A 57671-nucleotide genomic window follows, 5' to 3' on the forward strand; every position below is an offset into this window, starting at 1 on the left:
CGCTTGGAGCCTTTCGCAGGGCGGACCGACCTGGTCCACGCCGTGTATGACGAGATCGAGGAGGTCCTGGCAGACCTCGGGATCGACGAGGTACATGGCATCCTGATGGACCTGGGTGTGTCCTCACTGCAGCTCGATGAGCGCGAACGTGGCTTCGCGTACTCCTACGATGCCCCGCTGGACATGCGGATGGACACGAGCCGCGGACAGACGGCTGCCGACGTGGTCAATGAGTACAGCGAAGAAGAGTTGGTGCGGATCATCCGCAAGTGGGGTGAAGAGAAGTTCGCCGGCCGTATCGCCAACAGGATTGTCAACGCCCGTGCGCAGAAGCCGTTCGCTACCACGGGGGAACTCGTGGAGCAGATCCGGGCCGTGGTTCCCGCCGCCGCCGCAAAGAGCGGTGGGCATCCTGCCAAGCGCACGTTCCAGGCCCTGCGGATCGAAGTCAATGAGGAATTGGACGTCCTTGAACGCGCGGTCCCTGCCGCCGTGGCTTCCACGGCCCTGGGTGGCCGGGTGGTGGTCATGTCCTACCACTCCCTGGAAGACAAGATCGTCAAGTCGGTCTTCCAGGCAGGATCCAAGTCTTCGGCACCCTTGGGCTTCCCCGTTGAGCTGGAAGAACACAAGCCCGAGTTGAAGACACTGACCAAAGGCACCGAGGTGCCAACCGCAGAAGAAATTGCCGAGAACCCACGCGCGGCGTCAGCCCGGTTGCGGGCCGTGGAGCGCATCAAGCCAAGGAGAGCCGTATGAGCAACGCCGCAGCGAAGTCATTGCCCTCCACGGTGGGCAACACGGCCCGGGCACTTCCGTTTCCGGCCGGAAAGCCTGGGGAGGAGCGCAAGCAGCGGACGCCGCTTTCGGTGGTACGCGACGCGCCCCGGAAACGTCGGACACCCGTTGTTGTGCTTTGCCTGGTTGCCTTGGCGGCTGCCCTTTTGACCGTGCTTGTACTGAACATTTCCGTGTCCACCGCCCAGTACCGCTTGGTGCAGTTGAAGGCTGAGGCCGCAACGCTCACCAAGGAAAACCAGGATCTGACACAGAAGAAGCAGAACTACGAGGCTCCCCAGAATCTGGCAGCGAAAGCGGCAGAATTGGGGATGGTACAATCCACCGTCAAGGGCCAGATTGATGTCAACACCATGACGGTCACCGGAAAGGCAACGCCGGCCGTAAAGGGAGACAATCCCTCGGCCCTCATTGCCCCTCCGGCGATTGCCGGACAGCTCGACGTGGTTCCGTCGGTGACAACCAAGGATCCGCTGGAGAACCTCAAGCCGGCAACTCCCGCAGCCGCGGAAAATCCGGCGCAGTCAACAACACCGGCCGCACCGGCAACCGCAACGGCTCCGCCGGCTGAACTGCACGGAGGGTCCGTCCCGGCTCCCCAACAGAAGACACCAGGGCAGTAAGCAAACCGACCACTGAGCCAAGGCCAGCAGCAAGGAATCAACGTGGCGCAAAACCCCGGCAAATCGAAAAAGAGGAAAGTGCCGGCGGCGAGGAAACGCCTGCGGGTAGGTTTGGGCATCATGCTCACCTTGCTGCTGGTGGTGGGCGGAAAGCTGTTCATGGTCCAGGGCCTGGACGTGGGCGGTATGGCCGAGGCTGCCCTCGCCAACCGGCTGACGCCCCAGGTGCTGCCTGCAGAGCGCGGGAAGATCGTCGATGCCAACGGGACTGTACTGGCCAGCAGTGTCATACGGTACAACATCGTGGTGGACCAGGTCCTGAACACGGCAACCACTGAGTTCAAGAGGTACAACCAGCAGACCGAGGCCGTAGAGACGATCTCCCGGGACCAGGGAATCACGGAATTGGCCACCTTGCTTGGCACCGATGCCGCCAAGGTCCGTGAATCGGTGACGGGCGACAAAAAATATTTCGTTGTTGCCAAGGACGTCAAGCCCGAACTCGAGGACAGGATCTCCAAGCTTCACATTCCGGGTGTTGCCGCGGAAGGCGTCAGCAAACGCGTGTACCCCAACGGAAGCGTCGCCGGTGGGGTGGTGGGCTTCCTCCAGGACGGGACCACGGGCCAGGCCGGCATCGAGCAGACCCAGGACGAGGTGCTGCGGGGCACGGAAGGCAAGCGGGTCTTTGAGATCGGCGCTGACGGCCTGCGCATCCCGGTTGCCACGGACGAATTGACACCCGCGGTGGATGGCAGCGACGTCAAGCTGACCATCAACACGGACATCCAGTACTTCGCCCAGCAGGCCATCCAGGGCCAGGTCAACAAGCTCAATGCCGAGTGGGGCGTGATTGTGGTGATGGACACCAAGACCGGCAACCTGATCGCCCTGGCGGACACGAATGCGCCGGATCCCAACGACCCCGGCAAGGTGGATGCCAAGGACCGCGGCGTGCGCGCCGTGACGGCGGCCTACGAGCCGGGCTCGGTGGAGAAGATGATTACGGCGGCGGCCGTGATCGAGGAAGGCAAATCCAGTCCGTTGGACCACTTCACCATCCCGCCTTCCTACACGATTGATGGACAACAGTTCACGGACGCTTTCGAACACGGCACCGAGGAACGGACGCTGGCCGGCATCCTCGGCTGGTCCATGAATACCGGCACCGTGATGGCCGGCAGCAGGCTAAGCAAGGAACAGAGGTACGACTGGCTGAAGAAGTTCGGCATCGGTGAACAAACGGATATCGGCCTGCCTGCCGAGGCCACGGGCATCCTTGCCAAACCGGAGCAGTGGGACGATCGCCAGCAGTACACCGTGCTCTTCGGCCAGGGCGTCTCGCAATCGACGCTCCAAACGGTTCGCGCATACCAAAGCATCGCCAACAACGGCGTCATGCTGCAGCCACGGCTCATTGACAGCTACATCAGCCCGGACGGAGTGGAACAGAAGGTTCCCGCCAAGGACACACGGCAAGTCGTGAGCAAGGAAACGGCGCAACAGGTCCGGGACATCCTCGAGAGCGCAGTCACAGAGGGCCAGATCAAGGACGCAGCGATCGATGGCTACCGCGTGGGAGCCAAAACAGGTACGTCGCAGGCGCCGCGCGAGGACGGATTGCCGGGCTTCGATGGCTACACGGCCTCGATGGTGGGCATGGCTCCCATGGATGACCCGCGGTTCATCGTGGAGGTTGTCCTCCAGCGCCCCAAGGGAAGCATCTACGGCATCACCAACGGGCCGGTCTTCCGCTCGGTCATGTCGCAGGTGCTGAGGACCTACAACGTGGCTCCGTCCACGGGAACACCCGCGCACTTGCCGCAGTTCGTCAAGTAAGCTTCTTGGGCGCCTGTTTCGGCCCTAAGTTTCGATCCAGCACGACCGGTCCGGTGCCCTTGGCAGCCCGCCGGTCGTTCCACTGAGCACCAATGGAGAACCACGTGTCAGAGCAAAATGAGGCAGCTTCCACCGCCACGCCGCAGGCCGGGTCCGCGTTCCGCCCCGCATCCGTTGCTTCCGTTCCCCTCGAGGTCATTGCCGAAGCTCTTGGGATCACGGCACCCGAGGCCACCGAGGGTGGGGGAGTGACGGGCATTTCCCTGAACTCCCGTACGATCGAAGCGGGAGACCTGTACATGGCCCTCCCGGGGGCCAGCCGCCACGGTGCCGACTTCGTGGACCAGGCGGTTCAAGCCGGGGCGGTCGCGGTGGTGACGGACGACGCCGGTGCGCGCCAACTCGCGCTGGCGGGCGAGCTGCCCGTTCCCGTCCTGGTGGTCCACCAGCCGAGGGCCGTCGTCGGACGCCTGGCCGCCCTGATTTACCGCAGCCAGCCGGACGAGGGCGGGCACCCCACCCTGTTCGGCGTCACGGGCACCAACGGCAAGACCACCACGACGTATTTCATCAACTCGTTGCTGCGGGCTTTGGGCAAGGTCCCGGGCCTCATTGGAACCATCGAGATCCTGGCGGGCGGGGAACCCATCCCCAGCCTCCTGACCACGCCGGAGTCCACGGACGTGCACGGGCTGCTTTCCCTCATGCGTGAAAAAGGCCTCGACGCCGCTTCCATGGAGGTCTCGTCGCATGCCATCTCCTACCAGCGGGTGGATGGCGTGATGTTTGACGTGGCGGGCTTCACCAACCTCACCCAGGACCACCTGGACCTCCACGGCAGCATGGAGGAATATTTCCGGACCAAAGCCGAGTTGTTTACCGCGGCACGCGCGCGCCAAGCCGTGGTGACGGTGGACGACGCGTGGGGCCGCAGGCTCGCGGAGTTGGCGGACATACCGGTCACCACCCTCGCGGCGGCTTCGGACGACTTCGACGCCGATTGGCGCGTCGCGTCCGTGACTGCCCGTGGGTTGGGGAGCGACTTCGAGCTTCGCCACCGCGACGGCCGTGCCCTGCGGGTCCACACCGGGCTCCCTGGCGATTTCAACGTGGCCAACGCGGCCCTTGCCACGGCCATGGTGGCCGCTTCCGGAGTGGACACGGAAACCCTCCAAAAGGCCCTGGACCAGCATGATCCGCTGACAGTCGCGGTACCGGGCCGTATGCAGTTGGTGGCAACGGAGCCCGCTTCCGTCGTCGATTTTGCCCACAACCCCGATGCTTTGGCACGTGCCCTGAAGGCAGTACGGTCAGCGGAAGAAGGGTCACGGGTGATCGTGGTGTTTGGAGCCACAGGACAACGAGACCAGGGCAAGCGCCCCACCATGGGTGCCATTGCGGCACAACTCGCTGACATCGTGATCATCAGCGACGACGATCCCCACGACGAAGACCCCGCCGCCATCCGCGCCGAGGTCCTTGCCGGCGCCAAGGCAGCACGGGACAAAGAGGGCCTGAGCTGCGAAATCGTCGAATCCTACCCCCGCGACACCGCCATCCGGCTGGCAGTGGACCTGGCCACGGCCCGGGACACCATCCTCGTCGCAGGCCGGGGACACGAGGTCTGGCAAGAGGTCAAGGGGGTCAACCTGGCGCTCGACGACAGGGTGGAACTGCGGAACGCCTTGACATCCAAGGGATTCAGCGTTTCATCGGACCAGCGGATAGAGTCCTAAACCGAGATGATTGCATTTACTGCGGCGGAGATCGCCGACATCACCCATGGCCGCTTGACCGGAAGCGGGGACATTGTGCCCTCTTCCGTGGTCACCGATTCGAGGGAAGCAACCCAGGGTTCGCTCTATGTTGCCAAGCCCGGAGAGTACGCAGACGGCCATGACTTCGTCAACGCGGCGTTTGAGCGCGGCGCCGTCCTGGTCCTGGGCGAACGCGAAGTCACCGGACCCGACGGCAAGCCGCATCCCGCCGTCGTGGTTGACGATGCCGTGCTCGCCATGGGCGCGTTGGCTGCCGAAGCTGTCCGCCGCATCCGGGCCGAACGCGCCGGGCGCGGTGAGGACTTCACGGTCATCGGAATCACCGGATCAGCTGGAAAAACCACCACCAAGGACCTCCTGGCCGGCATCCTGTCCCAGGCCGGGCCCACGGTAGCTCCGCAAGGTTCCTACAACGGAGAGGTGGGCGTTCCGCTCACTGTCTTCACCGCAACGGCGGACACCCGGTTCCTGGTTATCGAGATGGGGGCCACGGGCCTGGGCCACATCAAGTACCTCGCTGACATGGTCAAGCCGGACATCGGGGTGGTGCTCGTAGTCGGCACCGCCCACGCCGGCGAGTTCGGCGGCGTCGAAAACATCGCCAAGACCAAGGGGGAACTTGTCGAGGCGCTTGGCGAGAACGGCACTGCCGTCATCAACCTCGACGACGGCCGCGTGGCCGCCATGCGTTCACGGACCAAAGCCCACGTCCTCGGATTCACCTCCTCGCCGGCCACCACTGAAGAAGTGGAAGCCCGCAACGTGGTGGTGAATTCCGGGGGCCACCCGGACTTCCAGCTGGTACTGCCCGACGGCGGTCCGGCCGTCGAGGTGCGGAGCAAGCTCATCGGTGGCCACCACATCACCAACCTCCTCGCCGCTGCGTCCGCGGCATTCGCGGCGGGCATTCCGGCCGCCGACATTGCGGCGTCACTCAGCACCCAGTCGGCTGCCAGCCGGTGGCGGATGGAGCGGACGGAACGTCCCGATGGTGTCACCATCATCAACGACGCCTACAACGCCAACCCGGAGTCCATGCGTGCCGCCCTGCGGACGCTCGCTGACTTGGGCCAAGGACGCCGTACCTGGGCGGTCCTGGGTGCCATGCTCGAGCTGGGGGAGGACTCCATCCGCGAGCACACAGCGGTGGGCACGCAGGTAGTCCGGCTGAACATCTCGCGTCTGGTGGTGGTAGGCCGCGAAGCCCGCGCCCTGTACGTCTCCGCCATCCAGGAAGGCTCCTGGGGAGACGAATGCTCGTTCACGGAAACCGCGGATGAAGCCTACGAGCTGCTGCAACGGGAACTCCAACCCGGCGACCTCGTCCTGTTCAAGTCCTCCAACGGCGTTGGGCTGCGGCACTTGGGCGATCGGATAGCATTACCCCCACGGGCCGAGCCCACCGGGGAAGACGCGGCAAGCAAGGCCGCAAGCGAAGGGAACGAGCTGCTGTGATTGCACTTTTGATCGGCGCCGGCGTCGCCCTTTTGGTGGCCCTCATAGGCACGCCCCTGTTCATCCGCTTCCTCGTGGCCAAGAGCTATGGCCAGTTCATCCGCGACGACGGACCCACCTCGCACCATACGAAGCGGGGTACGCCCACCATGGGTGGGACCGTGGTGGTGGCGGCCGTCCTGGTGAGCTACTTCGTCACGCACCTGATCATGTGGTTGATGAACCCCCGGTCACCGGGACCGTCCGCTTCGGGATTGCTTCTGTTGTTCCTCATGGTGGGCATGGGTTTCGTGGGATTCCTGGACGACTTCATCAAGATCTCCAATAAACGCAGCCTCGGACTGAACGCCCGTGCCAAGCTGATCCTGCAGGCCGCCGTCGGCATCATCTTCGCGATCCTGGTGCTTCAGTTCCCGAACGAAGACGGGCTCCGGCCGGCCTCCACCCAGATTTCCCTGGTGCGTGACATCCCCTGGCTGGACCTTGCCTTCGCGGGCTCGGTGGTGGGCGCAATCCTCTTCATCATCTGGTCCAACCTGATCATCACTGCCGCTACCAACGGCGTGAACCTCACCGACGGGCTGGATGGACTCGCTGCGGGCGCGTCCATCATGGTCTTTGGTGCCTACACCATCATGGGTATCTGGCAGAACAACCAGGCCTGCGGGTCCCCCCGGGAAGCCGGCAGCGGGTGCTACCAGGTGCGCGACCCCATGGACCTCGCCCTCCTTGCCGCGATCCTCAGTGCGGCACTGGTGGGTTTCCTCTGGTGGAACACCTCGCCCGCCAAGATCTTCATGGGGGACACCGGCTCGCTTGCGATCGGTGGTGCCGTAGCCGGCTTCGCCATCCTCTCCCGCACGGAATTGCTCCTGGCTTTCATTGGCGGCCTCTTCGTGCTGATCACGCTGTCCGTGATCATCCAGGTGGGTTTCTTCAGGTTGTCCGGCGGCAAGCGCGTCTTCAAGATGGCACCGCTGCAACATCACTTTGAACTCAAGGGCTGGGCGGAAGTGACGGTGGTGGTCAGGTTCTGGATCCTGGCCGGCCTGTTCGTCGCTGCTGGCCTGGGTATTTTCTACGCTGAATGGGTGGTGCTGCTGTGAACCACAGCCCCGAAACAACGCAATCGGTCAACGAGAGGCTCAAGGACCTCACCACCTGGGATTCGGCCTGGAGCGGGCTTCGCGTCGTGGTTACCGGCATCGGCGTTTCAGGATTCGCCGCTGCGGATACGCTGATTGAACTCGGTGCCCGGGTGGTTGTGGTGGATGCCGCCACTTCGGCGAAAGCCAAGGCACAGGCCGACACCCTGAAGATCGTGGGGGCTGTGGACGTGCTCCTCGGCGAAGACGCAGTCAGCGTCCTGCCGTTGATCGACGGTGAAAAACCAGAGCTCGTCGTTACCTCCCCGGGATGGCGCCCGGACCAAGCATTGTTGGCTGCAGCCAAACGCAAACACATCGCAGTCTGGGGCGATGTGGAACTGGCGTGGCGCCTCCGGGTGCGCGAGGGCCGGAAAACGGCGGACTGGCTGGCGATCACGGGAACCAACGGCAAAACCACCACGGTGGGAATGACCGAGTCCATGCTGCAGGCCGCTGGGCTCAAGGCCATTGCAGTGGGGAACGTAGGCACGCCAATCCTGGACGCCCTGCGCGATCCCGTGGAGTACGACGCCTTTGCCGTGGAACTCTCCAGTTTCCAGCTGCACTGGAGCCACTCCCTCTCACCTGTGGCCAGTGTCTGCCTCAACGTCGCCGAGGACCATGTGGATTGGCATGGTTCATACGAGTCCTACCTTGCGGACAAGGCCAAGGTGTATGAGAACACCCGGATAGCCGCCATCTACAACGCCGAGCAAATCGAAACCGAGCGCATGGTGGAGAACGCCGACGTCGTGGAGGGGTGCCGGGCGGTTGCCTTCACCACCAACACGCCGTCCATCAGCATGGTGGGCGTAGTGGAGGGCCTTCTCGTGGACCGGGCCTTCATCCCGGAACGGAAGGACTCGGCCGCGGAACTCGCTGCCATGTCCGACCTAGGGCCTGTGGCTCCGCGCCACATGGTGGCCAATGCGTTGGCAGCTGCCGCGCTGGTCCGTGCTTACGGTGTTGAGCCGTCCGCGGTCAAGCAAGGCTTGATGAACTTCCTGCCTGGCGCGCACCGGATCCAGGCCGTTGCCAAACACAACGATGTCCTGTGGATCAACGACTCCAAAGCCACCAACCCCCATGCCGCTGCCGCGGCCCTCTCCGCTTTCAACAACGTGGTCTGGATTGCCGGAGGCCTGTCCAAGGGGGTCAACTACGACGACCTCGTGAAGGAACAGGCGTCCCGCCTTAAGGCCGTCGTTCTGATTGGCACGGACACAGAGGCATTGGAAGGCTCCCTCCGGCGACACGCACCCGATGTCCCCGTAATAGCGCAACCGAAGAGCGAAACTGAAAAGGTGGAGACCGCAGCCGCCTCACCGATTTTTGGTGAGACCATCATGGCCCAAGCCGTGGCGTCGGCAGCGGTTGTGGCACAGCCGGGGGACACCGTCCTCATGGCACCCGCCGCAGCCTCCATGGATCAGTTCTCTTCCTACGCTCACCGTGGCGATGCTTTCATCCAGGCAGTCCGCGAGCTCGTGGAAGGGCAGGCACAGACCACCGAGGAGTAACAATGGTCAGCACGCCCACCCGTAGCCGCGGCGACGCCGGCGGTACCGGGAAAGCCAAGACCCCAAGGGCTCCCGGCCAACAGCCCACGGGACTCCGCGGACACCTCCGGAAATTCTGGGAGGGCCTGGAAGGCAAGAGCAAGGCCCCCAACAGCTCCACCTACTACCTCATCCTTGGCTGCGCCATGGCGTTGACGGCAATCGGAGTGATGATGGTGTTGTCGGCCTCCAGTGTCGAAGCCATCTCGGAAGGCAAGTCGCCGTACGCCGACGCCCTGAAGCAGGCGATGTTCGGCGTCGTCGGGCTGGTGGCCATGTACGTCATTTCCCGGACCAACGTGAGCTGGATGAAGAAGCTGTCGTGGTGGGGACTCGGCGCTGTCGTGGTCCTGCTGATCGCTGTCCAGGTCTTCGGGCGCAACACCCTGGGTAACCAAAACTGGCTGGACGTCGGTGGGATCAGCATCCAGCCCTCGGAAATTTCCAAACTCGTGCTGTGCGTGTGGATCGCAGCGGTTCTGGCCCGCAAGGAAAACTACCTGGACCGCTGGCTGCACGTCATCATCCCGGTTGTTCCTGGGGCGGGCCTTGTTCTTGGCTTGATCCTCATCGGCAACGACCTCGGCACGGCGATAGTGGTCATGGCCATCATCGCGGCTGGACTCTACTTCGGCGGCGTTCCCGGCAGGATGCTGGCGATCGCGGGCGCCGTCGGTGCCATCGGCGCCACCGCGATGACCGTGATCAGCCCCAACCGCATGTGCCGCGTGACAGCCTGGCTGGGAGTCGCGGGTGACTCCTGTACGGCGGACTCGGACTTCAGCTACCAATCCACCAACGGCATGTACGGACTGGCACAAGGCAGTTGGACCGGGTTGGGCCTGGGCCAGAGCCGGCAGAAGTACAACTGGCTCCCCGAAGCCCACAACGACTTTATTTTCGCCATCATCGGCGAAGAACTGGGGCTGGTGGGGACCATTGTGGTGCTGGTGCTTTTCGCCATCCTGGGCATCGCGATTTTCCGCGTGGTGGTCCGCCAGACCGACCCGTTCCAGCGCACGCTCGCAGGCGGCATCATGGTGTGGCTGCTCGGCCAGGCCAGCATGAACATGGCGGTGGTCACGCAGCTGCTTCCGGTGATCGGTGTCCCTCTGCCGTTCATCTCTGCCGGCGGCTCGGCGCTGGTCATGTCCCTGTGCGGCGTCGGCGTAGTGTTGTCCTTGGCCCGCGGCCAGTTGCCCCCGCAGCAGAGGCCGCGCCTCCTGCCACGACGAACACCCAAACCCGCACGAAAGCGTACCCGCACTTCATGACTCCTGACTCGCCCCGGTCCAGCAGGCCGCTGTCCGTCGTTCTCGCCGGTGGCGGTACCGCCGGACACATCAGTCCGCTCCTTGCCATTGCGGACGCAATCAAGGCCAAACGCCAGGACGCGGAGATCCTGGCGGTAGGTACGCCGTCGGGCATGGAAACCAGGCTGATCCCGGCCGCGGGTTACGAGCTCGCCACCATTGACCGGGTGCCGTTTCCCCGCCGCCCGTCCCTGGACTTGCTGAAGCTGCCCGGGCGGTTGTCCGGTGCCGTCAAACAGGCCGGCAAAATCCTCGACGACGCGAAGGCGGACGTGCTTGTGGGCGTCGGTGGCTACGTGTGCACACCCATGTACCTGGCCGCCCGCAAACGCCGCATCCCGATCGTGATCCACGAGGCCAACATGAAAGCCGGGCTGGCCAACCGGGTCGGTGCCCGTTTCAGCGACCATGTGGCCGTGGCGTTCGCCGGAACCAAGCTGCGCGGCGCCCGCCACGTGGGCATGCCCATGCGCCGGGCCATTTCAGACTTGGACCGCGCCTCGGCAGCCCCTGCCGCCAAGGCATTGCTCGGCCTGGATGCCGACCGGCCGGCACTCATCGTTACTGGTGGATCGTCGGGCGCGGCCAGTATCAACCGTTCCGTCGCGGCCGCCCTCCCCGCATTTGCCGCTGCAGGAATCCAGACGCTGCACATCACCGGAACAGGGAAGGCCATCCACAACGCCGACGGCGGCCTGCTCACCGCCGAGGGGTACCGGCAAGTCGAGTACGTGGATGGGATGGAGAAAGTCTACGCCGCCGCCGACGTGCTCCTGGCGCGGGCCGGGGCCGCGACCGTCAGCGAAGTGGCTGCGGTGGGAGTACCCGCTGTCTTTGTTCCCTTGCCGATCGGCAACGGGGAGCAGGCGTTGAACGCCGCGGCTTTGGTGGAGGCAGGCGGTGCGCTCCTCGTCGAGGACAAAGCACTGACTCCCCACTGGTTGGAGACGCGGCTGGTGCCTCTGCTGTCTGACCGGCAGCGCTTGGAAACCATGGCCCGGACCTCTGAGCACCTTGGTATTAGAAACGCCGATCAGCGCATGGCTGATCTTGTCCTGGAAGCGGTAGCCGCATGACCCACTCTGTCCACGCACTCGAGTCCCTTGGCCGTGTCCATTTCATCGGGATAGGCGGGGTGGGCATGTCTGCCGTGGCCCGGATCATGGTGGCCAGCGGCGTGCCCGTGAGTGGCAGCGATGCCAAGGACCTCCCGGTCATGCATGACCTTGCGGCAGCGGGCGTACGCATCAACGTCGGCTACGAGGCCGTTCACCTGGGTGATGCCCAAACAGTCGTAGCCGGCTCCGCAATCCGCGACGACAACCCGGAGCTCGCCGCTGCCCGGCAGGCAGGCCTTCCCGTCCTCCACCGTTCGGAAGCGCTGGCTGCCGCCATGGCAGGCCACAAGGTAGTGACCGTCGCCGGCACGCATGGTAAGTCGACAACCACATCCATGGTGGCCGTGCTGCTGAAGGAAGCTGGTTTCGACCCAACATTTGCCATCGGCGCGAATGTGCCTTCCCTCGGGGTCAACGCCGCGCGTGGTGCTTCGGACATCTTCGTGGCCGAGGCCGACGAATCGGATGGTTCCTTCCTGAACTACCGCCCCCTGGTCGCCGTCGTGACCAACGTCGAGGCGGACCATTTGGACCACTACGGGACGGCGGAGGCCGTCTTCGCTTCGTTTGACGCCTTTGCCGCGCTTTTGCCGCCGGAAGGCCTCCTGCTGGCGTGCGCCGACGATGTCGGCGCCAGGGCACTTGCCGAACGTACCGCCGCCAGCGGAACCACCCGGGTACTCACGTATGGAACCGCGGACGACGCCGGTATCCGCCTTAAAGACGACGGAACCGGAAACGTTTCGATCGCCGTCGACGGTGCCAGCCACGCAGTGCACCTGCAGGTGCCTGGCCGGCACAACGCCCTGAACGCGGCCGCAGCTTTTGGTGTTGCGCTCGAACTGGGCGTGGACCCGGCGGCTGCTGCCGCCGCCCTGCGACACTTTACGGGTGCCTCGCGGCGCTTCGAATTCAAAGGAGAGGGCAGGGGAGTGCGGGTCTACGATGACTACGCACACCACCCGACCGAGGTCCGAGCGGCCTTGTCGGCTGCAAGGTCCGTAGCCGGTAACCACAAAGTGCATGTCCTCTTCCAGCCGCACCTGTTCTCCAGGACCCGGGAATTCGCCGCCGAGTTTGCCGGAGCCCTGGACCTGGCGGACACCGCCCTGGTGCTCGACATCTACCCTGCCCGCGAAGATCCGATTCCCGGTGTGACGAGCGCGCTCATCGCGGACAAGCTCTCGAGCGGCCGCCTGGTGGCGGCTGCCGATGCCGTCTCTGCCCTCGTTTCGGGCGCGGGGGACGGGGATGTTGTCCTGACAGTGGGGGCGGGGGACGTTACCGCCTACGGACCCGCGATCGTGGAGGCGCTGGATGGCTAGCACGCGCAGGCCAACCTTCAAGCCCGGCGGTGACCCGGGATCCCCGGCTACCGGGCAGCAGGGCCCGGGCGTCATCAGTGCCGAGCGCGCCGTGGAGCCTGCGGTGAACGCTTCCACCGGAAAAGCCGCGCCGGCCACGAAGGCATCCCGGAAAGGCAAGGCTGTTCGGAGCGGCAAGCGCACCGACAAAGCGCCCAACCGGGCGTCCGACCAGACGACTGAGCCGGGAAACGTCATTGCCTTTCCGGAACCGAAGCGCCGGCGGGTCAGGCGCCACGTCCTCTGGACCCTTGTGGGGGTCCTGGCCATTGTTGCCTTGGTGGTTGGGGGCGCCGTCTTCTCGCCGGCCTTGGCAGTCCGGACCATCACGGTGGACGGGACCAAGCTCCTGACGCCGGATGCGGTTCGGACTGCGCTGGCCAAGGTCCAGGGCAAACCGCTTCCCCAGGTCACCGAGCAGGAAGTGGGCGAACTGCTCAAGCCGTTGGTGCAGGTGCGTTCGGCCACCATCGAGGCCCGGCCCCCGTCCGAACTCCTGGTGCACGTGGAAGAGCGTGTACCGGTGGCCCTGTTGAAGCAAGGGGAATCTTTCGTCATGGTCGACGTGGATGGCGTGCAGCTCGGAGCCACGCAGGACCAGTCGGCCGTCGCGCTGCCGCTGATCGATGCGGGTGCCGGGGCTGGCAACACGGCGCTCTTCAAGTCGATCGCTGCCGTCCTGAACACTTTGCCGGCTGACGTGCTGGCCAAAATGTCCACGGCATCGGCTGCTTCGCCGGACGCGGTGGAGCTAAAATTGGTGGACGGAAAGACGGTAGTGTGGGGCAATGACGAGGACAGGGAACTGAAGGCGAAGGCGCTTGAGGCTTTGTTGAAGATGCCGCCCGATCCCAAGGTGCCCGTGAGCGTCTATGACGTCAGCGTGCCGCGGCATCCGTTCACGAAATAGCTGTTTCACAAGGTAACCCAGCGGCCGGAGAAGGGCCTTATTTCTGCTCAATAAAGCGACACGCGCAAGCGGTCATTGCATGAGTGAAGCAGAGCAAATACCGTCGCTGTAGAGTTACTTGACATAACTATAACCTTCAACTAGAGGGTTAAGGTCCAAGGATTCACGTTGGACTCGATCAGTTTCGCAATAGGACACAAGCAAGGGGCACGAAACGTGGCAGCACCGCAGAATTACTTGGCCGTCATCAAGGTCGTCGGCATCGGCGGCGGTGGCGTGAATGCAGTCAACCGGATGATCGAAGTGGGCCTTCGCGGGGTCGAGTTCATCGCCATCAACACTGACGCGCAGGCGCTGCTCATGAGCGATGCCGACGTCAAGCTTGACGTTGGACGCGAACTCACCCGCGGCCTCGGCGCAGGTGCCAACCCGGAGGTTGGCAAGCAGGCTGCCGAGGATCACGCCGACGAGATTGAAGAGGTCCTTCGCGGCGCAGACATGGTCTTCGTCACGGCGGGCGAAGGCGGTGGGACCGGCACTGGCGGCGCCCCCGTGGTCGCCCGCATCGCCCGCTCGCTTGGCGCCCTGACCATCGGCGTTGTCACCCGTCCGTTCACCTTCGAAGGCCGGCGTCGTGCAGGTTCCGCCGAGGCCGGCATCGATGCATTGCGCGACGAAGTCGACACCTTGATCGTGATCCCCAACGACCGGCTCCTCTCCATCAGCGACCGCAACGTCTCCGTCCTGGACGCCTTCCGCTCAGCTGACCAGGTGCTCCTCTCGGGTGTCCAGGGCATCACTGACCTCATCACCACTCCCGGCCTGATCAACCTCGACTTCGCCGATGTGAAGTCCGTGATGCAGGGTGCGGGATCGGCCCTCATGGGCATTGGCTCCGCCCGCGGCGAAGACCGGGCAGTCAAGGCAGCGGAGCTTGCCATTGCCTCCCCGCTCCTGGAGGCCTCCATCGATGGTGCCCACGGTGTCCTGCTGTCCATCCAGGGTGGCTCGGACCTTGGTCTCTTCGAAATCAACGAGGCCGCCCGGTTGGTCCAGGAAGTGGCCCACCCGGAAGCGAACATCATCTTCGGTGCCGTGATCGACGACGCCCTGGGCGACGAAGCCCGGGTCACCGTCATTGCTGCCGGCTTCGACGACGTGAAGGCTACGTCGCCGTCCATGGACCAGTCGCGGCCCGCGCAGAACCCGGTGCAGGCCGACCGTCCGGCTGCACCTTCGGCGGCCCCGGCCAGCGCGGCAGCACCGCAGCACGCCACAGCCGGAGTTGGTGCTGCGAGCCTCAGCAACTGGGGGCAGCAGCGTCCCGCGGCCCTGCCTGCGGACTCGGGCTTCGATGTGGACCTTCCGGCCGTCGTCGAACCGGACCTGTCCGGCAACCGTTCGGACGACCTCGACGTGCCCGACTTCCTTAAGTAAGCACCGGGAGTCAACGCCAGGTGTTTTGGTGGCGCAAAGAAGTACGTCCCGGTGTCTCCGTCGCCTTCACGGACATGGGTGCCGGGAACCTGGCGCTCCATGTAGGGGATGATCCGGGAGAAGTGGAAGAGCGTCGGATCCGCTTGGAGGCAACAGCCAACCCGGGTGGACCGCGCTTCCAGTACATGAACCAGGTACACGGTAACCACGTCGCCGTGGTTTCCAGTTATGGTCCCGGCCCCACGGCCGACGCCATGGTATCGGTAGCCGGGACCGGGCCGGCACAGCCTTTGGCGGTCATGGTTGCCGACTGCGTACCGGTCGTCCTCGTGGGTGAATCGGACTCGCACGATCCCGTGCTTGCTGTTGCCCACGCGGGACGACCTGGAGTTGCCGCGGCGGTTGTGCCTGCCACCGTCGAGCACATGCGCCGTAACGGTGCCCGCGCCATCGAAGCCTGGCTGGGGCCGTCGATTTGTGGGAAATGCTACGAAGTCCCGGAGGACCTCCGCGCCGAGGTTGGGCGGCTTGCGCCGGCAAGCTGGTCGGAAACGTCCTGGGGGACCCCTGCCCTGGACCTTCCTGCTGCTGTCCGGGCGCAATTGGCGGACCTCGGAGTGGTGGTCAGGTATTCAGGCGGGTGCACTTTGGAGAACGAGGCCCTTTTCTCATACCGGCGGGATTCCCGAACCGGTCGATTCGCAGGTTTGGTGTGGACCCATGACAAGCTTTGAACCCGCCGCCGCTGTTCCACCTTCCGCGCCTGACGACCGCAGTTTGGTCCTCGCCCGGCGCCTGGAGTCGGTGGCGCAACGGATTGATGCAGCCACCGCCGCAGCCGGACGCACAGACCGGCCTCGGTTGATTGTGGTCACCAAGTTCCACCCGGCGGCGGATGTCCGGAGGCTGGCGGCGCTCGGCGTCCGGGATGTTGGCGAGAACCGGGACCAGGAGGCTTCTGCCAAGGCCGCGGAGTTGACTGACCTGGACCTTGACTGGCACTTCATTGGCCAACTCCAAAGCAACAAAGCCAAGTCGGTGGCCAAGTACGCAAGCTCTGTCCAGTCCATTGACCGGATCCAGTTGGTGTCCGCCCTCGAAAAAGCGGTTGCCAGGGAGCGGGACGCTACTGGTCGGGCTGCCCTTGAGTGCTTTATCCAAGTCAGCCTTGAGGACGACGCCGGAGCCCACCGTGGTGGCGCGCGTCCAGGCGATGTAGATGCCATAGCGGAAGCCATTGGCCAGTCTGCTGGACTAAGGCTCGCCGGCCTCATGGCCGTCGCGCCCCTGGGGGCGGAACCCGAACCGGCCTTCGAAAGGCTGGCAGCAATCTCGGCCCAGTTAAGGGTCCAGCATCCGGACGCGGCAGCGATCTCGGCGGGGATGAGCCAGGATCTTGAATCCGCCATCAAATTCGGAGCGACACACCTGAGAATAGGCTCCGATATTCTCGGTTCACGTCCAGCCGTGGGGTAGCGTCAAAGTATTGGAATGACGGGCCGGGGTTCCAACTACGTCAGGTCATGGCGGCCCGCCTACTGCAGAAACGATAGGAGTGCACCATGGCTGGCGCTCTGCGCAAGACAATGATCTATCTTGGGCTCGCCGACGGCGATGAACACTACGAATCTGAGCAGGCCGTTGCGCACCACGAAGAAGAACGCCCCCAGCCGCAGGAACGGGAAGAGCGCCGAGCTCCTGCCCCGGTCCGGGAAGTTGTCCGTGAAATGCCCACAGTTGACGCCGAAGAGGAATACCGCGCACCCGTGACACCCATCAAGCGTGCGGCCTCCAGCCGCGAAGATGCCTCCGGCTTGAGGCAAATCACCACAGTCCATCCCCGTTCCTACAATGACGCCAAGCTCATTGGTGAGAGTTTCAGGGACGGCATCCCCGTCATCATGAACGTCACTGATATGGGGGAGGCGGACGCCAAGCGGCTGGTCGACTTTTCCGCCGGCCTGGTGTTTGGCCTGCATGGCAGCATCGAGCGGGTCACAAACAAGGTGTTCCTCCTCTCGCCGTCGTATGTGGAAGTCATCGGCGATGACAAGAAGGCCAGCGAATCGCAGGCAAGCTTCTTCAACCAGAGCTGAGAACGATCTTTATTTTTAGATGCCAGGCGGGTCATCCCGCCTGGCATCTGTGTTGCAATAGTAGGGACCGATCGGCATTCCGGAACAAGTGGGAGATCTGAGCTAACTCGTGGGCATTGTTTTCGGCCTTATCTATATTGTGTTGTTGCTGTTTTTCATTGCTCTGATCATCAGGTTGATCTTTGAATGGGTGCAGATGTTTGCCCGCCAGTGGCGCCCCCGTGGTGTGGCTTTGGTAACAGCGCATGTGGTGTATTCAGTGACGGACCCGCCACTGAGGCGCTTGAGGAGGCTCATACCTCCCTTGCAACTGGGCGGAATCTCACTGGACTTGGGGTTCCTGATCCTGATAATCGCCGTTAGCATCGCCATGGCGGTGACCAACGGCCTCGCCTAGCAGCAAGCGGAGCCGGATGTCCTAATGGACGAGGCCCGGGAATTCGCCAAATCAACACGATGGTGTTGAATTGGAGGAACAAGATGATATTTAGGTACCGTAGTTTTGAACGGCCGGAAGGCCTACTGACTAACTAGACCAACGAGGTGACCAGATGGCTTTGACGCCAGAAGACGTTGTCAACAAGCGCTTTCAGCCGACTAAGTTCCGCGAAGGCTACGACCAGGACGAGGTGGACGACTTCCTCGATGAGATCGTGGTTGAACTGCGTCGCCTGAACCAGGAGAACGACGAGCTCCGCAAGAAGCTCGGCGAAGCTGGTTCGGCCACGCCTGCGGCAACTGCAGCGGCCCCGGTCGTCGAGAAGGTTCCGGCTCCGGCCAAGGCGGACAAGGAAGCAGAAGCGAAGGCTGAGGCGGAAGCCAAGGCTGCCGAAGCCGCCAAGAAGAAGGAAGCAGAGCAGGCTGCCGCCGCTGCGGCCGCTGAAGCTGCCAAGGCCCCGGCTCCTGCCGCCAACACCCACACGGCCTCGGCCGAGTCTGCTGCAGGCCTGCTGGCCATGGCACAGCAGATGCACGACAAGCACGTGGCTGACGGTGCCCAGCAGAAGGACAAAATCATTGCCGAGGCCCAGATCGAGGCCTCCAGCTTGGTCAACGATGCACAGGAAAAGTCCCGCAAGATCCTCGGTGCCCTCGAGCAACAGCGCTCTGTCCTTGAGCGCAAGGTTGAGCAGCTCCGTGGCTTCGAGCGCGACTACCGTTCCCGCCTGAAGGCCTACATCGAGGGCCAGTTGCGCGACCTCGACGCCCGTGGTTCCGTTGCCGCCCCTGAGGTTGGCGAAGCAACCGCTGACGTTTAGCAAGTATTCTGAAAGCCGGTGGCTGAGGACTCCTCGGCCACCGGCTTTTGCTGTTAAGGCCTTGGCAGCTCCCGCATGGTTCACGAATGAAAGCCTTATGACCGACGACATCACTGACGGCGCATCGCAGCCGGCTCCTCCTGTCCAGCGCAAGTGGCGCCCCGCCATGCTCTGGCTCTTTGCGGGCTTTGCAGCGTTTGCCTACACCTTTGACCAGCTCACCAAGCTCTGGGTCACCAGCACCATGACCGAGGGCGAGCGGATTCCCGTGCTTCCGCCCCTCCTGCACTGGTACTACATCAGGAACTCTGGCGCCGCCTTCTCCATTGGCGAGAATGTCACCTGGATCTTCACGATCGTCATGGCCGCGGTTTCCGTGGCCATCCTGTTCCAGCTGCGCAAGCTGGGTTCTGCGTGGTGGGCGCTGTCCCTCGGACTGCTCCTTGGTGGCGCGTTGGGGAACCTCACCGACCGCCTCTTCCGTGAACCGTCTTTCGCCATGGGGCACGTGGTGGACTTCATCCAGCTGCCGAATTTTGCGATCTTCAACATTGCCGACTCCGCGGTGGTCTCCGGCGTCGTGATTATCTGCCTCCTGACCTTGCGGGGCATCGGCATGGATGGCAAGCGGCACGTTGCCGAGCCAAAGCCCGCCAAAGGCGGGACGGGGGAGCCTGCCGGTGAGTGACTCGGTAGTTGTGCCGGAAGAACTGGCTGGCGCCAGGGCGGACGCCGGCCTGGCAAGGTTGTTGGATATTTCCCGTTCCGCCGCCGCTCTCCTGATTGCCGAAGGACATGTCACCAGTGGCGGAACGGCGCTGGGCAAGTCCGCCAAGCTGGTTGCCGGCGCTGTGCTGGATGTAGTGGTTCCGGAGCGTCGGGATCCCCTGGAAGTGGTGGAGGAAGTTGTGGAAGGCCTGAAGATCCTGCTGGATGACGAGGATTTCGTCGTCATCGACAAGCCGGTGGGGGTTGCTGCGCACCCCTCACCCGGGTGGGTGGGCCCCACAGTGGTAGGGGGACTGGCCGGCGCCGGCTACCGGATTTCCACGTCCGGGGCACCGGAGCGGGCGGGCATCGTTCACAGGCTCGACGTCGGTACTTCCGGCGTCATGGTCGTCGCCAAGACAGAGCACGCTTATACGCTGCTGAAGCGGGCCTTCAAGGAACGCACCGTGGACAAGGTCTATCACGCCGTTGTCCAGGGCCTCCCGGATCCACTGGAGGGCACCATCGATGCTCCGATCGGCCGGCACCCTGGGCACGACTGGCGTTTTGCCGTGGTGGAGGACGGCCGGCCCTCCGTGACCCACTATGAGGTGCTCGAAGCGTTCGGCAAAGCCACGCTGGTGGAAGTCCACCTGGAAACGGGCCGAACCCACCAGATCCGCGTGCACTTTTCCGCCCTCCGGCATCCTTGCGCGGGCGACCTCACCTACGGAGCAGATCCGCGGCTGGCTGCCACCCTTGGCCTGACCAGGCAATGGCTGCACGCCCGCCAATTGGGCTTCACGCACCCCCGTACAGGGGAATGGACAGTGGTTACCAGCGACTATCCCGCGGACCTGCAGTACGCTCTGGATCTTCTGGCCAGCGGCGCTGCCTGAGCATACGGCTTCCGGCCCGGTCCGGCCCCACCTCCCGGTGTCGTCCGCGCGTGGACGGTAGACTGTCCGGGTGAGTTCCAGCAATGATTCGTTCGTCCACCTGCACACCCATACCGAATACTCCATGCTGGACGGAGCAGCCCGGCTGGGTGAGCTGTTCGATGAAACGGAACGGTTGGGCATGCCTGCCCTGGCGACGACGGACCACGGCTACCTCTTCGGGGCCTTCGATTTTTGGCGCAAAGCCACGGACAAGGGCATTAAGCCGATCATCGGCGTTGAAGCCTATGTGACGCCGGGAACGGCGCGCGGGGACAAGGAACGTGTCCGTTGGGGCGAGGAGAGCCAGCGCAAGGACGATGTCTCCGGTGGTGGCTCCTATACGCACATGACCCTGCTGAGCTACAACAACGTGGGCATGCGGAACCTGTTCCGGGCTTCCTCCATTGCCTCATTGGACTCCGTGTTCGGCAAGTGGCCGCGGCTGGACCGCGAACTCCTGAACACCTATTCCGAAGGACTCATTGCCACGACGGGCTGCCCGTCGGGTGAGGTCCAGACCCGGCTGCGCCTGGGCCAGTACCGTGAAGCGGTTGAGGCCGCCGCGGAATTCCGTGACATCTTCGGGGCCGAGAACTACTTCTGCGAGCTGATGGACCATGGCCTGGACATCGAGCGGCGGGTCACCGGGGACCTCCTCCGCCTGGCCAAGGAACTGAAGCTGCCGCTGGTTGCCACCAACGACCTTCACTACACCCACGAGCACGATGCCAAAGCCCACGAGGCACTGCTCGCCATCCAGTCGGGTTCCACGCTCCTTGAGCCCACGTACGACAACGGCGGCTCCAGGTTCGCCTTTTCCGGGAGCGGCTACTACCTGAAGTCGCCGCAGGAAATGCGCGAGCTCTTCCGCGACCACCCCGATGCGTGCGACAACACTCTCCTGATCGCCGAGCGTTGCGAGGTGTCCTTCAACACGGACGCCAACTTCATGCCGCGGTTCCCCTGCCCGCCGGGCGAAGACGAGACGTCCTGGCTGGTGAAGGAAGTGGACAAGGGCCTTGCTTACCGTTACCCGCAGGGCATACCGGACAACGTCCGCAAGCAGGCCGACTACGAGCTCGAAGTCATTACGTCCATGGGCTTCCCGGGATACTTCCTGGTGGTTGCCGACTTCATCAACTGGGCCAAGAACAACGGAATCCGCGTGGGTCCCGGCCGTGGTTCGGGCGCCGGTTCCATGGTGGCCTACGCCATGCGTATTACGGACCTTGACCCGCTGCGGCACGGCCTGATCTTCGAACGGTTCCTCAACCCTGACCGCGTGTCCATGCCCGACTTCGACGTCGACTTCGATGATCGGCGCCGTTCGGAAGTCATCGATTATGTGACCAGGAAGTACGGCGACGAGCGCGTGGCCATGATCGTCACGTACGGCACTATCAAGACCAAGCAGGCGTTGAAGGACTCTTCGCGCGTGCTCGGCTACCCCTTCAGCATGGGTGAGCAATTGACCAAGGCGCTTCCGCCTGCCGTCATGGCCAAGGACATCCCGCTGGCCGACATCCAGAACCCTGAGGCGAAGCGCTACGGTGAAGCGGGCGACTTCCGCCAGCTCGTCGCCAGCGATCCCGAGGCCGCCAAGGTCTTCGAAACGGCCTTGGGTATCGAAGGCTTGAAGCGTCAGTGGGGCGTACACGCAGCCGGCGTCATCATGTCCTCGGACCCGATCATCGACGTGATCCCCATCATGCGCCGTTTCCAGGACGGCCAGGTCATTACCCAGTTCGACTATCCGACGTCCGAAGGCCTTGGCCTTATCAAGATGGACTTCCTGGGTCTTCGAAACCTGACGATCATTTCGGATGCCCTCGAGAACATCAAGATGAACCGGGACATCGACCTCGACCTCGAAAACCTCGAACTCGATGACGCGGCGTCCTACGAGCTCCTGGCGCGCGGCGACACCTTGGGCGTGTTCCAGCTCGACGGCGGTCCCATGCGGTCGCTGCTCAAGCTGATGAAGCCTGACAACTTCGAAGACATTTCCGCCGTGCTCGCGCTCTATCGGCCCGGTCCCATGGGCGCCAATGCCCACACGGACTATGCGTTGCGCAAGAACGGCATCCAGGATGTCATCCCCATCCACCCGGAACTGGAGGAGCCGCTGCAAGACATCCTCGGTGGTACCTTCGGCCTGATTGTCTACCAGGAGCAGGTCATGGCGGTGGCCCAGAAACTGGCAGGCTACTCCCTGGGCCAAGCAGACATCCTGCGCCGTGCCATGGGCAAGAAGAAGAAGTCCGAACTGGACAAGCAGTTCGCCGGCTTCTCGCAAGGCATGCAGGACAACGGCTATTCGCAGGAGGCCGTCAAGACTCTTTGGGACATCCTCCTTCCCTTCTCGGACTACGCCTTCAACAAGGCCCACTCGGCCGCATACGGTGTCATCTCCTACTGGACGGCGTACCTGAAGGCCCATTACGCGCCCGAGTACATGGCCGCCCTGTTGACCTCCGTGGGTGATGACAAGGACAAGTCGGCCATCTACCTCAACGAATGCCGCCGCATGGGCATCACGGTGCTGCCGCCGGATGTCAACGAGTCGTCGCTGAACTTCACCCCAGTGGGCCAGGACATCCGCTTCGGAATGGGCGCCATCCGCAACGTGGGCGTCAACGTCGTGGACGCCATGGTTTCGGCCCGGGCCACGGAGGGTGCGTACACCTCGTTCAAGGACTTCCTGATGAAGGTCCCCGCGATTGTGTGCAACAAGCGGACCATTGAATCCCTGATCAAAGCCGGGGCGTTCGACTCCCTCGGACACCACCGTCGCGCCCTGGCGATGATCCATGAAGAGGCCATCGACTCCGTCATCACGCTCAAACGCAACGAAGCGATCGGCCAATTCGACCTTTTTGCCGGGTTCGAGGACCAGGAGCCGGAAGCTTCGCTCAGCACGGAGATACCGGATCTTCCAGAATGGGAGAAGAAGGACAAACTCTCCTTTGAACGCGACATGCTGGGACTTTACGTTTCGGACCACCCGTTGCAGGGCCTGGAAGGCGTTCTCAGCCAGCACGCGGAAATGTCCATTACGTCGATCATCGCCGAGGACGGACCGCACGACGGCGCCATTGTCACCATCGCGGGCATGATCACCTCACTCAGTCGGCGCATTGCCAAAGCCAGTGGCAACGCGTACGCCCGGGCAGAAATCGAGGACCTTGGCGGCTCGATGGAAGTGATGTTCTTCGGGCAGGTCTACGGGCCCATCGCTTCGGTGCTGGCCGAGGACCTGATCGTAGTGGTCAAGGGAAGGCTGCAGCGCCGTGATGACGGTGCGGTCACACTGAACTGCATGGAACTCTCCGTGCCGGACCTCAGCGAGAGCGTCAACGGACCCGTGGTCATCACCATTCCGACGTTCAAGGCTACGGAGACGGTGGTGACGGACCTGCGCGATGTCCTCAGGACCCACAGGGGGAACTCGGAAGTCAGGCTCAAACTGATGGGCGACACCAAGGTGGAAGTCATGGGACTCCCGGTCCACATGAGGGTCAACCCCAGCCCATCCCTTTTTGGGGACCTGAAGGTCCTCCTGGGGCCGGCCTGCCTGGACAACTAGGCATGGCCGGGGCCTAGATTTCGTAGTCCAGGGGGGCTGGCTTGCTGTAGCTGCCACTGTGGTAAAGCAGGGGAGTGCCGTCATCGCCCACCTGGCCGTCCACCACCTCCACAACCACCACTGCGTTGTTCTCGAAGGAGAGCCGCATCTGGATCTTTCCCACAAGCCATCCCGTGACGTCCTTCAGGATGGGGACTTCGTGGGGACCTGGTTCCCAGTGGTCGCCTTCGAACCGGTCCCGGGTGCGGGCGAAGCGGTCGGCCAGGGCTTGGTTTTCCAGGCCCAGCATATGGACGCCGATGTAATTGGCGTTTGCCACTGCCGGCCATGAGCTGGAGCTTCGGGCCATGTTGAACGTGAAGCGCGGCGGTTCGGCAGACAACGACGCCACGGAAGTGGCCGTGAAGCCGAAGGGCCTTCCGTCGAGATTTGCCGTAATAATGGCCACTCCGGCGGCGTGGCGGCGGAACATTTCCCTGAAGGTCTGTTCGAAACCGGGTGTTGCACTTCCCACGTTGGTCTTGTCTCCTGCGCTGGTGCTGGGCGGGCATCTCCCATCAGGGTATTCCCCGGAGGGGCCGTGGTGTCCTTTTTCATGAGCCAGCATGAACCTTTGTTAATGTGAGTTGCATGACCGAGCCCGCAGTCCATGTTCCTGCTGACACAGAAGCAGCCCCCACTCGCCGCCCAATGCAGTCCAAGGAGTTGCTGTGGCTTGCTGTTCCCGGACTCTCGGGCCTTGTTCTGGGCCTCCTGTGGTGGGTACTGGCTCCGGGTGGGTTGAACATCTTGTCCGGCAATCCCGCGTTGGCCAATCCCTCGAATCCCGATTCCTGGCTGCCAAGGGACCTCGTCCTTGCCGCCCTGATGCTTATCGCGGGCTGCGTTGTGGGACTGGTGCTGGATGGCAAATTGAAGGGGAACGGGGCTGGCAGACGCCTGGGCTTCGCCTTGGCGGGAGGTGCGATCGGCGCTGGCCTGTCATGGTTGGCAGGACTTCTTGCCGCAATGCTCTGGGGCATGGCGCCGGATCCTGCCCTTGGCCCTGAGTACGGCTTCACCCTCCGTTCGTATGCGGTCCTCCTGTTGTGGCCCGGAGCCACCGCTTTCATGACGTTCGTCCTGGCCTTGTTCGGGGTTCTTTCCGGGAAGCCCGTAAAATAGGCAGGTGACCACTCCTTCGGATACTGCTTCCCCCGCCACTGATTCTTTGAACTTCCGCACCATCGACTTCCGCGGCCGCCGGCTCTCGCTTGCGGAGTTGCGGGCCGCCGTTCCGCGGGCGCAGCATCAGACGTTGGCAGACGCGGAGCGCAAGGTCCTGGACATCATCGCGGATGTGCGCGGCCGCGGCTTCGCCGCACTGGGAGATCTCGCACGGAATTTCGACGGCGTTGAGCAGTCGCACCCGCGGGTTCCGGCAGAGGCCATTGCCAAGGCCCTGGCGGAGCTTGATCCCGCTGTCCGCGCTGCCTTGGAAGAGTCCATCAACCGTGCCCGCCAGTTTGCCGAGCGCCAGCGGCCGGCCAACGTGGACGTGAGCCTCGCCGATGGCGCGGTGGTCAGCCAGAACTGGATTCCGGTGGGCAGGGTGGGGCTCTATGTGCCGGGCGGGTTGGCCCCGCTGGCCTCGTCGGTGATCATGAACGTCGTCCCGGCGGTGGCTGCAGGCGTGCAGTCGATTGCCTTGGCTTCGCCGCCCCAGAAGGACTTCGGCGGCCTCCCGCACCCCACCATCCTGGCTGCTGCATCTCTGCTCGGCATTGAGGAGGTGTACGCAATCGGTGGCGCCCAAGCAATAGTTTCGTTTGCCTACGGTATCCCGGGTGATGGTGCGGAGCAGCCGATTGAGCCCGTCGACGTGGTGACCGGTCCTGGAAACATCTTCGTGGCCACCGCCAAGCGCCTGGTCAAGGGTGTGGTGGGCATCGATTCCGAAGCCGGCACCACCGAAATTGCGATCCTTGCCGATTCCAGTGCCCAGGCGCCGCTCGTGGCGGCCGACCTCCTGAGCCAGGCCGAGCATGATCCCAAAGCAGCGTCCGTATTGGTGACCGATTCCCCGGAGCTGGCGGACGCCGTCGTGTTTGAACTGGGCCGTCAGGCAGCAGCGACCAAGCACAGTGCGCGGGTGTTCGAGGCTCTTTCGGGGCCGCAGTCCGGTGTGGTGTTGGTTGATGACCTGGAACAGGGAATCGCCGTGTGCAACGCGTACGCGGCGGAACACCTGGAAATCATGACGGCGGATGCGTCCGCTGTTGCGGGACGGATCCGTAACGCCGGCGCCATCTTCGTGGGCGACTACAGCCCTGTGAGCCTGGGGGACTACTGCGCAGGCTCCAACCACGTGCTGCCCACGAGTGGCACCGCCGCTTTCTCCTCGGGGCTCAACGTGACGACCTTCCTGCGGGCTGTGCAGGTTGTCAACTACGACCGCTCGGCCTTGGAGCAGGTCAGCAAGCACATCGTCAGCCTGTCCGGCGCAGAGGATCTCCCGGGGCACGGTGACGCGGTAAAGATCCGCTTCGCCTAAGGCTCCAACCACTACATATACGGGTGGCTACCACTACATGTAGTAGTTACACGCTTGTCATTAGGGTGCACCCGAACGTAAACTGGTGCCGGAAGTGAAACTTCCGGCACCTTTGCGTTCCCGCGCGCTGCGGGTGCCAGGCAACGGAAACCATCAGGGAGGCCCAACGTGTATTGTCCGTTCTGCCGGAATCCTGATTCCCGAGTAGTGGACAGCCGCATGGCTGACGACGGTTCATCGATCCGCCGCAGGCGCCAATGCCCGGAGTGCGGCCGGCGCTTCACCACAGTGGAAACCACCAGTCTGTCCGTGATCAAGCGTTCGGGTGTCGGTGAACCGTTCAGCCGCATCAAGGTGATCAGCGGTGTCCGGAAGGCCTGCCAAGGGCGCCCTGTCACCGAGGATGACCTCGCCATGCTGGCGCAGGAGGTCGAAGAGAACATCCGCTCGTCGGGTGCGGCTGAGATCGATGCCCACGAGGTTGGCCTGGCTATCCTGGGACCGCTGCGCAAGCTGGACGAAGTGGCCTACCTCAGGTTCGCCAGCGTGTACCAGGCCTTCGAATCACTGGAAGATTTCGAATCGGCCATCTCCTTGCTTCGCCATGAAGCCGAGGCACACGCGAAGTCCTCCGCCAAAGGCACGAAAGGCTCCGCGAAGAGCCAACTCTGACTCCGGTGGTGGCAGCGGAGGGGAAGCCGCAGCCACCACCGGCACCATTCCCGGACCATGACCGGCCGGAGCTGGCGTCGGAACGCTGGTCTGCTATTTGGCCAGCTTGTGGTGGAGGGCCACCTCAAGGGCCGCGCCCACGATCCCGGCGTCATTCTTCAACTTTGCCGTGACAATATCCGTGCGCAGTTCCAAGTGCGGGAAGTACTCGTCGGATCGCTTGGAGATGCCACCGCCGATGATGAAGAGTTCGGGCGAGAACAAGAACTCGACGTGCTGCAGGTAGCGGTTGAGGAGCACCCCGTATTCATCCCAGCTCAGGCCATCCCGTTCGCGGGCCACGGCCGAGGCTTTCGTTTCGGCGTCGAAGCCATCCACTTCCAGGTGCCCAAGTTCGGCATTCGGAACCAATTGGCCGTTGAAGATGAAGGCCGAACCGATTCCCGTGCCGAGGGTGATAACCAGGACCGTACCGTCAACGCCTTCGCCCGCACCGTAGCGTGCCTCGGCGAGGCCGGCGGCGTCGGCGTCGTTGATGACCTCGACCGGACGGCCAAGCCGTTCCGTGAACTTCTTGTCAATGTCAGTGTCCAGCCAGGATTTGTCCACGTTGGCGGCCGAGTGGACCACACCATGCTGGATAATGCCGGGAAAAGTGACGCCGATGGGAGAGTCTGCCGCGGGTGCATCGGGACGGTTGGAGAGTTCTTCCACGATTTCGGCCACCACCTCGGCCACTGCCTCGGGCGTGGCCGGCTGTGGCGTCGGAACGCGGAAGCGGTCGCCGATCAGCTTGCCCTTCTTGAGGTCGACAATGCCGCCCTTGATACCGGTACCGCCGATGTCGATTCCGATCAGCGGAGCGTTCTTGTGGGTCTTCTCATCCTTTTTGGACAATTCAATTCCGTTCATGGCAGGAGGGTTGGACGTGGCGCAGCCACAGGGCGGCGTGCCCCTTCCGAAGGGTTCAGGGAAGGGTAAGGATTTCCGCGCCGGTCTCGGTGACCAGCAGGGTGTGTTCGAATTGGGCCGTGCGTTTGTGGTCCCTGGTGACGACGGTCCAGTCGTCGGCCCACATGTCCCATTCGATGGTGCCGAGTGTCAGCATGGGCTCGATGGTGAACACCATGCCGGTCTCGATCACCGTGTTGTACGCCGGAGCGGCATCGTAGTGCGGAATGATGAGGCCCGTGTGAAAGGCCTCTCCGACGCCGTGACCGGTGAAGTCCCGGACCACGCCGTAGCCGAATCGCTTGGCATACGATTCGATGGCGCGGCCGATGACATTGATTTCGCGGCCCGGGGCCACGGCCTTGATGGCCCGGTTGAGCGACTCCTGCGTACGCTCAACCAGCAAACGGGACTCTTCGTCCACGTCGCCAACCAGGAAAGTGTAATTCGTGTCCCCATGCACGCCATTGATGAAGGCCGTGATGTCGATGTTGAGGATGTCGCCGTCCTGCACCACCGTGGAATCGGGGATGCCGTGGCAGATCACCTCGTTCAGTGAGGAGCACAGTGATTTGGGAAAGCCGCGGTAGCCCAACGTGGACGGGTACGCATGGTGGTCCAGGAGGTACTCGTGCCCCACCTTGTCCAGTTGGTCCGTTGTCACCCCCGGCTGGATGTGCTTTCCGACCTCCACGATCGCCTGGGCGGCGATCTTGCCCGCAATCCTGATCCTCTCGATGGTTTCCGCGGACTTGACCTCCGAACCGGTGAACTTGGCCGGGGCCTTCTTGCCGACGTACTCAGGACGGGCAATCGACCCGGGGACAGCCAGCTCAGGGCTGATGGTACCGGGGGACAGCGTGCCGATGGGTGCGGTGGAGACTGGAGAAGGCATAGATTGATCATATAAGGCGGGCACGAGACGCAAGTAACAATGCGTGCCGGTTCCAAGAGGGCCCGCGAACGTTACGCGACGGAGAGTCCACTGACGCTAGGAGGAGACGTGACGGAGTACTGGTACAACGTCAAGACGCACCAGATCGAAGAGGACGCCATGTCCGACTGGACCCAGCTGATTGGTCCCTACAAAACCCGCGAAGAAGCCGAGCATGCCTTGGAAAAGGTGAAGCAGCGCAACGAAGTCTGGGATGCCCAGGACGAGGACTAGAAGGAGTGCTCAGGTCCCGGGAACTGGCCTGACCGGACATCGGCTCCGTAGGCAGCGGCGGCTTCGCCCAGGGTGCTGCGGAGATCGGCGTACTGCTTGACGAACTTGGCCATCTTGCCGCCGCGGAGTCCTGCCATGTCCTGCCACACCAGGACCTGGCCCGTGGTGTCCTTGCCGGCGCCGATGCCAACCGTGGGAACACGCAGGGCGGCGTCGACGGCGGCAGCTGTCCCGGCAGGAACCATCTCCATGAGCACGCTGAAGGCTCCTGCGTCCTGCAGGGCCAGGGCGTCGTCGATCAGGCGTTGGGCATCGTCGCCGCGCCCTTGGACACGGTAGCCGCCCAGGGAATGCTCGCTCTGCGGGGTGAATCCAATGTGGGCCATGACGGGAATGCCGGCCTGCACCATGGCGCGGACCGTTTCGGCATAGTAGGCGGTCCCTTCGATCTTGACGGCGTGCGCCAGCCCTTCCTTCAGGAAACGCACCCCGGTCGCTACGGCCTGTCCGGGGGAGACCTCGTAACTGCCGAAAGGCAAATCGGCCACCACCAGGGCGCGCTTGGCGGAACGGCTCACGGCGCGGCACAAGGGCAGCAGTTCGTCCACCGTGACGGGAAGGCTTGTCTCATTGCCGAACACATTGTTAGAGGCCGAATCGCCCACCAGTAGTACTTCGATGCCGGCCTGGTCGAAAATCTCTGCCGTGTATTGCTCATAGGCGGTCAGCATGGCGAAGCGGCCGCCGTTGTCCTTGGCCTGCTGCAGGTGGTGGATCCGAACCTTGGAAAGGGGCTTCCTGGCGTCCGTGGAGGGTTCTTGTGCTGCTGCGGCAGGACCCGAACCGTAAGGGGCGGGAACTTCGGCGGGCGTGCTGGACTCAGGAAGGTTGCTTGGGGCCATGGATAGAGCCTAAGCCGTGCCGACGGGGGCTGCCAGCAATGTGCCAAGCGTCACCATTTGTAAACGCTGTGTTACGCGGTGTCCCTGCGGCGGCATTCGCCACGAATGCTTAGTAGAGTGAAGGCTGAGCTGCCGCGCCTTCCCAACGGAACCGCGCGGCGTGGATACCGACCGGAAAAGAGGCCCCAATGGACCGCCAGCAAGAGTTCGTTCTGCGGACGATCGAAGAGCGTGACGTGCGCTTCGTACGCTTGTGGTTCACCGACGTCGTGGGTTCGCTGAAATCCGTGGCCCTGGCGCCGGCAGAGGTCGAGGGTGCGTTCGAGGAAGGCCTCGGCTTCGATGGCTCCGCCATCGAGGGCCTGGCCCGTGTCTTTGAATCCGACATGCTGGCCCAGCCCGACCCCTCGACTTTCCAGATCCTGCCGTGGCGCGGCGAGACTGAACAGACCTCCAGGATGTTCTGCGATGTGCTGACTCCGGACGGGGAGCCATCGGCTGCCGATCCCCGCAATGTCCTCAAGCGCACGCTGGCCAAGGCCGCGGACATGGGCTTCACCTGCTACACGCACCCGGAGATCGAGTTCTACCTCCTCAAGTCCAAGGATCTGGGCCCGGACGGGGCTCCGGTGCCCGTGGATGAAGGCGGCTACTTCGACCACGTTCCGGGCGGAGTTGCGCAGGATTTCCGGCGCACGGCCGTCACCATGCTCGAATCAGTGGGCATATCGGTGGAGTTCAGCCACCACGAAGGCGGCCCCGGGCAGAACGAAATCGACCTTCGGTACGCCGACGCACTGCAGACAGCGGACAACATCATGACCTTCCGCACTGTTATCAAGGAAGTGGCCCTGCAGCAGGGCACCTACGCCACGTTCATGCCGAAGCCGTTCACAGACCACCCCGGCTCCGGAATGCACACCCACTTCTCCCTGTTCGAGGGTGACACGAACGCCTTCTTTGAGGCCGGAGCCGAGTTCCAGCTCTCCAAGACCGCCCGCCAGTTCATTGCGGGCATCCTGAGGCACGCACCCGAGTTCACCGCCGTCACGAACCAGTTCGTGAACTCCTACAAGCGATTGTGGGGCGGCGGTGAAGCCCCGAGCTACCTGAGCTGGGGCCACAACAACCGTTCCGCCCTGGTCCGCGTCCCGCTCTACAAGCCGGGCAAGGGGCAGTCGGCGCGCATCGAGTACCGCGGCATCGACTCTGCCACCAACCCCTACCTCGCTTATGCGGTGCTCCTGGGCGCCGGCCTGAAGGGTATCGAGGAAGGCTACGAACTCCCGGCGGCCGCCGAAGACGATGTTTGGTCGCTGACGACGGCCGAGCGAAAGGCCATGGGGCACGCTCCGTTGCCGGCCAGCCTCCACGACGCCATCCGCGCCATGGAAGAGTCGGAACTCGTGGCGCAGATCCTTGGGGAGCAGGTCTTTGAACACTTCCTGCGCAACAAGCGCGCCGAATGGCAGGACTACCGTCTGCAGGTCACGCCTTACGAGCTGCAGCGCAACCTCGGCATCCTCTAGGCGGCGCTGTGAGCCTTGCACGCCGGCTCATCTCGGCTGGATTCAGCGACCTCGAGAAGGGCGAGCGGTTCCTCGCTGCCCCGGAGCTGGAGGGCTTGGAACAGGAAGCCCTGTTCAGCGGCCTGTCCTTGGCCGCCAGCCCGGATACCGCCTTGCAGTCGCTGGTGAGGCTCATCGAGAAGAACCCCGGACTGAAAACGCTGGCTGCAGCGGACCCGGACACCAGCGAGCCGCTGTACCGGCTCCTGGGCGCGTCGGAGGCTTTGGGAGAGTTCCTCATGCGCAGGCCCGAGCACCTGGATGTGTTCAACACCAAGGTCAGCCCGGAACCGCTCTCCGCATCGAGTGACGAGCTGCGTTCCCTCCTGCTGCGGTCCGTCAAAGCTGAGCCCGGCTCGCTGCGTCCCGTTGCCGGCCTGACCGGCGTTCCCGCGTATACCGCCCTGCGCACGGCGTACCGGCGGGGATTGACCGAACTGGCCATCAAGGACCTGTGCGCGGCCTCGCCGCAGGATTTCATGCCGGCCGTCGGGGCCGAACTGGCGGACCTGGCCGGTGCGGCCATCGAGGCGGCCCTGGCCGTCTCCCGGGCCGAAGCGACAGGACAGTTCGAGGCGGAGGAGGTTGCCGGCGTCGGGCTGGCCGTCATCGGCATGGGCAAATGCGGCGCCCGCGAACTGAACTACATTTCCGACGTCGATGTCATCTACGTGATCGAGGCGGCGGACCTTGACGATGCCCGCGCGGCAACGATCGGTACCGCCTTGGCCTCCGGTATTTCCAGGGCGATCTCCTCGTTTGCACCGGAACCCGGGCTGTGGGAGGTGGATGCGAACCTGCGTCCGGAGGGCAAGTCAGGGCCGCTGGTACGGACGCTCGCCTCGCACCTGAGCTATTACGCCAGATGGGCCGAAAGCTGGGAATTCCAGGCACTCCTGAAGGCACGGACCATCGCGGGAGACCGGGACCTGGGCCAACGCTATGAGGAAGCCGTGCAGCCTCTTGTCTGGGCTTCCGCAGGCCGCGAAGGATTTGTGGAATCCGTCCAGGCCATGCGGCGGCGCGTAACCGACCACATTCCTGCTGCCGAGGAACAACGCCAGATCAAGCTGGGACGGGGTGGGCTGCGGGACGTCGAATTCACCGTTCAACTCCTGCAACTCGTGCACGGAAAGTCTGACGAGTCCCTGCGCTGCCGCGACACCACTTCGGCGATCGCCGCTTTGTCCGCAGGTGGCTACATTGGGCGGGTGGACGCTGCAGCCTTCGACAACGCGTACCGGTACCTCCGCGTCCTTGAACACCGGATCCAGTTGTTCCAGCTCCGCCGTACCCACCTCATGCCCGTGGCCGAGGACGCCCAGCGTTTCCTGGCCAAAGCCGTCCTGGGGCCGTTCTCCCTGGAACGGCCACATCCGGACCAGCTGATAGCTGCGTGGCAGAAGACCAAGCGGGCAGTCCGGGACCTGCACGAGCGCATTTTCTATCGCCCCCTGTTGAATACGGCGGCGAAACTCAGCAGCGAAGATGCCAAGCTCAGCCCTGAAGCCGCACAGGGCCGGCTTGCCGCCCTTGGCTACCTCGACCCGCAGGGCTCCATGCGCCACATCGAGGCCCTGACAGCCGGTGTCAGTCGTCGCGCGGCCCTGCAGCGCCAGCTTCTTCCCATCCTTCTGGGCTGGCTGGCGGAGGGCGTGGATCCCGACGCCGGCTTGCTGGCCTTCCGGCGGGTGAGTGAGGCGTTGGGGACCACGCACTGGTACCTGGGACTGCTCAGGGATTCCCAGGCTGCCGCCGAACGCCTGTGCCAGGTATTGGCGAATTCCCGACTGATCGCGGATCTGTTGGAAGTCTCGCCCGAGTCAGTGGCCTGGCTGGGCAGTGACAAGGACCTGGCCCCTATCCCGTTCGACGCACAGTGGCAGGAAATCCAGTCCAAGCTCTCGCGGCATCCGGATCCTGAGGGGGCCATGCGCCTCATCCGGTTGATCCGCCGGCGTGAAATCCTGCGGACGGCCATCGCAGACAGTGCAGGATTGTTGGACCAGGACGCTGTGGGGCTGGCCCTGGCCGAAGCGGACCGCGCAGCCGTCCTGGGTGCCCTGCACGTGGCGGAAGCAGCCGTGGCCGATGCCGGACCACTGAAGACCGACGTCCTGGTGGTGGCGATGGGCCGGCAGGGCGGGCGTGAGATCGGCTACGGGTCCGATGCCGACGTCATGTATGTGCACCGGGCCCGTCCCGGGTTTACGGACGCCGAAGCGCAGGAACAGGCGACGACGATCGTTGCCAGGATCTCAAGCCTCCTGACCCAGCCGCTAAAGCCGGCCATCATGGCCGAGAGGGTCCTGCAGGTGGATGCCGATCTACGGCCGGAGGGCAAGAACGGGGCCATGGTCAGGTCCTTGGACTCCTATGCCGAGTATTACCGCCGGTGGTCATTGATCTGGGAAGCGCAGGCACTTCTGCGCGCCCGGCCCATGGCCGGATCGGACGAGCTCGCCCGGGACTTCGTCCGGCTCATCGATCCCATCCGGTACCCTGACGAATTGTCCGGACAGGATGTACGTGAGATCCGGCGCATCAAGGCAAGGGTGGAGTCCGAGCGACTCCCCCGAGGGGCCGATCCTGCCCGCCACGTGAAACTTGGCCGTGGTGGCCTGAGCGACGTCGAGTGGCTGGTGCAGCTGATCCAGCTCCAACATGCTGGAAAGCACCCGGAATTGCGGAGCACCTCAACATTGGAGGCACTTGCCGCAGCTGAAGGGCTTGCCCTCATAGGAAAGGGCGACGCCGGTTTGTTGCGTCAGGCGTGGAAGCTTGCCAGCCGCATCCGGTCGGCGAACGTCATTGTGACGGGCCGGGCCTCGGACCTTTTGCCGTCGTCGCGCCGCGACCTGGAAGCGGTGGCCCGATGGTGTGGATACGCACCAGGTACCGCGGGCAAGTTCGAGGAAGACTACCTGCGCTTGAGCCGACGTGCCCGGGGCGTGTTTGAAAAGAAGTTCTACGGGACCTGAGCCGCAGCTATTGCCTCGCGGGTGTGCCGCAAAATGGAGACCACGGGCGCGCCCGGGACCAGCCTGTCGCCAACCACGAAGCCTTCTTCGCGGTGGCGCAAGGCTTCCACCAGGCGGTGCCGCCAGAGTTCCACGTCGCCTTGGTGGGCAGGGTCCCCGGCGAGGTTCCAGCGTTCCTGGGGATCGGCGTCGAGATTGAACAACTCTTCGGCGCCTTTGCCCGAGCCCCAAATGTATTTGTAGTGGCCGTCGGTGAGCCAGTGCAGGTTCTGGCCCCAGTAGACATGTTCGCCGTGGAGCCAATCGCGGACCGGGCCGGTGCCATCACCCCGGACAAGCGCTGCCAAGGACCTGCCGTCCACGCCGGCCGGAATGGGCAGCCCGGCCAGTTCCAGAAGTGTGGGCATCAGGTCGCGGAGTTCAACCACATGGTCCACCACAGCGCCGCGCGTGGACGTTCCGGCACTGGGTGCATCCGCAATGATGAACGGGACCCGGGCGGAGCCCTCGTAGGGCACGGCCTTCCTGAACATGTGGTGGTCGCCCATCATCTCGCCGTGGTCGCTGGTGAAGGCGATGATTGTGTCATCCAGCAGCCCGAAGTCGGCCAACGATTCCTTGATCCGGTTGACCTGGAGGTCGATCTGCGCCATGAGCCCGAAGTAGCCGGCCCGGGCCCGATGGACCACGCGGTCCGGGATGTGTCCGTAGCTTGCCTGGTAGCTTCCATCTGCCCGGAACTCGTCCCAATGGTGTTCCCAATCGCCTTCCACGGTTTCGTAGGGCGGGATGTTGAGGTACTGCTCGAAAGCCCACGACGGCGGGTCGTAGGGCGGGTGGGGCCGGTGGAAGGACAAGTACAGGAAGAAGGGCTTCACCGGATCCCGCCGCTGCATCCATTCGATGGCCTGCGTTCCGATCCAATGGCTGGGGTGCAGGTGTTCGGCCTTGTCCCATGGCCGGGCCACGATGGAGTTGCAGTTGACGCCGTGGTCGAAGTAGTCGGCGTCCGCTGAGATTCCCGGTTGCCTGCGTAACCAGGGCACATAGTCGTCAAACAGGGAAAAGTGCTGCCGATGTTCCTTCCGGGCGTGGTGCAGGTAGCCATCGTGCAGGACGACGTCGTCGAAGCCGACTCTCGAGCGCTCAGGCCAAACATGCATCTTGCCGATGGCTTGGGTGTGGTAGCCGGCCTTCCGGAACTCGCCTTGGACGGTGACCGGATGCGCCGCGTGGAAGGGGACTCCGTCGTCGTACCCCACGCGTCCGTGCCGTTCCTGGGATTGCCCCGTGAACAGCGCGGCGCGTGCCGGGACGCAGGAGGGAGTGGCCGAGTATCCTTTGGAGAACCGCACACCGTTCCTGGCAAGTTCATCAAGGTGCGGTGTCTCAAGGTGTGGGTGCCCGTCGGCGGACAAGCAGTCTCCCCGCCATTCGTCCACACAGATCAGGATGACGTTCGGCTGGCCCATCTACGGCGTTCCTAACTCTAGGGGAGCGGCTGGACCCACCCTAGCCGGGAATTCGGAAAAGTGCGCGATTATGACGCAAAGACTGGAGTTATGAGCTATAAAGATCAAACTGACAGGGGTGTTGCGTGGCTGATCCCGCTTAAGTCAATTGATGCCGACGCCAGGGCCATCCACTTGGGCGACGTTGCGGAGCTCGGCCTGCGGCCCGGTCAGCGGGAATTCGTCGGCGACCCTCTCCGAATGATGCTCGCCGGTCTGGAGGACGCGTCGCGGTTCCCGTATTCCATTGAGGCCAATGGCGCGGTCGTGGGCGTCTTGACCCTTCAATGTGGTGCTGCACGCCTCGCGGGCTGGGAAGACGACGATTCGGCGTGGTTGCTGAGGGGATTCGCGATCGATGCGGCAAGCCAAGGGCAGGGAATTGGCCGGTCGGCTGCCGCGGCGGCTGTGGAGGAAGCGCGGAAACTGACGGCCTGGCTGGATGGCGGGCAGGCCGGCGTCGTCCTGTCCGTCAACGAACGGAACCCTGCCGGCAGGGCAGCGTACGCCAGGGCCGGCTTCGTGGATAAAGGACGCTACCTTGGCGGGAGTTCGGGGCCTCAGCGCACCATGTTCAGGGCTTTCGCCTGAGGACGTTCGTCAACCATGGTTGACGGCATCTTGGGGGTCAACTATGGTTGACGAATGGAGGTGGAACGCATGAAAACCCTTGTTGGGCAGATGGACGGAATGGGGCCCGCCGAGGCCCTTTACGCCGTTGCGGAATTGCAGAAGGAAATCTTAAGGACAGAATCATCCTTGGTCCGGGCGGCCCGGCAAGCCGGTCTGTCTTGGGAAGCCATTGCCTTGTGCCTGGGAGTGTCCAAGCAAGCGGTGCATAAGAAGTACGGCAAGCAGTAGATCCTCTGTTCGCGGAGGCGTGTTTGGCCTAGGATTCATCCCGTGACGGTGAGGCTGGACGCGGAGGGCGCGTCCTTTTCGGATGCTGCCTGCTTCCGCTGTGCGCAGGCGGGCCCGCATTGGGCTTCCCGCCACGCGGCCCCCGGGCAGTACGCCTGCAGGCGCTGCTTTGCCACCTTCTTGGACGAGGATGCGCTGCCGGGCGACGCCGGCCTTTCCGGGATGGGCGCGGCTCCCCACAGCATGGGACTCCTGGAAAACAAGTAGCCTGCAGGAAAACAAGTAGTCGCTCCGGAGCGGCAGCGAAAAGACGAGTACACGCTACTCGTGTTCCCCGTGGACCCGCTGGGCACTATTGAGGCTATGACAGCCTATGTAGTTGAAACAGCAGCACTGATCCACCGCTGCCAATGCTGCGGTGAGGAAACCGAGAGGGTCTTTTGCGACGCGTGCGCGGCCCCCGACGAGCCTGGAAAGTCACCCTACACCAAACACTGAGCAAGCGGCCCGGCCCGTAAAGCGCTAACGGCGAAGGGCCGCCAACAGGAGTGTTTCCTGTTGGCGGCCCTCAGCGGTTGGAGGCCCGTCGGCCTCCGGCGGGGCAAAGCATGCTCTGTCCCGGAAGTTGACTAGACGCCGTAGTAGAGCTCGAACTTTCGGATACGTAATGGCTGGTGTTGGATAGCGCTGAAAACCGCTAAATTCCGGGGTTTACCTGGTTGGCGATGCATGGCTGAGTGTGGTCTTCGGCGGACTTCCTGCGGACTCTTGGTTAGTATTCATTCACTCAACCGAGGGGAGAGACCAATGTCGACAGAGTCGTGGCCGCCGCTGCCGAGTGAAGACCGGGAGCGCCGGCCCTGGGTCTATCTAAAGCTGATTCACAAGGCCTTGCTAATCAACGTCGGTGAACTCAAGTCTGTCATTGAACGCCCCTCTCTGGATAAGGCGGTTAGAGACCAGGTGTTCTCCCCAGGGGACGCCCAGGAGGAGTTTTTCGGTGAGCTGTATACCCGTCTCCACAACTGCGCTGCAATAGTTGGCACGCTAGTGGATGTGGGCCGACCGTACGTGAGGAAACACCGGGCTAGGCATCCCGACTCAACCTTCGGCCCGGAGCAGGAGCGGCGAGTCACCAAGATCGGTAGTAGTGTTTCGGCGCAAATACTCAAGGGACTACGCAACTACCTTCTTCACTACAACGTTCCGCACATGGAGATCACGGTCACGCAGACTGTCAGTCCCGCCCAAACTCGGTCCGTTCTAAATCTGTCATCGCAGAGCCTTCTCGAATGGAAAAAGGGGAGCTGGGAGTCTGCTGCAAGGAGCTACCTGGGCTCGGTCGCTTGGGTAGATCTAGGGCAAATGGTAGATGACTATTTGGCCCTCATTGAGGACTATTATTCGTGGTTGTGGTCCGAGGTCTCGAGTTCAGGGGCGAGCTAGGTCGTGGGCGCCCGCGCGGGATTTCTCGCAGTCTGATAAGGACCGCCTAGAATCGGCAGCATGGACACTTACTGCATGACCGAAGAGAACGGAACGCCGTCGGAGGCCCTTCACATGTACCAAGCGCGGCACAATGGAGAAGCGATCCATCTCGCCAACGAATTCGACGCGGCTAATGGACTTACCGGGACCAAGCTTTGGTTGAGGATGGAAGATGGTTCTTGGGTCAGAGTCTGATCTGGGAAGGCAAGAGGTACTAAGCGGAAGTCGGACAGCGCCATGGACATTACCGCACGTTGCACGCGGTGGGCAGGGCTGGTGGGTTATCGAAGTCCCCGAAATCGACGGGCTGCACACCCAGGCCCGGAAGCTGAGCCAAGTGAAGGTGATGGTTCTGGACGCGGCTACGCTACTCACCGACCGACCAGCGAAGGACTTCCACGTTAGGATCTTCCGGCGCGGGCCTTGGAGCCGTCACTAATGTCCAGGGAACACCACACGGCAGATCATCTTGGAAGGATCCCAACGACTCTACCGAACGCATGGCCGAAATCTGTCGTAGCCAGAATGCCTCTGTCGTAGGAGACAGTCCTGCCAGGTTCTTCCACACGTTCTTTAATTTCGAGGTAGATTGGTGATTCCTCGGCCCATGCATATGCATCTTCGGCCACGAGCCAGGAGTCATATTTAGCGGTGATGAGGCCAAGGCGACACCAGTTGTCGACATAGGTGGCCACCATGTCCCGTCCCGCTGCTTCTTGGATCGCAGCGGGCGATATTTCAATGACGTGTGAAGCCAGCGCTCTACTCCCGCCTGCGGCCTCAACCGACATGTTTACCCGGATGCTAGCAACGGCTTTACCCGGCCCCGATAGGACCCTTTCCAGAAGATGTAACTCGTCCGCGCTCAACTGCTTTATCACCTCGACGAAGGACGGGTGGGCGTCACTTGCCTTGCGGTCGTCGGAGGCGGTAGCCAGAAGATTGAGGTACATCTGCTTCAATCCCGGCTCGTCCAGGCTGAAACCTAGATGTTGCATGGCCGGAGCGGCCATGGACGCTTTCGGGGCCACAATGTGCTCCTCCGGAACATCAGCAAGTTTCTCGGCCATGTCTCGCTCAAAATCTTCTTCAAAGTACTTGTTGGCCACGCCCAGCATCTTCGCAATGGGCTTGTACATGCTGGTCATTAGTTCCTGCCGCAGCGCTACACGTTTTGCGTAGCTCCTAGCCGCTTGCTCAAACTCCGGGGTCTGCTTCGCTTGGTCCAGCAGCTCTTTTCGGATCGACTTGCTCTCTTCTGCCAATTCCTTGCCAGCGTGGGCCACAACTTTTCCCGCAACGGCAGCCGCCGCAATTTCTCCCCCAGTCATGACCGTAATCTTAGTCCACGCTTTCGGCTGGTCGTATCGACCAGAACCGTTCAGCAGGTCGTGCACAGCGAAGGCGTCAGAGACGCCCTCAGCGACTGTACGCATCATGATCAGGTTCGTTATCCTGGCCACCGCATATTCGAAGTCGTTATTCCCGGCCCAGCCCCTACCGTCGGCCACAGCGTGAATCATCCGCGGAGTGGCTTCGTCCCGCCACCCCACGGTTTCGCTGTCAATGAGCTATCCGGGTGTCGAGTTGAAGACCGAGGAATCCAAAACCCCAATTGCGATCCCGCGGGATCTCACGTTGGAGCTGTCCAGGAATCATACAAAGTGGGGGAGCGAAACGCTCGTCACGAACGAGTGGGGCCGCAGCCTGTCGCCCTACCGGCTTGAACACTACTTCCGGGAAGCCCGGGTGACCATCGAAGGCTTGCCCGAGGGGTTCCGCTCCCATGATCTGCGGCATTATTTCGCGTCGCTGCTGATCGCCAGGGCCTAGATGTGAAGCTGGTTTCGTCCGCGAAGACGACGCTGGACAAGTACGGGCACATGTGGCCGGACAAGGTAGAGTCCGCTCGTGAAGCCGTGGCCGATGTTCTGAAGGGACGCCTCGCGGGCGAGGACGAAGCAAAGAACGGCTAACGGGAGACAAAAAAGGGGCCGCAGGCGTGATGCCTGCGGCCCTTACTTTGTAAAGCGACACGGATTCTTGCGGACTCCTTGCGGACTCCACCCCGTTTTGCCCTTTGTCTTAGTTACACGCCGTAGTAGAGCTCGAACTCGTACGGGTTCGGGCGCAGGGACAGCGGACGGATCTCGTTCTCGTACTTGTACTCGATCCAGGTGTCGATCAGGTCCTGGGTGAAGACACCGCCGGCCTGCAGGAACTCGTTGTCCTCACGCAGGGCCTCGAGGGCTTCTTCGAGCGTTCCCGGAGCCTTGGGGATGTCCTTGGCTTCCTCGGCGGGGAGCTCGTAGAGGTCCTTGTCGATCGGTGCCGGGGGCTCAATGCGGTTGCGGATGCCGTCGATGCCGGCCATCAGCTGGGCAGCGAACGCCAGGTACGGGTTGGACGAGGGGTCCGGAGCGCGGAATTCGATGCGCTTGGCCTTCGGGTTGGAACCCGTGATCGGGATGCGGATACCGGCGGAACGGTTGCCCTGCGAGTACACCATGTTGACCGGAGCTTCGAAGCCCTTGACCAGGCGGCGGTAGGAGTTGACCGTCGGGTTGGTGAACGCCAGGACTGCGGAGGAGTGCTTCAGCAGGCCGCCGATGTACCAGCGGGCGGTGTCGGAGAGACCGGCGTAGCCCTTCTCGTCGTAGAACAGCGGCTCGCCGTTGCTCCACAGGGACTGGTGGCAGTGCATGCCCGAACCGTTGTCGCCGAAGACGGGCTTCGGCATGAAGGTCACGGACTTGCCCCAAGCGTCAGCAGTGTTCTTGATGACGTACTTGAACTTCTGCAGGTCATCGGCAGCCGCGGTCAGCGTTGTGAACTTGTAGTTGATCTCGGCCTGGCCGGCGGAACCAACTTCGTGGTGGGACCGCTCAACCTCAAGGCCGGCCTTGTCCAGTTCGACGCACATGGCGTCGCGGAGGTCAGCCTGCTTGTCGGTGGGGGAGACGGGGAAGTAGCCGCCCTTGACCGGAGTCTTGTAACCGAGGTTGCCGCCCTCTTCCTTGCGGCCGGTGTTCCAGTGCGCTTCTTCGGAATCGATCTTGTAGAAGCTGCCCTGCGGGGAGGACTCGTACTGGATGTTGTCGAAGACGAAGAACTCGGCCTCGGGAGCGAAGAACGCAGTGTCGGCGATGCCGGTTGAAGCCAAGTAAGCTTCTGCCTTCTCGGCTACGCCGCGGGGGTCGCGGTGGTAGGGGTCGCCCGTGCGCGGGTTGACGATGGAGAAGTTCAGGGCCAGGGTCTTCTCGATGCGGAAGGTGTCGACGAAGGCCGAGGTAACATCCGGGATGAGCTGCATGTCGGATTCGGCGATGCCCTGGAAGCCGCGGATGGAAGAACCGTCGAAGAGCTGACCGTTCACGAAGAAGTCGAGGTCAACGCTCTTGGCCGGCACGTTGAAGTGCTGCTGGACGCCCGGGAGGTCAGTGAAGCGGATATCGACGAATTTGACGTCTTCTTCTTTGATGAACTTGAGGACTTCGTCCGCAGTCTTGAACATCTATGCTCCTTATGCATATCAAGTAACAGGCCCGGAAGGCCGTGTGGTCCAGCCCAAGCCGAAGACCTGGAGACACAAAAAATTTCCCCTTGCCACGGTGGCTGGCAACTCCTATCACCATAGGGAGACGGGATTTCCCGGGAGTGTCAGCATTGTTTCCGGCAGGTTACAGAATCATCTGTTGTGTAAACGGTAGTCGGCTTGCGGGTGTCCGGTCCATGCGCGTCCGGTGGACGAACACCGGCGCAGGCCCGGCGGGTACCCGGTTCGCCCGGGTCGGATGGGCGCGCCGCCAGCCGTTAAGCTTGAAAGGTGGTTGATCGTAAAGACATTGGCTCCTGGCTGAGCGGCCCGGACACCTCCGGCATTTCGAAGTACCCCGGCGAGCGGCTGGGACTTCCTGAATCGGGGCCTGGCTCCATGGCGCGTGCAGGGCGCCGCATCCTGGGCATCGTGATCGACTGGACCATTGCCTTGGTCATCAGCAACTTTGCCTTCGGCGGCAACCAATGGGCAACCCTGGCTGTCTTCGCCGTGGAGCAGATCCTCCTCATCGGAACACTTGGCTACAGCATCGGACACAGAATCGCGGGCATTTACGTGGTGCGCCTCGCCGGTGGGCAGCCGGGGCCGTTGGTGGCCGTCGTGAGGACGTTGCTTTTGTGCCTGGTGATCCCCGCGGTGATCTTCGATCCGGACCAGCGGGGCCTCCACGACAAGGCCATGAACACGATCCTTATCCGCATGTAGCTTCCGTCCTTCCTTCCTGACAACAATGCGCCCCGGTCCTCTTTCGAGGACCGGGGCGCATTGTCGTTTTGCGGTCAGCGTCCGCGGGCCGCCTTGCGGTCCGGGCGGGCCTTGTAGGGATCGATGCCCTTCGGGATCGGGAGACGATTGCCCAGGGAGTTGATGCGCTTGGAGACAGCATTGACCTCAACCTTGGTCAGTTCATTCTTCATCTTGCCCATGGTCTTGGCGAGCTGGTTCAGCGGAACCTGGCCTTCGCCGCGGCCGGACTCCAGGACATGGATGGTGACGTTGGGCAGGATCCTGCCCAGGCGCTTGCGCTCGGCGTCCGCCAAGGTCTTGACCCGGTGGCTGGGACCTTCCGTGACCAGGACGACTCCCGGGCGCCCTATGGCCATGAAAACGGCATCCTGGGTGCGTGGGTTCACGGCTACCGGCTGGTCCTGGGTGACCCAGCCGCGGCGGAGCGTGCCCAAAGCTGCGCCGGAAGCTCCAGGCTGGTTTTCGATCTGTGCAAAGGCGGCCCGTTCAGCACGACGCGAAAGGATGAAGACGGCGGCGAGCAAGCCCAGGGGGATACCGATGATCAGGCCGGTAATCCAGTTTTCCAGAAGGAAGCCAACAACGAAGGCGACAGCGACCACAGCAAGGAACGCCAGCAGCATGATCAGCACAACCTGCGGATCGTTGCGCCGGGTCATTTTGAAGACCTCGGCGATCTGCTTCAACTGGCTTGGCTTCTTGGCTTTGGCTTCCTTGGGCTTGCGCTGGAAGAGCCCACGCTTGGGTGCGTCGGCCGAAGGTGTCGATTTGTTGGAATCAGGGGAGTTCGCCATAGTGCCTTAATTCTACGTGATGTACGCCTTAGGGCCGGACCCATGATCAAGGGTGATCTCCGCAACGGTTTTTTTCTTTCCCGTCACGATTCACATGGGTCCGGCACAGCATACGTGGGAGGCAATTGCCCGTGAATTGAGGAAGGAACGGGTCACCCATCACACCACGCTGATTTCAACCCGTCTAAGGAAAAGATGTCCGAGCTGCCATCGTTGCTGACCATCGTTCTTGAGGAACCTGGAACACTGGACCGGGAGTCGGCGATGTATCGAAGACTCGTGGCAGCACGGCTGCGTTTCGACGCGGAGTTTTCCATCCTGCAGGCCACCGAACCATTGACCACACAGTCCATCGGCCGGCTGTGCGCCGACATCACCAGCAAGTACGTGGTGTTCATGAGGACATCGCACCAGGTGTCGGCAAACTATGCGGCCACCATCATCGGTTACCTGAGGACCCGTACGGTGTACCTGGCGGAACCTGTCATGTACACGGGGCGGATCGCCGGGAACATTGCGCGAACGGCGATCGACGACGCCTACCACTATGCGCGGGACACTGACATCTTCGGCGCGGTCTTCAACACACGACGGCTCGCGGATGCGCTTGAGGCGATCGGGGACGTGGACCGGGCCGGCCTTTACACGAGCTACCGGCTGTATTGGTCGATCGAAAAGGTCAAACCCCTGCCCGCCGGTTATTCGGTGGCCACGGAAACCAAAGCCGCAATCGGACTTCAGTTGTCCCCGGAAGCCAAACGCCTGGTGCCTGTTATACCCACATCATCGAAACAGCTCCGGTTGTACCTCCTGCGGTTCATGGCGCTTTTCCTGCGTGGAATGCGGGCCCAGAAGGCCACGGCCGTGAGCCTTGAACATCTGCGGGAACTCGTGACTGCGCACAACATGACCGAGATGCTCGGCATGGTGGAGCCTTTGCAGCCGTTCGAAGCTGCATGGATCCGTTGGCTTGCCGATCCCTGCGCCAACACGCACCTCTTCAAGCAGCTCAGTGACAAGGACAGCTATCTGGTGTTCGAGCAGGATCAGCCTGTGAAGGACCCTGCGCGGCTACTGTATGAGTTGCTGTTCGGCGATGACGTCCTTGCCATCGCCAAAACCTACCTGCCGCGTACCTTGCGGCCGGGTCACGCCCGTCCGGGCAGCTACAACTTCTACCAACGTCCCATCAGCCCCCGCTCCAGCATTCTCTTCTTCGACAGGCCGTTGCAGGCGGACGACAATGCTGAACATCTGTATGACTACTTCCGGATCAACCACCCCGAATTCACGGAGTCCTACTTCGCCATCAACCCAAAGTCCCCGGATTGGGAGCGGCTTGCGAAGAAGGGCTTCAAGCTCATCCCAATCTTCAGCACGGAGTTCTATGAGAAGTTCCTGGTCTCCGATCTTGTGGTGTCTTCCCAGATCTACAACATCAGGTATCGCGGAAAGTCATTTGCCAACTCCCGGTTTGTGTACCTGCAGCATGGCATCCAACTCAATGACATGTCCGATTGGGTGCTGTCCAAGTATTTCGACATCTTCATTGCCACCGGACAGCTGGAAGCAGACTACATGGCTGGATTGGCGCCTGTTGAGACGCTCAATGCCGGCCTGCCCAGGCTTGAGTCGCTGGCCCGGGAACCCCGGAGTTCCGCTCACCTCCTGTTCATGCCTACGTGGCGGTTCAACCTGAACCAGGTGTCCACGGAGCAATTCCTCCAATCACGCTATTTCCAGGCCATTGACCAGCTGTTGACCGATCCTGCGCTGTTGAGCTTCCTTGACGCCACTGACCGCAGACTCGAAGTGAAACTCCACCCGAATGTGGAGAAGCGGACGGCCCACTTCCGGTTCTCCGAGCGGGTAGTGTTGTCGGAACTCAGCTACCGGGAAGCCATCAGCTCCGCCGAAATGGTGTTCACGGACTACAGCTCGGCAGTCCTTGATGCTTCATTCGTGCACATCCCCATCGCGTACTACCACTGGGACCACGCCGAGTTCTTCCGGGAGCAGCCTTATGAGGGGCGCTTGGACTACGAAGAAGAAGGCCTCGGCCCGGTCTTTCATCAGCACGCGGATCTCATTGACTACCTCGTCAAGGAACTGTTTGCGTCGGAAGACCCCTTGTACCGCGCGCGTCGTGAACGTTTCTTCGAGGGAGTTGACGCGGACCGGATCAACCGGAAGATCGTCGAAAGGATGCTGGCACTGTGACGTCGAAGTTCGGGGAGATAAAGCGCAAGGCTACGGATCTGGGAAGAGCCGTTGCCTATTCGTCGACGGGCCGGGAGGTGGCGAGGTCCCTGATGGAATCGGCCCCCGAGTCGGCCGTCCGCAGACTCATCAAAGCGAGGGGACTGGAAGCCCGGGTACGTAAAGTGGCCGCCGAGCACTTGCCGCAGGGGATCTTTTTCGCCAAGCTCACTCTCCCGGACTGGGAGGATCGCCAGGGCGAACCGTTTCAGCTGCTACAGGATGGTGAGGTGGTCTACGGCAACCTGATAGAGCCGCCGGCCCGCGGTTTCCCTCTTGAATACCGGAACATCATGGTCGGAACTGACGACCCTTCCCGGTTCAGGCTCGACTCGGGGGGTCCGTTCGAACTGGCAATCGGCAGAGGGCCCTTCACTACGCCGCAGCAAATCAAGTACGACGAGCAATACGGAGTAGAGCAACATGGCGATGCCTACTATTCCGTCCGGGGAAACACCACTGATCCGAAGAAGATGCTCCTCACCTTCCCGGGCTTCGGCCCTTCCACGACGCGAATCTCCTATGCGGTGAGCTACCTCAAAGGGATCACGGACGCCGACCTGGAAGACACCCTGATGGTCTGCTTCCAGGACCGCTATTTGGCGGCCGGGTCCTACATGTTGGTGGACAACGCAGGCCGGCCGCTTGGTGGCCGGATCAATGCCGCCATAGAAAAACTGCGCAGCCAATTCAACATCGACCCCGCCCGCATGCTGTTCTTTGGTGCCTCAAAAGGCGCATCCATCGCGATCCAGTACGCCAGGAACTTTCCTGCCGCGCGGCTGGTGCTGGCCGTTCCACAGATGAACCTGCCGTATTACTTCAGCAAGCCGTTCTTCAAGGACAACCTGTACAGGAACCGGGCCTTCCGCGAGGCTCAGCAGCCGGAGGACCACCTTCGCCAGTATTTTGCGGAGGGCCGGACCATCGACTACTTCTATACGAACTCGGACGAGCTCAGCAACCATTCGCTGATTGAGTTGGTGCAGGACGTCCCCAATCTCACCAAGTACCGGATCGACGGTAAACACTCCTCGGTGGCCGCCACAGCCTTGCCGGCCATGCTTGGCATCATCAGGGAATTCCTGGCGGCCCCGACCCAGGAGACGTTCGTCTGCGAAGAGCTGCGGTGGTTCGACACGAGCGAGACCAGGCAACTTCAGGTACGGGTGGACGCCCGGGCTTCAGAGATATCCCAGGCGAACTGGTTCGTAGGCGGGTGGGCCGGCAGGACGCGATTCATGCAGTTGATGACCGACCATTCCTACAAATTCGTCAAGTACACCTCCGGCGAGCAGGCGATGTTCCATCGCTACGACCCCGTGGAGCACCTCGACTCGCTCCATGCAATTGCGTCGAACGGCATGTCGTGGACGGCAACCCTGCCGGAGCAATCCCGCGAACCGGGAAACACCACCCGGCGATTCCGCTCCAGACGCCGGAGCGAGGCATTTCAGGCGATCCCGCTTGATTTGGAGGCCAATGCACCAGCGGACTATGTGATTCTTGATGGGGACTGCCATGGGCGGTTCCGGTACCGCAGTTCCCGCGCAAGCGCCGCTGGCCAGTCGATGGAGGTGCACTTCGTGCAGGACGCATCCGCAGATGTCGTGAACGATTTCCCGCTTGATCCAGCCCAGCGCCCCGCCTATGTGGCAGTGGTCCAACCGGTGGATGGCTGGGAGTTGGCGCACCTCATGGCCCTGCGGTTGGTTGTGGCTGCCGACGTGCCCCGCCTGGTGATGGTGGTGCACGGGCCAGGGGCCGATGAGGGGCTGTCCGCCCTGGGTGCCGTGGAATGGGACCAGGTAGAGGTGATGGCCTGGTCCTCTGAGGAGGCTCCGGCGCCGGTCCGCTGAGGAGAAACAGCCTATACACGAAAAGCAGGCTGCACTGGCACTCCGTGGTGCCGGCTCAGCCTGCTTCGTGGCTTAAGGAAACAGCCCGTGGTCGTTAGCCGTGTGCGGCGAGGATGGTGGAGGCTTCCTGGCGGGTGGTGCCGGAGGATTCGATGTGGGCGAGGGCTTCGGGGATGTTCCAGCCCTTTTTGCGCATCGCGGTGGCCCAGAGCCGGCCGGCCCGGTAGGAGGAGCGGACCAGGGGCCCGGACATGACGCCGAGGAAGCCGATCTCTTCGGCCTCGTGCTGGAGGTCCACGAATTCCTGGGGCTTGACCCACCGGTCCACGGGCAGGTGCCGCTCGGACGGGCGCAGGTACTGGGTGATCGTGATCAGGTCACACCCGGCAGCGTGCAGGTCCCTGAGCGCCTCGGAAATTTCTTCCCGGGTTTCGCCCATGCCCAGGATCAGGTTGGACTTGGTCACCATGCCCAGGTCCCGGCCCTGGGTGATGACATCCAGGGACCGCTCGTACCGGAACGCGGGACGGATCCGCTTGAAAATGCGGGGCACGGTCTCGACGTTGTGCGCGAACACCTCGGGCTTGGAATCGCAGATCGCTTTGATGTGTTCGGGTTTGCCGGAGAAATCCGGGATCAGCAACTCCACCCCGGTGCCGGGATTCAGTTCGTGGATCTTGCGGACCGTTTCGGCGTACAGCCACACGCCTTCGTCTTCGAGGTCATCACGGGCCACCCCGGTCACAGTCGCGTACCGCAGCTGCATGGCCTGCACGGACCGGGCCACCTTGGTGGGTTCGAACCGGTCCAGCGGGGAGGGCTTGCCGGTATCGATCTGGCAGAAATCACAGCGCCGGGTGCACTCGGACCCACCGATCAGGAACGTCGCTTCCTTGTCCTCCCAGCACTCGAAAATATTCGGGCACCCGGCCTCCTCACACACCGTGTGCAGGCCTTCCTTCTTCACCAGGTTCTTCAACCCCACGAACTCCGGCCCCATCTGGACCTTCGCCTTGATCCACTCAGGCTTACGCTCAACAGGGACTGCAGAATTACGCTGCTCGATACGCAGCATCTTGCGGCCTTCAGGTGCCAGGGTCACTGGAGTGCTCCTTCTGGGGTGGAAACGAGTGCTTCTTCGTGCTTGCGGAACTCTTCCACAAAGCGGTCAACGATGTCTTCCGGGTTGATGGTCCGGCCAGTCTCCAGCGACATGGTGGTAACGCTGGCGTCGGTGATGCCGCAGGCGATGATTTGCGCGTAGGGCGCCAGGTCGTTGCTGCAGTTGATGGCCACACCGTGCATGGTGACGCCATCGAGGACGCGGATGCCGATTGCGGCAATCTTGCGGTCCGGGCCTTTCTCATCCGCCAGCACCCATACGCCCGCACGGCCTTTGACGGTGACGGCTTTGATGCCGTAGTCCAGCATCACGGCGATCATGGTGGCCTCGAGGCGCTCCACGTAGTCCCGGATTCCCGAACGGTTCTTGAGCTTGAGGATAGGGTAGGCAATCAGCTGTCCCGGGCCGTGCCATGTCAGTTTGCCTCCGCGGTCAACGGGTACCACGGGGGTTCCGTCGAAGGGGCGTTCGTGGTCTTCCGTGAGCTTGCCTGCCGTATATACGGCTGCATGCTCGAGAAGCAGGACGGTACTGTTCTTCTCGCCGGCAACAACCTTGTTGTGGATCTCGCGTTGAAGGTCCCAGCCCTGCATGTAGTCAACGAAATCCGGGGCAAGACCCAGTTGTGAAAACTCAAGAGTCATGCGTTCAAGCTTAGACCCAGCGGGACGTTGCCCATGCTTTTGTGGTGAACCTCTCAGTCGCATCCGGGAGGCTGCTCCGTATCCTGCAGAAGACGGGCCTGTGGATAACTTCTGCAGGGAAAGCCGACTTCGGGTAGACCTTTGACATGGACACTCTGGACACCGGCGCTTCGCTGCCTCCCGTCATGTCAGGCTACACACCCGAACGGATCCTTGGACGGGGTGGATCGGCATCAGTCTGGCTGGCCACCAGGGATGCAGACGGCGCCCGGTTTGCCATCAAGATGGTGAAGAACGCCGAGGCTCCTGATGGTTTGACGAACCCGCAGGGCGCCGCCCACCCCATCCTTCGCGAGGCAAACATACTCGCCCTTGCCAGGCACGAGCACCTGCTTCGCTTTCACGACGTGGTGCCTGCCGAGATGGAGGGCCAAAACGCCTGGGGTCTGGTGATGGAATATGCCGCGGGGGGTTCGCTCGCGAACCTGGTCCGGGGGCGTCGTAGTTTGACTGTTGGCGAAGCCGTCACCGTGCTGACGCCCTTGGCCCGGGCTTTGGCGTTCCTGCATGGCCAGGGGATCGTTCACGGCGACATCTCCCCGGGAAATGTCCTGTTCACGGCCCATGGGAAGCCCCTGGTTGCCGACCTTGGAATGGCCGGTCTGCTGGGCGAGCTGCAGGTAGCCAAAGACGTGGGCACACCCGGTTTCATCGACGGCGATTCAGCGCCCTCTGCAGGCGATGCCGGGCGGAAAGCCGAAGAGGATGCGGGCCTTGACTTTGCAGGTGATGTCTTCGCACTTGCGGCGTTGGGGTGGTATTGCCTCGCGGGCGTTGCCCCGGAGCCCGCCAGGAGCCGTCCGCCGCTTTCCCTTCTGGTTCCCGACGTACCCAAAGGAGTGGTGGGCGCCTTGGAAGCCGGCCTGGACCCGGACCCACATGCCCGGCCGAACGCAAAGGAGTTCGGTTCGGCCATTTACCGCAGTGCTGCACCGGAACCTGTGGACCTGGTTGGTTCGGTGCACGAATCCGTCATACCGGAGCTGCTGACGAGGCGTCCAGACAGTGCCCACTCGACCAAACGACGCACCTTTCGGCGGTTCTTCAACGTTCCGCCCACGTCATGGTCTAAACGCACTCCCACAAGCAGCGCCACCCGTCGCACGAAGGCCCGGTTGATGTTCAGCAGACTGTTGCCGCTGCCGTCCTCCCGTCCCGCAACGCCGTACCGGAAGGCGCGGGGACCGGGTGCACGCCGGGCCAACCGGTCGCCGTCGAACGTTGAATCGTCCCGATCCAACTACCGGTCCGGAAGACGGCGCCGAACGAGGACCCCCGCGCGATCCACCGCGCTGGTTTTGGGTGGTTGCCTGGTGGGCCTGCTGGCGTGGATCGCCTGGACCGGCACTGGATATCCGTCACAGCCTGGGGAGCCCACCCGGTCTGCGGTGCCACAGTTGGATGATCGCCGCGGGAGCCGGACAGACATCCTCCCAGCCACGGCCCAGGCACTTGGCTCCAGCGATCCGGCAGTGGCCGTTCCAGCCCTTTCCGCGGTCCGTGACCAGGCCTTGGCCGAGGGCCGCCGGGAGTTGCTTGGGCTGGTGAATGCACCAGGATCACCCGCCGAAGAAGCTGATCTGGCCCTTGCAAGGCAGTTGGAACCACAGGGGATCCGTTTCGTCGGCCTGAGAACAGTCCTGACCGGCGCGGCCGTGGATACTTCGCAGGCAGACCACGCCGTGGTCTCGCTGGCAGCGGTCTTGTCCGGTTACGAGGAACAGGATGCACAGGGGAAAGTCATCCGCTGGCAGCCCCCAGGGCAGCCGCAGCAACTGCGCCTGGTCCTTTCCAAGGTGGACGGCCAATGGCGGATTTCGGAGATTTTGGGGCCTGAGCCCGGATAAGCCCTTGGATCGCGTACTCAGCGTTTGGCTTCGGCTACCAGCCAGATCATGGCCTCGCTCAGGCTGGGGTGTTGCCATTGAAATCCCGCTCCGGCCAGCCTGCCCGGATCCATGGCCTGGTTTGCCAGGATCAGTTCATCGGCCAGGCCGCCCAGAACCAGGCGGAGTGCCGGTCCGGGCACCCGGAGCAGCGCCGGGCGCTGGAAGGCCCCTGCGAGGCGGGAAACGATGGTGTTCACGTCCGCCAACCCCGGTGCGCACACGTTGACCGGACCCTCGAGTTCGGCAGTGATGAGGAAAGCAAGCGCAGCAGCTTCATCTGCCAGAGTGATCCACGGCCAGTACTGGCGTCCGTTTCCGAAGGGCCCACCCAGTCCTGCCTTCAGCAGGGGCAGCAACGGCCCCAAAGCTCCGCCGGAAGGACTGAGGACGACTCCCGTGCGGGGTGTCACCACCCTGACGGAATCGGGCGCCTTCCGGGCTTCTGCCTCCCATTGCACGCACAAAGGTGCCAGGACGCCGGTGCCGGGAGCCGAGTCTTCCGTGAGTACTTGGTCCCTGGAGGCACCGTAGTAGCCGGAAGCCGATTGGCTGATGAAGGCCCGGGGAGGACGGCCCACCCGAGCCATGGCCGCTGCGAGGGTCCGTGTCGGCAGGATCCGGGAGTCATGGAGCGCCTTGATCCGGCCGGGGGTCCAAGGCCGGTCCCCGATGCCTGCACCGGAGAGGTTGACTACCGCATCCACTCCGTCCAACACCGACTCATCGAGGATTCCGGCCGACGGATCCCACGAATGTTCCCCGGGGGCGCGGGCTGGACGGCGCACCAGCGTGACCACGTCGTGGCCGTTCGCCAGGAGCAGCGTGGCGAGGGCGGTTCCAATCATTCCGGACGCTCCGGACATCACGATTCGCATGACCCATCTCACCATGCGGCGCCGCCGCCCGGAAACACCGTCCAAAGGGCAAAGGCCAGCCCAACCATCTGGCTATGATCGAACAATGACCTCCTCCAGCTACCTCCGTTTCCCGCATGTCCACGGTGACCTTGTTACTTTCGTGGCTGAAGACGACATCTGGATCGCCCCCGTGACGGGCGGCCGCGCCTGGCGGGTTTCGTCCCAGCAATTGCCGGCCCGGAATCCCCGCTTCACGCCAGACGGGAAGCGGCTCGTTTGGACGGCCGTCGTGGGAACCTCACCCGAAGTGGTGACAGCGGAGATCGACGGCGGTGGCTACAGGCAACTGAGCTACTTTGGCCACAGCACAACGAAGGTCCGGGGTTTCACTCCCGCAGGAAACATTGTGGTCACCAGCGCTTTCCAGCAGTCCGAAAGCCGGCACACGCATGCCTACAGCCTGCCGCTGGATGGTGGAGCCGCCGTCGCCTTGCCTTTTGGGCCGGTGGAAGCAGTGGCGTTCGGCTCTGAAATCGGCGACGAAAAGCCGGTGGTGCTGGCCAGTGTGCTGTCCCGGGAACCGGCGTGGTGGAAGAGGTACAGGGGCGGCACTGCCGGAAAGTTGTGGATCGACGCAGACGGAAACGGTGAGTACGAACGGTTGCTTCCGGCGGTTGAGGGCAACCTGACGGATCCGATGTGGATCCGGGGACGCATTGCTTTCCTGTCGGACCACGAGGGTTACGGAAACCTCTACTCGGTCCTGCCGGATGGTTCGGGTCTTCGGAGGCACACTGACCACGAGGACTTCTATGTGCGGCACGCGAGCACGGACGGTGAGCGGGTCATCTTCGAGTCCGCCGGCGAGCTGTGGCTCCTGCCGTCCCTGGATCCGGACGCCGTTGCCCGCAAGCTCGACATCACACTGGGCTCCGCCTCGCCTGCACGGCGTCCGGCACCCTTGAAGGTTGCCGCGCACCTCGGCGACGTCTTCCCAAACGAAGCGGGAACTGCCAGCGCCGTGGAGTCGCACGGTACTGTCCACTGGATCCGCCACAAGGACGGCCCGTCACGCGTGGTGGAAGCTGCTCCAGGGGTACGGGCCCGGTTGCCGAGGCCCTTGACCGACGGGAGGATTGCCTACGTGGCTGACCACGGTGGCGTGGAGGCCGTGTACATCAAGCGAATTGCCGCCCGGATGGTGCCCGCCGTGACGGCGCGGAATCCCCAGGCAGCGGAAGTGCCTGCTGAGGCAACCGTAGAATCGGATCCCCTGCCCAAGCCGGTTTCCGCCTCGAACATCGTGGGCCACGGGCATCAGCCGGCAGCCGCCGTTGCGCAGGCTCCCGTTGAGACCCATCCGGGTGAGCCTTCTCCTGACACGGCCTCCGGGGTTGAAGAGCCGGTGCCGGCACACGGGACTCCGGAGTCCGAGGCCGTCCGTGCGGACTTCCCTGCGCCTACGCGGGCCAGTGCTTTGGAAGCCAGCCCCGATGGCCGCTGGCTGGCCATTGGAACCTCATTTGGCGACGTCTTTGTGGCAGACACCGTTTCCGGCGCGCTGAAATCCCTGGTGAGCCTCGGGGAAGGCAGCGTGGAGCAGTTCACCTGGTCCGCAGATTCGCAGTGGCTTGCCTGGTCCGAACCCGTCACGTCCTTCGGTTCCCGCAGCAAGCTGCGGTTGGCCAGGCCCGCCGAAGACGGGACACAAGTCATCGACGCAACAGACGGCCGTTTCTGCGATGAATCACCGCGGTTCACCCCGGACGGGAAGTTCCTCGCGTTCCTTTCCAACAGAAGCTTCGACCCCGTCTACGACGGCCACTCCTTCGACCTGTCCTTCCCAAGTCCCATCAAGCCCTACCTGGTTGCCCTCGCTGCCGACACTCCATCGCCTTTCGGGCCCTCCGTTGACACCTTGGGTGATGACCCCGCTGCTGTCGGAAAGTCCGACGACGGCGGCACTCCCGTCACGCGCGTGGATGCGGAGAACCTGGCCCAGCGCGTCATCGCAGTCCCAGTGCCGCAGGGAAACTACTCCGAACTCACGGCGGCAGACGGCGCGCTTCTCTGGCTCGATACTGAGCTGTCCGGTGTGACCGGCGAAGGGAAAGGAACGCTGCAGGACAAAAAGGTTGCCCCGTCCTTGGTCCGTTACGACCTGGCCAAGCGCTCGCAGAGCACCCTGGTCAAGGCAGTGGACCGTTACCGCTTGTCCGCGGACCTCAAACGCGTTGTGTACGTCCTGGAGCAGCAGGTCACCTCGGTACCTTCCGATGCCAAGGTTGATGAGGAATCCGGGGAACTGGTCAAGGTGGAACTGAACCGGATCCGGGTAGTCCTGGACCCCGTTGCGGCGTGGGGGCAGGCCTTTGAGGAAGCGTGGAGGCTGCAGCGTGACTTCTTCTGGGCCTCCGACATGGCAGGGCAGGACTGGCAGTCGGTCTACAACCGTTACCGGCCCATCGTGGACCGCCTGGGATCACATGACGACCTGGTGGACCTGTTGTGGGAAATCCATGGCGAACTGGGTACGTCGCACGCCTACGTGCGGCCTGCCCCGGTCAACGAACCCGGAAGGAACGGCCAGGGCCGCTTGGGGGCCGAGTTCCAGTTGGGAGACGAAGGCTGGGAAATCTCTGCCATCCTCGCTGGCGAATCTTCCGATCCGCTCGCAACGTCCCCGTTGACGCGTCCCGGAGTGGACGCGAAGGTGGGCGACGTCCTGTTGGCGATTGACGGCGTCGAACTTTCCGCTGCGCTGACTCCAGCCATGCAGTTGGTGGGAGCGGCGGGCCGAACCGTGGAATTGACCCTGCTCAACGGCCACGGGCACGGAGAAGCCGCTGGAACCCAGCGCAGGGTTGCCGTTGTGCCCATCCGTGACGAGGAACGGCTGCGCTACCAGGACTGGGTCCGTGGGAACCGCCGCACTGTCCGCGAAGCATCCGGAGGGACGTTCGGATATCTCCATATTCCGGACATGATGGCCAACGGCTGGGCTCAACTCCACCGGGACCTGGACACGGAAACGGCCTTGGACGGGTTGATCGTGGATGTTCGGCGCAACCGCGGTGGCCACACGTCCCAACTGGTGGCGGAGCTCATTGGCCGAAAAGTCACCGGGTGGAGCATGCCCCGCGGCGAGAAGCCCAGGACGTACCCGCACCACGCCCCGCGTGGACCGGTGGTGATCCTGGCCGATGAGTTCGCCGGATCGGATGGGGATATCATCACGCAGGTCTCCAAGCTCAGGGGCATCGGCCCGGTGATCGGGACCAGGACCTGGGGTGGCGTGGTGGGTATCGACAACCGTTTCGCCTTGGCAGACGGCACCGGGGTGACGCAACCCCGCTATGCCACGTGGTTCGGCGGCGGCATTGGCTGGGACGTCGAAAACCGTGGCGTGGATCCGGACATCGAAGTGCTGTTCCCGCCGCACGCCTACGCCGCCGGCACGGATCCCCAGCTGGAGTACGGCATCGGGGCGCTCAAGGAAATGATCCAGGAGCTCCCAACGGACCGGCCTCCGCTCCGGGAAGGTTACCGCAGCGTTCGTCCAGGACCCTTGCCTTCACGGCCACAGGCAACCTGAATGCGCGTCTGCAGGCAACCGTCGCAGTAGGGCGCAGAAAGGCCCCGCACCACAGCTGGAAACCAGTGGTGGTGCGGGGCCTTTCCGGTAATGCGCAGTGACTACGCCTGGAGCGTTGCATCCAGGGTGATGTCGATGCTGGCGAGGGCGCCCGACACGGGGCAACCGGTCTTGGCTTCTTCGGAGATCCGGCGGAAGTCCTCCTCCGAGATTCCAGGGATCTTTGCGCTGAGAGTCAAGTGGCTGCCGGTGATGCCGGTGCCGGGAACGAACGTCACGTCAGCCTTGGTGTTGACTTCCTCCGGTGTGAAGCCGGCCCCTGCCAGGGCGTGGCTGAAGGCCATGGAGAAGCATGCGGAGTGGGCGGCAGCGATCAGTTCCTCGGGGCTGGTCTTGCCGCCGGACTGCTCGGTACGGGCCTTCCACGTGACATCGAACGTGCCGAGGCCCGAGCTGTCCAGCGTCGTGTTGCCGGAACCCTCGATCAGGTTGCCGTTCCAAACCGTGTGTGCGGTGCGTACTGCTGCCATTTCCACTCCTTGGGGTAGTTGCGTATCGGCGGCCGGCGCCGGCCGGCTGCCACCGTGTCAATCCTAGGGACTCGCTGACGGCCGCGCACGGCCATTCCGCTGTTAGTGGATTGTGACACCAGGACTGATCCTCCGAACCACGAAAAACCGCCCTGCGTCAGACGCAGGGCGGTTTTTCAATGGAGCATGGGAGTGGATTCAGTTCCAGAGCGTGGCGATGGCAATGTTGACCAACGCCAAACCGCCTACGCCGTGTGCAAGGCCCGTGGAAACGGCTTCGCCCTTCTTGACCTTGCGGGATCCGATCACGGCAAGAACGGCCACGGCCACACCGATGGCGAACTTGATGCCGAGCTTGAAGTAGTTGGGGTCTGCGTCGGGCATCAGGGGAAGAACACCCATCATGGCGATGCCCGTGAGCAGCTGCAGGAAGGCGCCGTCACGCTGGCGCGGGTGCACCGTGGGTTCCTTGATGGTGGCGATCCAGTAGCCCACAATCATGGCTGCGCCGACGATGTGCAAGAACACCAGGATGCTGAAGAGAATACTCATGGACACAGCTTATCCAGTTGTTTCTACGTGTCGTAGCAAAGGCGCGCACTCAAAACGAAAGGCGGGGAAGGATTCCGCAATTTCCGGAATCCTTCCCCGCCTTTGTCAGCAGAGGTCGCCTGAAGGACCTAGAGACCCAGGTCCGCTTCGAAGGCGCCCTCTTCAAGGCGGGCCTTGAGCGTCTGCAGGAAGCGTCCGGCGTCCGCGCCGTCCACCAAACGGTGATCGTACGTCAGCGACAGGTACATCATGGAGCGGATCGCGATGGAATCGTCGCCGTTTTCGTCTGCAACAACCACGGCGCGCTTGACGATCGCGCCGGTGCCCAGGATGCCCACCTGCGGCTGGTTGATGATCGGGGTGTCGAACAGGGCGCCGACGGACCCAATGTTGGTGATGCTGAATGTACCGCCGGACAGCTCGTCCGGGCCGATCTTGCCGTCACGGGTGCGGCCAGCCACATCGGCAATCTTGCCCGCAAGGCCGGCAAGGTTGAGGTTGCCGGCGTCGGAGATGACCGGAACCAGCAGGCCCTTGTCGGTATCCACGGCAATCGCCAGGTGTTCGGCGTTGTGGTAGGTGATTTCCTGCTGGGACTCGTCGTAGGCAGCGTTCAGCTTGGGGTGCTGCTTGAGT

General features: G+C 63.1%; 51 protein-coding genes (2 of these 51 only partly in view). 37 read left to right on the forward strand and 14 right to left on the reverse strand.

What is annotated here, in order from left to right:
* The 20 genes from rsmH to dnaE all read left to right on the forward strand — a co-directional run.
* A protein-coding gene (rsmH, locus tag ACIPV6_RS14920) for a 16S rRNA (cytosine(1402)-N(4))-methyltransferase RsmH (protein WP_400271620.1) crosses the window boundary here: on the forward strand, window positions 1-759 show its 3' portion. Its footprint begins 240 nt before the window's first position; the window shows 759 of its 999 coding nt (coding positions 241-999); its start codon lies off the left edge, out of view; the stop codon is at window positions 757-759.
* On the forward strand, window positions 756-1421 hold the full coding sequence (locus ACIPV6_RS14925) for a hypothetical protein (RefSeq protein ID WP_400271621.1): 666 nt from the start codon (window positions 756-758) through the stop codon (window positions 1419-1421). Before rsmH ends, ACIPV6_RS14925 begins: the two co-directional genes overlap by 4 nt.
* 42 nt (window positions 1422-1463) lie before the next feature.
* Entirely contained in the window at window positions 1464-3260 is a 1797-nt protein-coding gene (locus ACIPV6_RS14930) for a peptidoglycan D,D-transpeptidase FtsI family protein (RefSeq protein ID WP_400271622.1), read from the forward strand.
* Window positions 3261-3364: 104 nt separating this feature from the next.
* Window positions 3365-4996 (forward strand): UDP-N-acetylmuramoyl-L-alanyl-D-glutamate--2,6-diaminopimelate ligase, encoded by a 1632-nt coding sequence (locus tag ACIPV6_RS14935; protein WP_400271623.1) that lies wholly within the window; start codon window positions 3365-3367, stop codon window positions 4994-4996.
* 6 nt (window positions 4997-5002) lie between these two features.
* A complete protein-coding gene (murF, locus tag ACIPV6_RS14940) occupies window positions 5003-6493 on the forward strand; it encodes a UDP-N-acetylmuramoyl-tripeptide--D-alanyl-D-alanine ligase (protein ID WP_400271624.1) in 1491 nt (496 codons plus the stop codon).
* Window positions 6490-7599, forward strand: a complete 1110-nt coding sequence (mraY, locus tag ACIPV6_RS14945) for a phospho-N-acetylmuramoyl-pentapeptide-transferase (protein WP_400271625.1) — start codon at window positions 6490-6492, stop codon at window positions 7597-7599. The genes murF and mraY overlap by 4 nt, the downstream gene beginning before the upstream one ends.
* Complete coding sequence (murD, locus tag ACIPV6_RS14950) at window positions 7581-9161, forward strand: UDP-N-acetylmuramoyl-L-alanine--D-glutamate ligase (RefSeq protein ID WP_400271626.1); 1581 nt, start codon at window positions 7581-7583, stop codon at window positions 9159-9161. Before mraY ends, murD begins: the two co-directional genes overlap by 19 nt.
* A 2-nt stretch (window positions 9162-9163) precedes the next feature.
* Window positions 9164-10474, forward strand: coding sequence for a putative lipid II flippase FtsW (gene ftsW, locus ACIPV6_RS14955; RefSeq protein ID WP_400271627.1), 1311 nt, complete (start codon window positions 9164-9166; stop codon window positions 10472-10474).
* On the forward strand, window positions 10471-11589 hold the full coding sequence (gene murG / locus ACIPV6_RS14960) for an undecaprenyldiphospho-muramoylpentapeptide beta-N-acetylglucosaminyltransferase (protein WP_400271628.1): 1119 nt from the start codon (window positions 10471-10473) through the stop codon (window positions 11587-11589). Before ftsW ends, murG begins: the two co-directional genes overlap by 4 nt.
* Entirely contained in the window at window positions 11586-12956 is a 1371-nt protein-coding gene (gene murC / locus ACIPV6_RS14965) for a UDP-N-acetylmuramate--L-alanine ligase (protein WP_400271629.1), read from the forward strand. Before murG ends, murC begins: the two co-directional genes overlap by 4 nt.
* Window positions 12949-13905: an FtsQ-type POTRA domain-containing protein gene (locus tag ACIPV6_RS14970; protein WP_400271630.1), complete on the forward strand. Its 957-nt coding sequence runs from the start codon at window positions 12949-12951 to the stop codon at window positions 13903-13905. The genes murC and ACIPV6_RS14970 overlap by 8 nt, the downstream gene beginning before the upstream one ends.
* Before the next feature lie 216 nt (window positions 13906-14121).
* Window positions 14122-15342 carry a cell division protein FtsZ gene (gene ftsZ, locus ACIPV6_RS14975; RefSeq protein ID WP_400271631.1) on the forward strand — a complete coding sequence of 407 codons (1221 nt, stop codon included), beginning with the start codon at window positions 14122-14124 and terminating at the stop codon, window positions 15340-15342.
* Between the two features lie 20 nt (window positions 15343-15362).
* Window positions 15363-16076 carry a polyphenol oxidase family protein gene (locus ACIPV6_RS14980; protein ID WP_400271632.1) on the forward strand — a complete coding sequence of 238 codons (714 nt, stop codon included), beginning with the start codon at window positions 15363-15365 and terminating at the stop codon, window positions 16074-16076.
* Complete coding sequence (locus ACIPV6_RS14985) at window positions 16063-16818, forward strand: YggS family pyridoxal phosphate-dependent enzyme (protein ID WP_400271633.1); 756 nt, start codon at window positions 16063-16065, stop codon at window positions 16816-16818. The genes ACIPV6_RS14980 and ACIPV6_RS14985 overlap by 14 nt, the downstream gene beginning before the upstream one ends.
* 86 nt (window positions 16819-16904) lie before the next feature.
* On the forward strand, window positions 16905-17438 hold the full coding sequence (locus ACIPV6_RS14990) for a cell division protein SepF (RefSeq protein WP_397322879.1): 534 nt from the start codon (window positions 16905-16907) through the stop codon (window positions 17436-17438).
* Between the two features lie 109 nt (window positions 17439-17547).
* The gene (locus tag ACIPV6_RS14995) at window positions 17548-17835 is read left to right on the forward strand and encodes a YggT family protein (RefSeq protein WP_400271634.1); all 288 of its coding nucleotides are present in this window, start codon (window positions 17548-17550) and stop codon (window positions 17833-17835) included.
* 154 nt (window positions 17836-17989) lie between these two features.
* Window positions 17990-18697 (forward strand): DivIVA domain-containing protein, encoded by a 708-nt coding sequence (locus ACIPV6_RS15000; protein WP_400271635.1) that lies wholly within the window; start codon window positions 17990-17992, stop codon window positions 18695-18697.
* Between the two features lie 97 nt (window positions 18698-18794).
* Entirely contained in the window at window positions 18795-19385 is a 591-nt protein-coding gene (gene lspA, locus ACIPV6_RS15005) for a signal peptidase II (RefSeq protein ID WP_400271636.1), read from the forward strand.
* On the forward strand, window positions 19378-20304 hold the full coding sequence (locus ACIPV6_RS15010) for an RluA family pseudouridine synthase (RefSeq protein ID WP_400271637.1): 927 nt from the start codon (window positions 19378-19380) through the stop codon (window positions 20302-20304). The genes lspA and ACIPV6_RS15010 overlap by 8 nt, the downstream gene beginning before the upstream one ends.
* 70 nt (window positions 20305-20374) lie before the next feature.
* The gene (dnaE, locus tag ACIPV6_RS15015; RefSeq protein ID WP_400271638.1) at window positions 20375-23932 is read left to right on the forward strand and encodes a DNA polymerase III subunit alpha; all 3558 of its coding nucleotides are present in this window, start codon (window positions 20375-20377) and stop codon (window positions 23930-23932) included.
* A 13-nt stretch (window positions 23933-23945) separates the two neighbouring features.
* Here the strand turns inward: dnaE and ACIPV6_RS15020 are convergent, their stop codons facing one another.
* Window positions 23946-24404 carry a flavin reductase family protein gene (locus ACIPV6_RS15020; RefSeq protein ID WP_397322962.1) on the reverse strand — a complete coding sequence of 153 codons (459 nt, stop codon included), beginning with the start codon at window positions 24402-24404 and terminating at the stop codon, window positions 23946-23948.
* Window positions 24405-24562: 158 nt separating this feature from the next.
* Here ACIPV6_RS15020 and ACIPV6_RS15025 point away from each other — a divergent pair, with 158 nt between their 5' ends.
* The 3 genes from ACIPV6_RS15025 to nrdR all read left to right on the forward strand — a co-directional run bounded on the left by ACIPV6_RS15025 (window position 24563) and on the right by nrdR (window position 27137).
* Entirely contained in the window at window positions 24563-25096 is a 534-nt protein-coding gene (locus ACIPV6_RS15025; RefSeq protein WP_400271639.1) for a hypothetical protein, read from the forward strand.
* A 4-nt stretch (window positions 25097-25100) separates the two neighbouring features.
* Window positions 25101-26465, forward strand: coding sequence for a histidinol dehydrogenase (gene hisD / locus ACIPV6_RS15030; protein ID WP_400271640.1), 1365 nt, complete (start codon window positions 25101-25103; stop codon window positions 26463-26465).
* Window positions 26466-26633: 168 nt separating this feature from the next.
* Window positions 26634-27137, forward strand: a complete 504-nt coding sequence (nrdR, locus tag ACIPV6_RS15035; protein WP_400271641.1) for a transcriptional regulator NrdR — start codon at window positions 26634-26636, stop codon at window positions 27135-27137.
* 93 nt (window positions 27138-27230) lie between these two features.
* Here the strand turns inward: nrdR and ppgK are convergent, their stop codons facing one another.
* Window positions 27231-28034: a polyphosphate--glucose phosphotransferase gene (gene ppgK / locus ACIPV6_RS15040; protein ID WP_400271714.1), complete on the reverse strand. Its 804-nt coding sequence runs from the start codon at window positions 28032-28034 to the stop codon at window positions 27231-27233.
* A 70-nt stretch (window positions 28035-28104) separates the two neighbouring features.
* Window positions 28105-28983: a type I methionyl aminopeptidase gene (gene map / locus ACIPV6_RS15045; protein WP_400271642.1), complete on the reverse strand. Its 879-nt coding sequence runs from the start codon at window positions 28981-28983 to the stop codon at window positions 28105-28107.
* Window positions 28984-29091: 108 nt separating this feature from the next.
* Between map and ACIPV6_RS15050 the strand changes: the two genes are divergently transcribed.
* Complete coding sequence (locus ACIPV6_RS15050; RefSeq protein WP_400271643.1) at window positions 29092-29256, forward strand: SPOR domain-containing protein; 165 nt, start codon at window positions 29092-29094, stop codon at window positions 29254-29256.
* Here ACIPV6_RS15050 and panB read toward each other — a convergent pair.
* Window positions 29253-30158 (reverse strand): 3-methyl-2-oxobutanoate hydroxymethyltransferase, encoded by a 906-nt coding sequence (panB, locus tag ACIPV6_RS15055; protein WP_400271644.1) that lies wholly within the window; start codon window positions 30156-30158, stop codon window positions 29253-29255. The genes ACIPV6_RS15050 and panB overlap by 4 nt on opposite strands.
* 188 nt (window positions 30159-30346) lie before the next feature.
* Between panB and glnA (ACIPV6_RS15060) the strand changes: the two genes are divergently transcribed.
* Window positions 30347-31687 (forward strand): type I glutamate--ammonia ligase, encoded by a 1341-nt coding sequence (glnA, locus tag ACIPV6_RS15060; protein ID WP_397322864.1) that lies wholly within the window; start codon window positions 30347-30349, stop codon window positions 31685-31687.
* 8 nt (window positions 31688-31695) lie between these two features.
* The gene (locus tag ACIPV6_RS15065) at window positions 31696-34707 is read left to right on the forward strand and encodes a bifunctional [glutamine synthetase] adenylyltransferase/[glutamine synthetase]-adenylyl-L-tyrosine phosphorylase (RefSeq protein ID WP_400271645.1); all 3012 of its coding nucleotides are present in this window, start codon (window positions 31696-31698) and stop codon (window positions 34705-34707) included.
* On the opposite strand, the gene ACIPV6_RS15070 is transcribed toward ACIPV6_RS15065, so the two are convergent.
* A complete protein-coding gene (locus ACIPV6_RS15070; RefSeq protein WP_400271646.1) occupies window positions 34695-36179 on the reverse strand; it encodes an arylsulfatase in 1485 nt (494 codons plus the stop codon). The genes ACIPV6_RS15065 and ACIPV6_RS15070 overlap by 13 nt on opposite strands.
* Window positions 36180-36269: 90 nt before the next feature.
* Here ACIPV6_RS15070 and ACIPV6_RS15075 point away from each other — a divergent pair, with 90 nt between their 5' ends.
* From ACIPV6_RS15075 to ACIPV6_RS15090, 4 genes are all read left to right on the forward strand, one after another.
* Entirely contained in the window at window positions 36270-36809 is a 540-nt protein-coding gene (locus ACIPV6_RS15075; protein WP_400271647.1) for a GNAT family N-acetyltransferase, read from the forward strand.
* Between the two features lie 54 nt (window positions 36810-36863).
* Entirely contained in the window at window positions 36864-37079 is a 216-nt protein-coding gene (locus ACIPV6_RS15080) for an AsnC family protein (protein WP_400271648.1), read from the forward strand.
* Window positions 37080-37121: 42 nt separating this feature from the next.
* Window positions 37122-37346 (forward strand): hypothetical protein, encoded by a 225-nt coding sequence (locus tag ACIPV6_RS15085; RefSeq protein WP_400271649.1) that lies wholly within the window; start codon window positions 37122-37124, stop codon window positions 37344-37346.
* Window positions 37347-37886: 540 nt separating this feature from the next.
* Entirely contained in the window at window positions 37887-38525 is a 639-nt protein-coding gene (locus ACIPV6_RS15090; RefSeq protein WP_400271650.1) for a hypothetical protein, read from the forward strand.
* 506 nt (window positions 38526-39031) lie between these two features.
* Here ACIPV6_RS15090 and ACIPV6_RS15095 read toward each other — a convergent pair.
* Window positions 39032-40090 (reverse strand): DUF4393 domain-containing protein, encoded by a 1059-nt coding sequence (locus tag ACIPV6_RS15095; protein WP_400271651.1) that lies wholly within the window; start codon window positions 40088-40090, stop codon window positions 39032-39034.
* 7 nt (window positions 40091-40097) lie between these two features.
* Between ACIPV6_RS15095 and ACIPV6_RS15100 the strand changes: the two genes are divergently transcribed.
* The gene (locus ACIPV6_RS15100) at window positions 40098-40400 is read left to right on the forward strand and encodes a hypothetical protein (protein WP_400271652.1); all 303 of its coding nucleotides are present in this window, start codon (window positions 40098-40100) and stop codon (window positions 40398-40400) included.
* 2 nt (window positions 40401-40402) lie between these two features.
* Complete coding sequence (locus tag ACIPV6_RS15105; protein WP_400271653.1) at window positions 40403-40543, forward strand: hypothetical protein; 141 nt, start codon at window positions 40403-40405, stop codon at window positions 40541-40543.
* Window positions 40544-40656: 113 nt separating this feature from the next.
* Here the strand turns inward: ACIPV6_RS15105 and glnA (ACIPV6_RS15110) are convergent, their stop codons facing one another.
* A complete protein-coding gene (glnA, locus tag ACIPV6_RS15110; protein ID WP_397322857.1) occupies window positions 40657-42081 on the reverse strand; it encodes a type I glutamate--ammonia ligase in 1425 nt (474 codons plus the stop codon).
* Window positions 42082-42393: 312 nt separating this feature from the next.
* Here glnA (ACIPV6_RS15110) and ACIPV6_RS15115 point away from each other — a divergent pair, with 312 nt between their 5' ends.
* A complete protein-coding gene (locus tag ACIPV6_RS15115; protein WP_400271654.1) occupies window positions 42394-42831 on the forward strand; it encodes an RDD family protein in 438 nt (145 codons plus the stop codon).
* A gap of 74 nt (window positions 42832-42905) precedes the next feature.
* Here ACIPV6_RS15115 and ACIPV6_RS15120 read toward each other — a convergent pair whose 3' ends face one another.
* Window positions 42906-43667: a DUF4191 domain-containing protein gene (locus ACIPV6_RS15120; RefSeq protein ID WP_397322854.1), complete on the reverse strand. Its 762-nt coding sequence runs from the start codon at window positions 43665-43667 to the stop codon at window positions 42906-42908.
* 195 nt (window positions 43668-43862) lie between these two features.
* On the opposite strand from ACIPV6_RS15120, the gene ACIPV6_RS15125 reads away from it, so the two are divergent.
* Both ACIPV6_RS15125 and ACIPV6_RS15130 read left to right on the forward strand, forming a co-directional pair.
* A complete protein-coding gene (locus ACIPV6_RS15125; protein ID WP_400271655.1) occupies window positions 43863-45887 on the forward strand; it encodes a CDP-glycerol glycerophosphotransferase family protein in 2025 nt (674 codons plus the stop codon).
* The gene (locus ACIPV6_RS15130) at window positions 45884-47785 is read left to right on the forward strand and encodes a hypothetical protein (RefSeq protein ID WP_400271656.1); all 1902 of its coding nucleotides are present in this window, start codon (window positions 45884-45886) and stop codon (window positions 47783-47785) included. The genes ACIPV6_RS15125 and ACIPV6_RS15130 overlap by 4 nt, the downstream gene beginning before the upstream one ends.
* 94 nt (window positions 47786-47879) lie before the next feature.
* Here the strand turns inward: ACIPV6_RS15130 and lipA are convergent, their stop codons facing one another.
* Window positions 47880-48887, reverse strand: a complete 1008-nt coding sequence (gene lipA / locus ACIPV6_RS15135; RefSeq protein ID WP_400271657.1) for a lipoyl synthase — start codon at window positions 48885-48887, stop codon at window positions 47880-47882.
* Complete coding sequence (lipB, locus tag ACIPV6_RS15140) at window positions 48884-49552, reverse strand: lipoyl(octanoyl) transferase LipB (protein ID WP_400271658.1); 669 nt, start codon at window positions 49550-49552, stop codon at window positions 48884-48886. Before lipB ends, lipA begins: the two co-directional genes overlap by 4 nt.
* Before the next feature lie 146 nt (window positions 49553-49698).
* Between lipB and ACIPV6_RS15145 the strand changes: the two genes are divergently transcribed.
* The gene (locus tag ACIPV6_RS15145) at window positions 49699-51459 is read left to right on the forward strand and encodes a serine/threonine-protein kinase (protein WP_400271659.1); all 1761 of its coding nucleotides are present in this window, start codon (window positions 49699-49701) and stop codon (window positions 51457-51459) included.
* 17 nt (window positions 51460-51476) lie between these two features.
* On the opposite strand, the gene ACIPV6_RS15150 is transcribed toward ACIPV6_RS15145, so the two are convergent.
* Window positions 51477-52376 carry a TIGR01777 family oxidoreductase gene (locus ACIPV6_RS15150; protein WP_400271660.1) on the reverse strand — a complete coding sequence of 300 codons (900 nt, stop codon included), beginning with the start codon at window positions 52374-52376 and terminating at the stop codon, window positions 51477-51479.
* 85 nt (window positions 52377-52461) lie between these two features.
* Between ACIPV6_RS15150 and ACIPV6_RS15155 the strand changes: the two genes are divergently transcribed.
* Entirely contained in the window at window positions 52462-55953 is a 3492-nt protein-coding gene (locus ACIPV6_RS15155) for a S41 family peptidase (RefSeq protein ID WP_400271661.1), read from the forward strand.
* A gap of 101 nt (window positions 55954-56054) precedes the next feature.
* On the opposite strand, the gene ACIPV6_RS15160 is transcribed toward ACIPV6_RS15155, so the two are convergent.
* From ACIPV6_RS15160 to sucB, 3 genes are all read right to left on the reverse strand, one after another.
* Complete coding sequence (locus tag ACIPV6_RS15160; protein WP_397322841.1) at window positions 56055-56483, reverse strand: OsmC family protein; 429 nt, start codon at window positions 56481-56483, stop codon at window positions 56055-56057.
* A gap of 198 nt (window positions 56484-56681) precedes the next feature.
* Window positions 56682-57035, reverse strand: a complete 354-nt coding sequence (locus ACIPV6_RS15165) for a hypothetical protein (protein WP_397322838.1) — start codon at window positions 57033-57035, stop codon at window positions 56682-56684.
* Between the two features lie 128 nt (window positions 57036-57163).
* A protein-coding gene (gene sucB / locus ACIPV6_RS15170; RefSeq protein ID WP_400271662.1) for a 2-oxoglutarate dehydrogenase, E2 component, dihydrolipoamide succinyltransferase crosses the window boundary here: on the reverse strand, window positions 57164-57671 show its end. 1244 nt of this gene lie beyond the right edge of the window; the window shows 508 of its 1752 coding nt (coding positions 1245-1752); its start codon lies beyond the right edge, outside the window — the gene reads right to left on this strand; it ends in the stop codon at window positions 57164-57166.

This window comes from Paenarthrobacter sp. NPDC089988 (genome assembly GCF_044748465.1).
Taxonomy (GTDB): Bacteria; Actinomycetota; Actinomycetes; order Actinomycetales; family Micrococcaceae; genus Arthrobacter.

What these genes read in the sequence shown, in the direction of transcription:
- ACIPV6_RS14925 (WP_400271621.1), top strand. Translation starts at nt 756, where the DNA reads ATGAGCAACGCCGCAGCGAAGTCATTGCCCTCCACGGTGGGCAACACG.
- murF (WP_400271624.1), top strand. Translation starts at nt 5,003, where the DNA reads ATGATTGCATTTACTGCGGCGGAGATCGCCGACATCACCCATGGCCGC.
- murD (WP_400271626.1), top strand. Translation starts at nt 7,581, where the DNA reads ATGGGTGGTGCTGCTGTGAACCACAGCCCCGAAACAACGCAATCGGTC.
- ftsW (WP_400271627.1), top strand. Translation starts at nt 9,164, where the DNA reads ATGGTCAGCACGCCCACCCGTAGCCGCGGCGACGCCGGCGGTACCGGG.
- murG (WP_400271628.1), top strand. Translation starts at nt 10,471, where the DNA reads ATGACTCCTGACTCGCCCCGGTCCAGCAGGCCGCTGTCCGTCGTTCTC.
- murC (WP_400271629.1), top strand. Translation starts at nt 11,586, where the DNA reads ATGACCCACTCTGTCCACGCACTCGAGTCCCTTGGCCGTGTCCATTTC.
- ACIPV6_RS14970 (WP_400271630.1), top strand. Translation starts at nt 12,949, where the DNA reads ATGGCTAGCACGCGCAGGCCAACCTTCAAGCCCGGCGGTGACCCGGGA.
- ACIPV6_RS14985 (WP_400271633.1), top strand. Translation starts at nt 16,063, where the DNA reads ATGACAAGCTTTGAACCCGCCGCCGCTGTTCCACCTTCCGCGCCTGAC.
- ACIPV6_RS14990 (WP_397322879.1), top strand. Translation starts at nt 16,905, where the DNA reads ATGGCTGGCGCTCTGCGCAAGACAATGATCTATCTTGGGCTCGCCGAC.
- ACIPV6_RS15000 (WP_400271635.1), top strand. Translation starts at nt 17,990, where the DNA reads ATGGCTTTGACGCCAGAAGACGTTGTCAACAAGCGCTTTCAGCCGACT.
- lspA (WP_400271636.1), top strand. Translation starts at nt 18,795, where the DNA reads ATGACCGACGACATCACTGACGGCGCATCGCAGCCGGCTCCTCCTGTC.
- ACIPV6_RS15020 (WP_397322962.1), bottom strand. Translation starts at nt 24,404, where the DNA reads ATGTTCCGCCGCCACGCCGCCGGAGTGGCCATTATTACGGCAAATCTC.
- ACIPV6_RS15025 (WP_400271639.1), top strand. Translation starts at nt 24,563, where the DNA reads ATGACCGAGCCCGCAGTCCATGTTCCTGCTGACACAGAAGCAGCCCCC.
- map (WP_400271642.1), bottom strand. Translation starts at nt 28,983, where the DNA reads ATGCCTTCTCCAGTCTCCACCGCACCCATCGGCACGCTGTCCCCCGGT.
- panB (WP_400271644.1), bottom strand. Translation starts at nt 30,158, where the DNA reads ATGGCCCCAAGCAACCTTCCTGAGTCCAGCACGCCCGCCGAAGTTCCC.
- glnA (WP_397322864.1), top strand. Translation starts at nt 30,347, where the DNA reads ATGGACCGCCAGCAAGAGTTCGTTCTGCGGACGATCGAAGAGCGTGAC.
- ACIPV6_RS15070 (WP_400271646.1), bottom strand. Translation starts at nt 36,179, where the DNA reads ATGGGCCAGCCGAACGTCATCCTGATCTGTGTGGACGAATGGCGGGGA.
- ACIPV6_RS15075 (WP_400271647.1), top strand. Translation starts at nt 36,270, where the DNA reads ATGAGCTATAAAGATCAAACTGACAGGGGTGTTGCGTGGCTGATCCCG.
- ACIPV6_RS15080 (WP_400271648.1), top strand. Translation starts at nt 36,864, where the DNA reads ATGGAGGTGGAACGCATGAAAACCCTTGTTGGGCAGATGGACGGAATG.
- ACIPV6_RS15090 (WP_400271650.1), top strand. Translation starts at nt 37,887, where the DNA reads ATGTCGACAGAGTCGTGGCCGCCGCTGCCGAGTGAAGACCGGGAGCGC.
- ACIPV6_RS15095 (WP_400271651.1), bottom strand. Translation starts at nt 40,090, where the DNA reads ATGATTCACGCTGTGGCCGACGGTAGGGGCTGGGCCGGGAATAACGAC.
- glnA (WP_397322857.1), bottom strand. Translation starts at nt 42,081, where the DNA reads ATGTTCAAGACTGCGGACGAAGTCCTCAAGTTCATCAAAGAAGAAGAC.
- ACIPV6_RS15120 (WP_397322854.1), bottom strand. Translation starts at nt 43,667, where the DNA reads ATGGCGAACTCCCCTGATTCCAACAAATCGACACCTTCGGCCGACGCA.
- ACIPV6_RS15125 (WP_400271655.1), top strand. Translation starts at nt 43,863, where the DNA reads ATGTCCGAGCTGCCATCGTTGCTGACCATCGTTCTTGAGGAACCTGGA.
- lipB (WP_400271658.1), bottom strand. Translation starts at nt 49,552, where the DNA reads ATGACTCTTGAGTTTTCACAACTGGGTCTTGCCCCGGATTTCGTTGAC.
- ACIPV6_RS15145 (WP_400271659.1), top strand. Translation starts at nt 49,699, where the DNA reads ATGGACACTCTGGACACCGGCGCTTCGCTGCCTCCCGTCATGTCAGGC.
- ACIPV6_RS15150 (WP_400271660.1), bottom strand. Translation starts at nt 52,376, where the DNA reads ATGCGAATCGTGATGTCCGGAGCGTCCGGAATGATTGGAACCGCCCTC.
- ACIPV6_RS15155 (WP_400271661.1), top strand. Translation starts at nt 52,462, where the DNA reads ATGACCTCCTCCAGCTACCTCCGTTTCCCGCATGTCCACGGTGACCTT.
- ACIPV6_RS15160 (WP_397322841.1), bottom strand. Translation starts at nt 56,483, where the DNA reads ATGGCAGCAGTACGCACCGCACACACGGTTTGGAACGGCAACCTGATC.
- ACIPV6_RS15165 (WP_397322838.1), bottom strand. Translation starts at nt 57,035, where the DNA reads ATGAGTATTCTCTTCAGCATCCTGGTGTTCTTGCACATCGTCGGCGCA.